Below are 54,477 nucleotides of genomic sequence, written 5' to 3' on the forward strand. Positions count from 1 at the left end.
TACCTCGCCGCCATCGCGGCGACCGATGCGACGCCGCGCACGCTGCCCGCGACCGAGGCCGCAACCGAGACCGCGGCCGCCTGAGGCGCGGCCCGCCGGCCGGGTCAGCCCAGGAGCGCCCGCACCGGCAGGTCCTGCCCCTCGAGGATGACCTGGGCGGCGACGCCCGTGCGCCGGTTGACCACGACGGGGGCCAGCAGGTTGACCCCGATCCCCTCGTCGGTCATCCGCGCGACGACGAACACCTGCGCCTCGGTGGGTTCCGTCAGCGCGAGCGCGTCGACGTGCGCGTCCGAGAGCACCGGCGCGTAGTCCGACACGACCGCCGCGGGGTCGACGAGGTAGAGCCGGGTGTCGGCGTCGCCGACCGCCGTCATCGCGTGGAGACCGCCCGCTGCGTCGATCGTCTCGAGCGAGAAGGCGGTGTGCGGGGCCAGGCCCGGCGGCGGGGCGATGAACGACAGGACGGATGCCGCCGGCGCGGCCGCGTCGCTCACGAGAGGAAGTCCATGAGCGTCGGCTGCATGACCCGCGCGGTCACGGCGAGCGCGGACTGGTACACGAGCTCCTGCGACTTGAGCGCGACGAGCACCTCGACGGTGTCGACGTCTTCGACGGCCGCACGCTGGGCCTCGAGTGACACGGTGGCGTCGGCGGCCGCCTCTTTCGCTCGCATGATCTGATTCTGCCTCGCCCCCACCGTGCCCTGCACCCCCAGCATGCTGTCGAGCCGCTGGTCGATCTCGGTCAGCCGCGAACCGACGTCGACGCCCGCGCGCAGGTCCGACACGATCGCCCCGACGAGGGCGAACACCGAGTCATCGCCCGAGCCGAACACCTCGGCGCCGTTCGCGTCGACACGCACCGCCTCGCCGTCCGAGACGCGTCGCCGCACCTCGCCGCCCGCGACGCCGGCGAACGTGAAGTCCGGCGCGAACGCTCGCCCCTCCGACGTGCCGGCGAACACCGAACGCCCGAGCAGGGTCGTGTTGGCCTGGGCCAGCAGCTCCTCGGCGATGCCCTCGAGCTCGACGGCGATGGCCTCGCGCGAAGCGCTGTCGAGGGCGCCCGAGTTCGCGCCGCGCGTCGTCAGGTCGCGGGCGCGTCCGAGCAGCGCCGTCGACGCCGAGATCGCACTGTCGATCGTCGTGACCCACGCCAGACCGTCGTCGATGTTGCGCGCGTACTGGTCGTTGCGGCGCTGCGCGGCGTGCAGGTCGAGAGCTGCCGCCGCGGCGGCGGGATCGTCCGACGGTGCGAGGAAGGCCCGCTGCGACGTCGCCTGGCTCTGCAGCCGCGACAGGTCGTTCAGGCCGCCCTGGAGGTTGCGCATCGCCATCTGCGCGAGGCTCTGCGAGGTCACTCGGGTGATCATGGCGCTCCCGGGATCAGCGGCCGACGAGGCCGGTGCGGTTGATGAGGACGTCGAGGGCTTCATCGACGGCGGTGAGCACGCGGGCGGCCGCCTGATACGCCGTCTGGTAGGTCAGCAGACTCATCGTCTCCTCGTCGTTGTCGACGCCGGCCACCGACTGCTGCGCGGCGACGGCGGCGACCGCGGTGGTCTCGGCGCGGGCTGCCCGGCCGGCCTCGGCCGCCGTGGCGACCGCCAGCCGCGACACGACGTCGCGCCACACGACATCCGGTCCGTCGGAGCGCTTGCCGATGCCCGACAGCGCGTCGGCGTTGCTGCCGTCGAGGGCGCCGGCGGCCGGCGCCCCGATCGCGAGCTCGTCGCGGCTGGTCGGGATGACGCTGAGCCCGAGGGCTGCGGGAACGCCCGCCGCACGCGCGAAGAAGTCGCCCCCGGCGGCGCCCGCCGCCGTCGCCCCGGCGCGGTGCTGCGCGTTGACGGTGTCGGCGAGCGAGGTGGCGAGCGCGTTGTACGACTCGGCCAGGCCCGCGAGAGGGCCACCGGCGTCGGCCGGCGCCAGCAGCGACAGCGCGCCGGCGAGCTCGCCGCTCGCGACGCCGACGGGCGGGCCGCCCGCGGGCCGCCAAGCGACGGTCACGGCGTCGTCCGTGCCGACGGCGCTCGGACCGGTGACCTCGAGAGTGCGTGCCTGCGAGCCCGAGACGAGCGCGTTGCCGTCCACGCGCAGGGTCATGGTGCCGTCGGTCTCGACCGTGCCGACGGCACCGGCGAGGCGCGAGACGGTCTGCGCAAGCAGGTTCCGGCGGTCGACGAGCTCGTTGACGGGGGTGCCGGATGCCGTGGCCTCGCGGATCGTGCCGTTGAGATCGGCGATCTCGATGGCGGCGGCGTTGATCTGGTCGACGACACGGTCGGCGCTCGCGCGCGTCGACGCCCACTGCTGCGCGACGGCACGGTAGCCGTCGCCGATGCGTGCGGCGATGGTCTCACCCCGCGTCAGCACCGCGGCCGCGGCGGCGGTGGAGTCGGGGGCGTTCGAGAGGTCCTGCCACGCCGTCCACAGCTGCGAGAGCTGGTCGGCGATGCCGTTCTTCGTCGGCTCGGCGAGGGCGGCCTCCGCGGCCGCGGTCGCCGTGGCGCGAGTGGACCAGTAACCGGATGCCGCGAGGGTGTCGCGCACGCGTGCGTCGAGCACGGCGTCGCCGAGGCGGGCGATGCCGTCGACCGACACGCCCTGTCCGACGCTCGCGCGCCCCGGCGTGGCGACGCCGCCGACGGCCGAGGTCTCGAGGCGCTGACGCGTGTAGCCGGGTGTCAGCTGGTTGGCGACGTTCTGTCCCGCCAGGTCCATGCCGCGGCGCGCCGCGGCCAGGGCGCTCGCGGCGGTCCCCACCCCACTGAATGTCGACATGCGGTCCTCTCAGATCTCCCGGTCGACGATGCGGGCGGTGTCCTCGCGCACCCGTCCGCCGCCGGTGGTGTACTCGCCCGTGCTCGCCTCGAGTCCGGCGAGGGTCTCGTCGACCGCCCGGCTCGCGGCGCGCAGATGCGTCTCGTTCGCGTCCTTCAACTGCGACACCTCGGCCATGCGCTCGGTCAGCGCGATGCGGTGCTCGGCGAAGACGTCGCGCCAGGTTCCGGTCGGTGCGGCGTCGAGCAGCTGCGCGAGCGTCGTGGCATCGGGCATGCCCCACTCCCGCGCGACCGCTGCGACTTCCACGTCGCGTCCGAGACCCGACTCGCGCAGCTGTTCGAGCACCCGCTCGATCTCGCGCGACGCGAGGTGGATCCAGCGGGTGTTGCCCGCCTCGAGCAGCAGGCGCTGCTCCTCGAGCTTGAAGATCAGCAGCTCCAAAAGCTCGCGCTCGCGCCACAACTGCATGGACAGCTCGTTTGCTCCCAAGGTGTTCCCCCTCCTCGAGCAGCCCCCATGGACCGCATCGAACGGCTCGCTCATCGACGAACTGTTCCGAAGCGATCTTCCTCGTCTATCGGCAGGAACGACAGTGCGGTTATGCGGGCCCTGAGTTTTGCATGAGATTCCTCTCATTTTGCCTATGATGGCAATCAGCCGGTGTGACGGCTCCTGCGAATTCGGGCCGCAGGGGTGAGCGCACGCCACGAAAGAGGCCTCCCTTGCACATCCTCGGCCACGCGGAACGCAATCAACTCATCGAAGAGAACCTTCCCCTGGTGGGCTATCTGGCGCGCGACCTGCATTCGCGCGCGACGCACGTGCCGCTCGAGGAGCTGGCCTCCGTCGGCGCTCTCGCCCTGGTCACCGCCGCCGACGCCTTCGACCCCGCGCTCGGCGTGCCCTTCGGCGCGTACGCCCGGCGCCGCATCCTCGGCGCGTTCGCCGACGAGATGCGCTCGATGGATTGGGCGTCGCGCGGCATCCGCAAGCGCATCAAGGAGACCACCGCGATCCGCGACACCCTGACGGCGCGACTGGGCCGCAGCGCCACCGCCGACGAGATCGCCGAGACGATGGGCCTGCCCCGCACCGCGGTCGTCGAAGCCCTCGACGACGCGGCGCGCACCGTCACGAGCCTCGACGACGCGTCGGTGCTCGAGATGCCGAGCGCCATGACCCTGCCCGACGAGGCGGCGGTGCTCCGTGAGCGGCGCGACGTCCTCGAGCGCGCGGTCGCGGCCCTCCCGCCGCGCATGCGCGCCATCGTGCAAGCCGTCTACATCGACGAGCGCCCCGTCAAAGAGATCGCCGCCGAGCTCGGCGTCTCGCACTCCGCCGTCTCGCAGCAGCGCGCCGAGGCGATCCGACTGCTGCGCGATGCGCTCGAGCGCTTCGCCGCCGAGGAGGCCTTCGAACCCGTCTCCCGCGTCTCGGTCGAGACCCGCGAGGCGTACTTCACCCGGATCACCGCGATGCTCCCGCGCGGCGGACGAGGCATGACGCCCGCCGCATCCCTCCCGATCTGACGCCCCGAACGGGCCCGGAACGAGCCTCGCGGCCTAACGCGCGACCGCGGCGTGCCGATAGACCCTGCCGACGGCGGGTGCTTCCGCTGCACGACGACGACAGGACGGGCGCATGGCGATCTCGATCGGCGGTCTGGCCTCCGAGCTGGACACCCAGAAGATCATCGACGCCCTCATGAACGTCGAGCGCATCCCGCGCACGCTGCTGAGCGCGAAGTCCGACGACCGCAAGACCGTCATCGCGCAGCTGCAGTCGCTGAACACCTCGTTGCAGGCGTTGGCCACGACCGCGAAGGATGCCGCCGGCCCGACGGCGCTCCTGCAGCGGACGGCGACCAGCTCGGACGAGGCCGTTCGCATCCGTGCGACCGACGGGGCGCCGGTGCTGCAGACCGACGTCGTCGTCGACCGGGTCGCGACCGCCCACAGCATCGTCACGGGCAGCTTCACCACCGCCGCCGCCGGCGATCCGCTCGTGTTCACGGTCGTCCGCCCCGGCGGCGAGCCGGTCGAGGTGCGGCCGGCGTCGGGGAAGGCCGCCGACATCGCGCAGGCGCTGACGGCGGCAGGCGCCGGGGTCACCGCCTCGGCCGTCTCCGCCGGAGTCGACGCCGAGGGCCGGCCGCAGTGGCGGCTGCAGGTCACGGCGACCGAGACCGGCGCCGCGGCGGCGTTCCAGGTCTTCCGCGGCGACGCCGCGGCCGTCGCCGCCGGCACCGCCACGGACGTGGCGACCGAACCCGGCGGGGCGACCGTGACCGCCGGCGCCGACGCGCAGGTGCGCCTGTGGGCCGGCACCGCGGCCGAGCAGACCGTCACCTCGGCGAGCAACACCTTCACGCAGCTGTTCGCCGGCGTCGAGGTCACCGTCTCGCGCGCGACGACCACCCCGGCGACGCTCTCGGTCGCCGCCGACACCACCAAGAGCACCGCCGCCGCGAAGGCCTTCGTCGGGGCGGTCGGCACGCTGCTCGCCGGCATCGCGCGGGGCTCGACCGCGACCGCCGCCAGCGCGCCCGGCGAGCAGACCCGCCTCGGGGTGTTCACCGGCGACAGCACGGTGCGCAGCCTGAGCCAGGCGATGACCGCGGCCGTGCAGCTGCCGATCGACGGCGTCTCGCCCGCGACGGCGGGCATCTCGGTCGATCGGCTCGGCGTCGTCACGCTCGACGAGAAGGCGTTCACGGCCGCCCTCGCAGCAGACCCGGTGGCCGTGCAGGAGATGTTCGCCGGCGTCGCCGAGCGCGTGCAGGATGTCGCCGAGCGCTACTCCGACAAGTACGACGGCCTGCTGACCTCGCGCATCACGGGTCAGGAGAGCGAGGTCCGGATGCTCGGCGAGCAACTCACCCGCTGGGACCTGCGCCTCGAGCAGCGCCGCGCGACGCTCGAGCGCACCTACGCCTCGATGGAGACGATGCTCTCGCGGCTGCAGTCGCAGTCGTCCTACCTCGAGTCGCAACTGTCGGGCCTGTCGGGATCGGGGTCGAGCAAGTGAACGCGGCCCTGCGGGCGCAGCAGCGCTATCGCGAAGAGACGATCCTCTCGGCGAGCCCCGCGCGGCTGGTCACCCTGCTGTTCGACCGGCTCCTGCTCGACGTCGAGCGCGGCGAGGCCGCGCAGCGCGCCGGCGAGTGGCAGCGCGCCAACAGCGAACTGCAGCACGCGCAGCAGATCGTCGCCGAGCTCTCGGGCTCGCTCACCGACGACTGGGCGGGCTCGGCGTCGCTGCGCGCCGTCTACGACTACCTCGCCCGCACCCTCGTCGGAGCCAACATCGGTCGCGACCCCGAACGCACCCGCGAATGCCGCGACCTGATCGCGCCGCTGCGCGAGGCCTGGCACGGCGCCGCCGAGGCGACCGCGGGATGAACGACCGTGGGATGAACGAACGTGGGATGAACGACGGCGAGATCCCCGACGGCGCGATGGACGCTGCCGGGATGGACGCCACGACTCCGGCACCGACGGCGCGGGCACGCGAGCGCGCCTGGCGCGACATGCTCGACCTGTTCGAGTCGGATGCCGCCGACCCGGATGCGGGGTCGGATGCCGCCGGCCCGGGGGCTCTCGCGGAGGCCGGGCCGGTCGAGCCCTGGCTGCCGCCGCGCGATCTCGGGCCGCTGCCGGCATCCCTCGCCGACCGGGCACGCGCCGTGCTGGCGGCGCAGGCCGCGCGCGCCGCCCGCGTGCGCGCCGACCTGACGACCGTCCGGTCGCACCTCGACGCGCTCGCGCGCATCCCCGCCGACGGCGCCGAGACCGCGGTGTACCTCGACCGCAACGGCTGAACGCCCGACGCGCCGCCCGTCTAACGCGCCCGCGGAGACGGCCGATAGGTGATCCTGAGCATGGATCGCTCATCCCCGGCCACGGATCGGCCTCGTCATCAGACGGAAGACGCCTGCGTGCTCGAATCAGTGACCACCACCGCGCTCACGAGCGCCCTCACGGGCCTCTCGCAGCGGCAACGCGCCATCGCCGACAACATCGCCAACGTCAACACCTCGGGCTATCTCGCCCAGGTCGTGAGCTTCGAGGCGGAGCTGGCCCGTTCGGTCGAACGCGGCGACGGCGCCGTGGCGCCCACGGTCCGCGCCTCGACCGAGCCCACGCGGCTGAACGGCAACAACGTCAACCTCGACACCGAGACCCTGGCCAACATCGAGACCGTGCTGCGGTACCAGTTCGCCGCGCAGGCGGTCGGCGGCACGTTCAGCTCGCTGCAGACCGCGATGAGGACCTCATGACCTTCGACGCCATCGGCATCGCCGGATCGGGCCTGACCGCCCACCGCACCTGGCTCGACGCCCTGAGCGACAACATCGCCAACGTCAACACCGCCGTCGCCCCCGGCGACGAGGCCTTCCGGCAGCGCTTCATCGCGGTGCAATCCGCCGGTGACGGCGGCGGCGTGCGCGTCGCGGGCGCGGTCTGGGGCGGCGGCGAGGGACGCCTCGTGCACGAGCCGAACAACCCGCTCGCCGACGCCGACGGCTACGTGCGCTACGCCGACATCGACCTCGGCGAGCAGATGAGTCACCTGATCCTCGCGCAGCGGGGCTACCAGGCCAACGCCGCCGTCGTCGACCGTGCGAAGACGACGTACGAGGCCGCCCTGCAGATCGGACGCCGCTGATGCCCCCGCTGTCGGGAGTCGACGCGCTCGGCGCGATCGGCGCGACCTTCCCCACCGCCGCGCCGCGATCGACCACGGACGGCGACGCCGCCGGCTTCGGCGCGAGCCTGACCGGCGCCGTCGACGAGCTGCGGGCGCTGCAGTCCACCTCGAACGGGCTCGCCGTCTCGGCCGTGACCGGTGACCTCGACGACATCCACGCCGCGATGATCGCGTCGTCGCGCGCCTCGGTCACCCTCGAGCTCGTGGCCGCCGTGCGCAACAAGGGCGTCGACGCCTTCAACGAGATCATGCGGATGCAGGCCTGATGCCCGCGGCCGTCACCTCGCTGTGGAGCCGCCTGCGCGCCACGATCGCCGGGTTCACCGTCGCGCAGCGCACGATCGCGATCATCGGGGTCGCCGTCCTCGCGATGGGCGTCTTCGCGCTCGCAAGCTGGATGTCGCGGCCGACGCTGACCCCGCTGTTCTCGGGGCTGTCGGCATCCGATGCCAGCGCGGTCGTCGAGCAGCTGCGCTCCGCCTCGGTCGAGTACCAGCTCACCGACGGCGGCTCGACCGTGCTCGTTCCCGAAGGCGCCGTGTACGAGCAGCGCCTCGCCGCGGCGGCATCCGGTCTGCCCAGCCCGGAGTCGGCCGGGTACTCGCTGTTCGACACGATGGGCGTCACCAGCTCGGAGTTCCAGCAGTCCGTGACCTACAAGCGCGCCATCGAGGGCGAGCTCGCCCGCACCATCGGCGCGCTCGAGAACATCTCGACCGCGTCGGTGCAGCTCGCCATCCCGGAAGAGAGCGTCTTCGTCTCGCAGCAGGTCGCGCCGACGGCATCCGTGTTCATCGAGACGGCGCCGGGTGCCGACCTCGCGCCTGAGCAGGTCGAGGCGATCGTGCACCTCACCTCGGCGTCGGTCAGCGGCATGAAGCCCGAGAACGTCGCCGTCGTCGACGCGGCCGGGCGCACCCTGTCGGCGATCGGCGGTGCCGGCGCGCGCGGCACCGACCAGCAGGCGGGCGCCTACGAGACCCGCATGACCGCGAGCGTGCAGCAGATGCTCGACACGGTGCTGGGCGCGGGAAACGCCACCGTCTCGGTCGCCGCCGAGATGCAGCAGGCCACGAGCGAGCGCGTCGACGAGACCTACACCCCCGTCGACGGCGCACTGCCGGCCACCGAGGAGACCAGCAGCGAGACCTACACCGGAACGGGCGCTCAGCCGGGCGTGCTCGGCACCGAGCTGCCCGCCGCCGGCACCGGGGGCGCCGGCACCTACGAGTCGACGCAGACCAACCGCTCGAACGTCGTCAACAAGACCGTCGAGAGCGTGTCGACGCCCGCCGGCGCTGTCGCCCGCCAGACGGTCGCCGTCGCGGTGAACGCCGATGGGACGGATGTCGTCGACGTCGACCAGCTCGAGGCGCTCGTGACCTCGGCTGCGGGCATCGACCCCGCGCGGGGCGACCGCGTCACCGTCGAGCTCGTCGCCTTCGACGACCAGGGCGCGGCAGCCGCGCAGGCCGCCCTCGACGCCGCTCGCGAGGCCGAGGAGGCCGAGCGCGCCGCCGAGACCCTGCAGACCTCGATCGTGGCCGCGGCGATCGTCCTCGGACTCGTCGCCGCGACGATCGCCGGCATCGTCGTGGTCCGCCGCCGACGTGCCGCCGCCGACGACGAGCCGATGATGACCCTGACGCCCGTCGACGAACCGATCGACCGTTTCGACGCCCTCACGCGGGGCCTCGCGACCCCGTTGCTCGACGAGGCGCCCACCGTGCCGCTGCCCGCCGTCGAGCTCGACCCCGAACCCGACCCCGAGCCCGTGCAGGTGGCCCTCGACCGCCGCCGCGCCGAGATCGGCGACTTCGCGCGCCGTGATCCCGCGCGCACGGCCGATCTGCTGCGCCGCCTCGTCCGGGACTCGTCCGACGCATGAGCGAGCTGACCGGGACCCAGACGGCGGCCGTCGTCATCATGAACCTCGACCGAGCGCAGGCTGTCGAGGTGCTCAAGCACCTCTCCGACGACGAGGCCGAGGCGATCGCCGCCGAGATCATCCGCCTGCGCGACCTCGACCTCGAGACAACGCGCGACGCGCTGACCGACTTCCAGCGGGTCGTGCGGGGTCACCTGCCGCCCGTGCGCGGCGGTCGTGACCTCGCGACGGGGCTGCTCGAGGCCTCGCTCGGCGCGGAGCGAGCCGCGGGCGTGCTGACGAAGGTCGCCTCGTCGATGACGAGCTCGTCGTTCGAGTTCCTCACGGCCGTCGAGCCCGCGCAGGTCGCCAGCATCCTCGACGGCGAGCTGCCGCAGACCGTGGCCCTCGTCATCGCGCATCTGCCGGTCGACCGCGCGGCCGCCGTCCTCGCCGAGATCGCCGACCCGGCCCGCACCGACGTCGCTCAAGCGATCGCGACGATGGGCACCGCGACGCAGGATGCCGTGGCCGTCGTCGCCACGACGTTGCGGGCTCGTGCCGGCGCCATGACGACGCGCGACGCGCGCGACACGCTCGGCGGCGTGCAGCCGCTCGTCGACATCATCAACCGCTCCGATGCCACCGTCGAGAAGGCGCTGCTGGCGAGCATCGAGGCGCGCGACAGCGCCCTGGCCGAGGACATCCGCTCGCGCATGTTCACGTTCGCCGACATCGTCGTCCTCGACGACCGCGACGCGCAGCGCGTGCTCCGCGGCATCGACGTCCGGGTGCTGGCGCTGGCGTTGAAGGGGTCGTCGGGCCCGGTCGCCGACGTGATCCTGCGCAACATGACCGAGCGCAACCGCGAGGCCCTGCAGGAAGAGGCGCGCCTGCTCGGCACCGTGCGGGTCTCGCAGGTCGAAGAGGCGCGCGCCGCGATCGTCCGCACGATCCGCGAGCTCGAGGCCGCCGGCGACATCCGCGTGCAGCGCGTCGAGGAGGAGTATGTCGTCTGACTCCTTCACGCGGCTCGAGATCCCGCGCCTGTCGGGGCCGCCGCTCGAGCAGGAGCGCGACCGCGCCCGGCAGCGCGGCCACGCGGCCGGCTACGCCGAGGGGATGCGGCTGGCCGCAGCCGAAGCGGCACGCGCGGCCGCGGCGCGCGACGAGCGTGCGCGCGAGGCCGACGACGCCGACCGCGCGCGCGTCGCGACCGCCCTCGCCGCGCTCGAGACAGCCGCACGCGGTCTGACCGAGCGGGCCGATGCGTTGGTCGCGCCCGCCGAAGCGCGGCTGCACGTCCTCGCCGTCGAGCTCGCCGAGGCCGTCGTCGCGACCGAGCTGTCGGATCCCGTGCGCTCGGCTCTCGCCGTCGCGGCACGCGTCGAACGCGCGGCGACCGCCGGCGACGAGCCCGTCGCACGGCTGAGCCCGACCGACGCCGAGACACTCGACCGCCTCGGCGGCGCCCCCGCCGGCATCCGGGTGACGGTCGATCCCGACCTGAGCCCCGGCGACGCCGTCGTCCGCGTGACCGACGGCGCGATCGACCTGCGCATCGACGCGGCGTTCCGACGCGCCCGCGCGGCGCTCGGCGAGGGCCCGCGATGACGGGCTGGTCGGCGGTGCTCGAGGCCGCGCGTCCCGTGCGCGCCGGCACCGTCTCGCGCGTCGTCGGGCTGGGTGTCGATGTCCGCGGGGTCGACGCCGCCGTCGGCGACCTCGTCGCCCTCGGCGACGGTGTTCCGGCCGAGGTCGTCGCCGCCGAGGGCGCCACCCTGCGGTGCATGCCGCTCGGGCTGACCGACGGCCTGCGCGTCGGCGACGCCGTCGCCCCCGCCTCGGGTCGGCTGCGCGTGCCCACCGGCCGCGCGCTGCTCGGGCGCGTCCTCGACGGCCTCGGGCGTCCGATCGACGGCCGGGGACCCGTCCGCGCCGCCGCCGTGCCGCTCGACCACGAACCGCCGTCGGCGATGCACCGCGAGCGCATCACCGAGCCGCTGGTCACCGGCATCCGCGCGATCGACACGCTCACGCCCCTCGGCCGGGGCCAGCGCATGGGCCTGTTCGCCGGATCGGGCGTCGGCAAGTCGTCGCTGCTGTCGATGATCGCCCGCGGCTCGTCCGCCAGCGCGAACGTCATCGCGCTCGTCGGCGAGCGCGGCCGCGAGGTGCGCGAGTTCCTCGAGGACGACCTCGGACCCGAGGGACTCGCGCGTTCGGTGGTCGTCGTCTCGACCTCCGACCAGCCCGCCATGGCACGCTTGCGCGCGGCGTCGACGGCGACCCGCATCGCCGAGGCGTTCCGCGACGACGGCGACGACGTCGTGCTCATGATGGACTCGCTCACCCGCGTCGCGATGGCGCAGCGCGAGATCGGCCTCGCCGCCGGTGAGCCGCCCGCCACCCGCGGCTACCCGCCCTCGACGTTCCCGGTGCTGGCCCGGCTGCTCGAGCGCGCCGGCACCGACCGACGCGGATCGATCACCGGCATCTACACGGTGCTCGTCGAGGGCGACGACCACAACGAGCCGGTCGCCGACACCGTCCGCTCGATCCTCGACGGCCACCTCGTGCTCGATCGCGCCCTCGCCGTGACCGGGCACCACCCGGCCATCGACGTGCTCGGCTCGGTCTCGCGCCTGTCCGGCAAGGTCGCCTCCGCCGAGCAGCGCCGCCTCGCCACCGCCCTGCGGACCGTGCTCGCCGCCCGCGACGAGGCGCGCGACCTCATCGCCATCGGCGCGTACCACCCGGGCGCGAACCGGCGGGTCGACGCCGCCGTGTCGGCCGAGGCGGCCATCGCCGCCTTCCTGCGGCAGGACCTCGACGAGCGCACCCCCGCCGAGGAGTCCTGGCGCCGCCTGCACGACCTCGTCGCCGCGTTCGGAGACATCTCATGAGCCGCCGCTTCCCCCTCGCCGGGCTGCTGCGCATCCGCGGCATCCAGGAACGCGCCGCCGCCGCGCACCTCTCGCGTGCCGCGCTCGAGCAGCAGCGCACGGAGGCGCGCGAGCGTCAGGTGCGCAACGCCCTCACCGCCTCGGCCGATACGCCCGGCGACGTCCGCACCCTCGCCGCCCTCGCGGCCGGACGCGTGGCCGCACGCAGCCAGCTGAGCGACCTCGCGGCGCTGCAACAGACCCAGCGCGCCGACCTCGACGCGGCGCGCGCATGCCACACCGCCGCCCGCCGCGCCGAACACGGCCTCGAGCGGCTCGCCGAACGCCACACCGAGCGCGAGGGCGCCCGCGCCGAGGCCCGCGATCAGGCCGCGCTGGATGAGATCGCCCTGCGCCCCGCCGCACCGCGCCCCCCGGAGGACCGCCCGTGACCGCCGTCCCCCTGCTGACATCGCCCGCCGCGACGCGCCCGCGCGTGCCCGGTTCCCGCGAGCACGCGCCGTCGGCCGGCGAGGGCGGGGCGGCGGCGAGCGCGTTCGCCGTCGCGTTCGCCGCCGCGTCGGGAGTCACCGGAACGCGTGACGGTGCCGGCGCGGAGGACGAGGGCCACGCGGATGGCGCGGGTGCGGGTGGCGCGGCTCCGGCTGGCGCGGGTGCGGCTGGCGCGGGCGGCACCGCGGACCGGATGACGTCGACCGCCGTGGGCTCGAGCGTCGCGGACCGGAGCGCCACCGGTCGGGGCGTGGGAAGCGGGCACGGTGCGGGGGCGGTGACCGTGGTCGAGTCCGCGCTTCGACCCGACACCGCTGCGGCGGGCGTCTTCGAGGCGGCGGCGACGGCGATGGGCCGGACGGGCCTCGCGCATTCCGCGGCTCTGGGCACGAACACGAGCGCGAGCACGAGCACGAGCGCGGCGGCGGGCGCGGATGCGCACGCGGGGACGGCGGCGAACGCGGATGCCGCTCCGGGCGGGGATGCCGTCGCGGTCGACACGTTCGCGCGGGCGGCAGTGACCGAGCCCACGTCGGCAGCGGCGCCAGAGCCGGCGAGCGCTGATGGCACGTCCCCGGCTCGCTCGGGCCTCGCGCCGGGATCCGCAGCGGGAACGCCGAGCCTCGCGGCATCCGCTGCATCCGCTGCGTCCGGCGCGTCCGGCGCGTCCGCTGCGTCCGGTGCGTCCGGATCCACACCAGCGCCCAGCCCCGTACCGGCAACCGGGGCCGCCGCGGCACCCGCTGCAACCGGTGCGTCCGGATCCGCACCAGCACCCAGCCCCGCACCGGCATCCGGCCTCGCACCGGCGGCGTCCGGGCCCGCCGCGGCGCCCGGCTCGGCCCCGGCCCCCGGCAGCCGGATCGCGCTCGCGGGATCGACCCCCGCCGCAGGTCATCCGTCTGTCGAGCCGGACTTCGCCGCCGCGGCGTCCGAGCCCACGTCGGCGACCCCCACCCCCGCGCCGGCCACGACGCCCGCCGTCAGCGCACCACCGACCACGCCTCCGGCCGCACCCCCGGCCACGCCGCACGCCGCCGCGGGAGCGGGCCGCCCGGCCGTCCCCTCAGCGCCGCTGGCGCCGCAGCTGTCCGCACCGATCCTCTCGCTCGCCACCTCCGACGCGGGCCGGCACACGATGGTGCTGCGGGTCTCGCCCGAGAACCTCGGGCCCGTCACGGTCACCGCGCACATCTCGGGCTCATCGATCACGATCGAGCTCGCCTCCGCGACGACCGCAGGCCACGACGCCCTCCGCGCCGTGCTCGGCGACCTGCGACGCGAACTCGCCGTGCTGGCGCCGTTCTCGTCGCTGTCCCTCGCCGCGGGCGACACCGACCCGCGCGGGCAGACGGCCACGCACACGGCCGGCCAGCAGGCGTCCGCGTCGGGCGGTGGCCCCGGCAACCCCGGCGGGTCCGGCAACTCCAACGGCTCGACCCCCGGCGGCATGGCGCAGACCGGCGGCGACCGGTCGCCCGGTCGTCCGCCCCAGCCTGACGGCCCGTCGCCGCGAGACCCCGCCGCGACCGAGCCGTCGCCGCCCGGCGGCATCCCCCTCGTCCCCGTGCCGGTCGGCGCGGGCCGCATCGACCTCTACGCCTGATCCGGAGACCCGCATGACCACGATCCCGCCCGTCGGCGCCGTCAGCACGGCGACCACGCCCATCGCCCCGCCCGCGCCCAAGCAGGCCCTCGACGCCGAGGTGTTCCTGCAGCTGCTCGTCGCGCAGATGAAGAACCAGGACCCGAGCTCGCCGCTCGACACCAACGAGATGATGGCGCAGACGACGCAGCTGGCCATGATGGAGCAGCTCACCGCGCTCACCTCGACCTCGTCCGAGCACTTCGCGCTCACGATGCGCCAGACCGCCACCGCGCTCGTCGGCCAGCAGGCGTCGTACGTCGACGCCGACGGCAAGACGCAGACCGGCCGCGTCACCCAGGTCTCGTTCGAGAAGGGCGTGCCGCTCGTGACCATCGGCGGCACCGCCGTCCCGCTCGACGTCGTCTCGGGCATCTCCGCCGCCGCCTCCTGACCGCTTCCACTCGCTCTCCCACCCTCGACCGAAGGACAGCCCCATGCTCCGTTCGCTCTACGCCGGCATCTCCGGCCTCCGCTCGCACCAGACGATGCTCGATGTCACGGGCAACAACATCGCCAACGTCAACACCGTCGGCTTCAAGGCCGGGTCGGTGCAGTTCCAGGACACCCTGTCGCAGATCGTCCAGAACTCCCGGGCACCGCAGGCCGCCGCCGGCGGCACGAACCCGGCGCAGGTCGGCCTCGGCACGCAGATCGCGGCCGTCCGCACCACGTTCACGCAGGGCTCGCAGCAGGCGACGGGCGTCCCCACCGACCTCATGATCGCGGGCGAGGGCTTCTTCGTCGTCCGCAACGGCCCCGAGACGCTGTACACCCGCAACGGGTCGTTCGGCTTCGACGCGGCGGGCCGCCTGACCACCAAGGACGGCGCCCTCGTGCAGGGCTGGACCGCCGTGGACGGCGTCGTCCCCACCGGCGGCCCCGTCGGCGGGATCGCGCTGCCGGTCGGTGCGACCTCGCCCGGACGCGCGACGGCGAACGCGAACGTCAGCGGCAACCTGCCCTCGGATGCCGCCACCGGCGAGCGGCTCGTGCGCGACGTCACGGTCTACGACGCGCAGGGCGCCGCACGCCAGCTCGCTCTGACCTTCACGCGGACCGCGGCCGGCTGGGACGTCACCGACGGCACCGCGACGACGTCGCTCGCCTTCACCGACGGGCGCCTCACCGGTCCCGCGAACATCGTCGCGGGCGGCGTCGACGTCGACCTGTCGGGCGTCACCGGCTACGCCGACCTGCGCACCGTCAAGCTCGGCGAGCAGGATGGCCGCGCACCCGGCAGCCTCGTCTCGTACACGCTCTCGGCCGACGGCAGCCTCGTCGGAGCCTTCAGCAACGGTGCGACCGCTGTGCTCGCGCAGGTCGCGCTCGCCTCGTTCGAGAACCCGGAGGGGCTCGAGAAGGCCGGCTCGTCGCAGTACCGCGCCGGCGCGAACTCCGGCGCTCCCGCGGTCGGCATCGCCGGCACAGACGAGCGCGGCGGCCTCGTCAGCGGCGCGCTGGAGATGTCGAACGTCGACCTCTCGCAGGAGTTCACCAACCTGATCGTCGCCCAGCGCGGCTTCCAGGCCAATGCCCGCATCATCACCACGAGCGACGAGGTCCTGCAGGAGCTGACGAACCTCAAGCGCTGACCCGCGCCGCGCGCAACTCCTCAGAACCGGTGACGAAACGCCCTGGGGGCCGGGTTTCCGGTCCCCAGGGCCCGGATCTGAGGAGTTGTGCCTGCCGCGAGCCCAAGACCACCGCGGCGGCCGCCACTAACCGACCGTCGCGCCGTGCCGACAGTCCCCACGGAGCCGCCGTATCGACGCCGGCCCGCCACCCGCCGACGAGAAGGGGCGACATGATCGTTCTGACACGACTGAACCGGCACCGGTTCGCCGTGAACCCCGACCTCGTCGAACGGGTGCAAGAGAGCCCCGACACGACGCTCACGCTCGTCGACGGCGCCACCTTCGTCGTGGCCGAGACCATGGAGACCGTCATCGAGAGCATCGTCGAGTTCCGGGCCCGCGTGCTCGCGACCGCGCTCGATCGCTCGTTCCCCGGGAGTGAGAGCTGATGGATCCGTCCCTGCTCATCGGCATCCTGCTCGCCTTCGGCGGGCTGTGGGCCATGATCCAGCTCGAGGGCGCGAGCATCAACGCCCTGCTGCTGCCGGCCCCGATGGTGCTGGTCTTCGGCGCGACGATCGCGATCGGCATCGCCGGTGGGACGCTGCGGGATGCCGCGGCCGCGGTGCGCGCGCTGCCCCGAGCCTTCGTCGGCAAGACGGGCTCGACCGAGGCCCTCATCGACACCGTCGTCGGCTACGCCGAGAAGGCCCGCGCCGAGGGGCTTCTCGCCCTCGAGAGCGCCGTCGCCGACGAGAAGGACCCGCTGCTGCGTCACGCGCTGCAGAGCATCGCCGACGGCACCGACGCCGAAGACCTGCGTGTCGTGCTCGAAGACCGGGTCGCGACCGTGGCGGCCGAGCGCCGCACGGCATCCCGGTTCTACTCCTCCCTCGGCGGCTACGCGCCCACCGTCGGCATCGTCGGAACGGTCGTGTCGCTGACCCACGTGCTGGAGTACCTCGACAAACCCGACCAGCTCGGCCCGCTCATCGCCGCCGCCTTCGTCGCGACGCTCTGGGGCCTGCTGTCGGCGAACTTCATCTGGCTGCCCATCGGCACCCGGCTGCAGCGGCTGGCCGAGATCGAGGTCGATCGGATGACGCTGGTGACCGAGGGGATGCTCGCGGTGCAGGCCGGCAACCCGCCGATGCTCGTCGCCGAACGGCTGCGCGCCCTCGCCCCGGAGAGCAAGCCCGGACGCGGCCGCGCGAAGGCGACGGCGGACGAGACTGCGGACGCGGGCGTATGAGCGCGCCGCGGCGTCGCCGCGTCATGGAGTCGTCGCACGAGGGCCCCGACGAGCGCTGGATGGCGTCGTACCTCGACATGATCACGGTCATGATGTGCATGTTCATCGTGATGTTCGCGATGTCCAACGTCGACCAGGAGAAGTTCGAGCAGCTGCGGGCCTCGCTCGCGACGGGCTTCGGGTCCGAGGTCTCGGAGTCGCGCGACGTCTCGGAGGGCGTGGTCGTGCCGCCGGAGCTCGTCGAGGAAGAGGGCGAGGGCTTCGTCGCGACACCGACCGGCCCCACCCCGGCCGAGCAGGAATACAGCTCGCTCGACACTTTGCGCGCGCAGCTCGAGGGCGCGCTCGACGCCCAGGGCCTGGGTGATGCGGCGACCTTCACGATCGATGACCGCGGCCTGACGATCGGGCTCATCAGCGCCGAGACGTTCTTCGCCACCAACAGCACCGACCTCAGCGATCGGGCCCGCGCGGTGCTCGACGCGACCGGCGCGATCCTCGCCGCCGACGGGCACCGGATCTCGGTCGAGGGTCACGCCGACCACCGCCCCGCCGTCGCGCCCTTCGCCGACAACTGGGAGCTCTCGACCGCACGCGCCAACGGCGTGCTCGGGTACCTCGTCGATGCGCGGGCGGTCGCCCGCGAGCGCATCAGCTCGGTCGGTTACGGTTCGTCGCGACCGCTCGCCGAGGGATCGAGTGCCGAGGCCCTCGCCCAGAACCGTCGCGTCGACATCGTCGTCCTCTCGGATGCCGAGGCCCAGGTGCGCGGCGAGCTCCCGGGCCTCGCCGCCGCCGACACCGCGGGCTGACCCCCTCTCGCCCCGCCCCGCCCCGTCCCTAACGCGGCCGCGGGGCCGGCCGATAGTCCCGGCCGTGCAGACCGTCCGGACCGAATCGCTCGCGCGAACCGAGGATGCCGCCGCGGCAGAGCCGGTGCGCTACGACTTCGGGCGACCCGCGGCGCTGTCCCGCGAGCACACCCGCGCGCTCGCGGGCGCCTTCGACGCGTTCGCGCGCCAGTGGGCGATGCAGCTGGCGGCGAAGGCCCGCGTCCGCGCGCACATCGCGCTCGAACGTGTGACCCTCGAGACGTACGACGAGTACGTCGCGACGCTTCCGACGACGACGACCCTCGTGCTGTGCTCCGACGCCAGCTCGGACGATCGCGCCATCATCGAGTTCCCGCTGCCGTCAGCGCTGTCGTGGATCGTGAAGATGCTCGGCGGCGACGGATCGCTGCGCCCCGAGGCCCGCGCGCTGACGGGGATCGAGCAGGCGCTCGTGCGCTCGCTGATGGACGAGACCCTCGCGCACCTGCGGACCGCGCTCGGCTCGCTGCTGCCCCGTGAGCTGACGGTCGGCGCGGTGCAGTACAACGCCGCGTTCGCGCAGGTCGTCGGCGCGCAGGACCTCGTCGTCGTCGCGCGCTTCTCGCTGCGCCTGGCCGACCGCACCGAGACCGCCACGATCGCGCTGCCGGCCGCGCCGTTCCTCGAGCGTCTGTCGCACTCCGCGTCGACGCCCCGCGCGGCGGCCGACCCGGCGCTGGTGCGGCGCCACGTCGAAGAGACGCCCGTCGAGCTGACGCTGCGCCTCACGCCGCGGGCGATGCTGCCCGGCGACGTCCTCGACCTCGCCGTGGGCGACGTCATCTCGCTCGCGCACGCCGCCGACCGTCCGCTCGACCTCACCGTCGACGACCAGGTGGTCGCCGCCGCCGCCGTGGGCGCGGCCGGCGCGCGACTGGCCTGCGTCGTGACGGCATCCGATCTCTCCCGCTCGTTGTCCGAGGAGTCGCCATGAGCAGCACCACCACCCATGAGGCCGCCGCGGCGGCTGCGTTCGCCGACCGCCTGCCCACGGCGTCGCGCATCACCGCGCGGCCCGCGACCGGCTCGGGCGAGACCGGTGACGCGGTGATCGTCTCGTCGGTCGGCGACACGAGCGCGGCCCTGGCCGTCGTCGTGCTCGATCCCGCGGCGCTCGTCGGCGCCGATGCCGCGCTGCCGCTCGTCGAGCGTCTGCGCGATGCGCTGGATGCCGCGGCGACGGCGTTCGGGCCGAGCGTGCTGGGCGAGCCGTCGATCGGCGACGCGTCGGCGCTGTTCGCCCACCCGGCGGCGCAGGTGTTCGACCTCGTCGACGAGTCCGGCCGCACGATCGGACGCCTCGCCGTGCGGGTGTCGCACCCGGCTGCGGCCTCGCCGCGTCGCCTGCAGCGGATCGCGGGCGTCGAGATGGAGCTCACCGTCGAGGTGGGGCGCACCCGCATGGCGGTGCGCGACGTCCTCGAGCTCGAGCCGGGCCGCATCATCGAGCTCGACCGCTCGGCCGGTGCTCCCGCTGACGTCAAGCTCAACGGACGCCTCATCGCGCACGGTGAGATCGTCGTCGTCGACCAGGACTACGCCGTGCGGATCACCCGCATCATCGAGAACGCGGAGGCCTGAGATCGACGACCTCCTGCTCGCCCTGCGCGTCGTCGTCTCGCTCGGCGCCGTGCTCGCGATCGTGTGGCTGCTGCAGCGCCGCCTCGCTCGCGGCTCGGGCGCCGGCATCGGCGGTCGGACGCGCGGACGCACCCCGGCCCGTCGTCGCACCGACGACGACATCACGGTCGTCGCCAAGCGCGGTATCGGGCCGAAGGCGCAGGTCGCGGTCGTCGAGATCGGCGGCGCGCGCTACGTGCTCGGCATCACCGAGGCCGGCGTCTCGATGCTCGACCGCGTCGACCCTCCGCCCGGAACCGTCCCCGCAGCCGAGCCCGCGGCCCACCCGGCCCCGGTCCTCGTCCCGCGTCAGACGGATGCCGCCGACCCCGCGCCTCTCGCTCCGCCCCTGCCGCTGCGCCGCTCGGTCGCGCGCGCGGAGCGGGCTTCGCGCCCGACGACGATGACCGCCCGCGACGCGGCCCAGGTGCTGCGCCGCGCCCTGGGCGCGTGAGCCCCGGCGGCGTGCTCGAGGCGCTCGCGCTCGTCGCCGCCTCGACGCCCCCGCCGGGCGAGGGCATCTCGGTCGACATCAACGGGATCGACGGCACCCCGTCGTCGTCGGTACTGACGCTCATCGGCATCACGCTGCTGTCAGTGGCGCCGGCGCTGCTGCTGATGATGTCGTCGTTCACGAAGATCTTCGTGGTGCTGGCGATGACCCGCAACGCCCTGTCGCTGCCGACGATCCCGCCCAATCAGGTGCTGGCGGGCCTGTCGCTCTTCCTGACGCTGTTCATCATGTGGCCGGTGCTGACCGAGATCAACACGGTCGCCGTGCAGCCCTACGTCGACGGCTCGGTGACCTTCACCGACGCCGTCGGGGTGGGCTCCGACCCGTTGCGCGCCTGGATGCTCCAGTTCACGCGCGAAGAGGACCTCGCGCTCATGACCCGCTTCGCCGGCGCCGAGAACCCGGACGATCCGGCGAACGTGCCGATGATCACGCTCATCCCGGCGTTCATGATCTCCGAGCTGCGGGCCGCGTTCATCATCGGTTTCGTCATCTTCGTGCCGTTCCTGGTGATCGATCTCGTCGTCGCCGCGGCCCTGATGTCGATGGGCATGATGATGCTGCCGCCGGTGATGATCTCGCTGCCGTTCAAGATCCTGCTGTTCATCCTCGTCGACGGCTGGGGCCTCATCCTCCGCACGCTCATGGAGAGCTACGGAGCGGGCGGATGAACCCCGAAGCGGTCCTCGACATCGGGATGCAGGGCGTCGTGCTCGCCGCGAAGCTCGCCGCGCCGCTGCTGATCACGGCGCTCGTGGTCGGCTTCGCGATCTCGCTGCTGCAGTCGATCACGCAGATCCAGGAGGTCACGCTCTCGTTCGTGCCCAAGGCGATCGCCGTCGCCATCGCGCTGGTGGTGTGCGGGCACTGGATGATCGCGGAATCGATCACCTTCACGCAGACCCTGTTCGACCGCATCCCGCACCTTCTCTCGGGCGGGTGACGTGGAGATCCTCCTCGACTTCGCCTGGATCGAGGCGACCGGTCTCGCCGCCGTCCGCACCACCGCCTTCGTCTTCATCGCCCCGCCGTTCTCGTACGGCGCTTTCCCCGCGCGCATCAAGGCGATGGTCGCCGTCGGGGTCGCCCTCGCGCTGAGTGGAACCGTCGCTCCCGGGTACGAGAGCCTCGGCACCGGGCCCTTCTTCCTCGCGCTCACGCTGCAGGTGCTGACCGGCGCGATCCTCGGGTTCCTCGTGCTCGCGTGCTTCACCGCGGTGCAGTCCGCCGGCGGACTGATCGACGTCTTCGGCGGCTTCCAGCTCGCGCAGGCGTTCGACCCGCAGATGAACGTCAACGGTGCGCAGTTCACGCGGCTGTTCCAGATGATCGCCCTCGTGCTGTTGTTCGCGTCCAACGGGTACCAGCTGATCCTGGCGGGGCTCGCGCGCAGTTTTGCGGCCATCCCCGTCGACGGCGTGCTCGACCTCGCGCGTCCGGCCGAGCTGATGATCGGCACGGCGTCGCAGCTGCTCGTGGCGGCGGTGCAGATCGCGGGCCCGCTGCTGCTCGTGCTGTTCCTCGCCGACATCGCCCTCGGACTCGTCAGCCGTGTCGCGCCCGCGCTCAACGCCTTCGCGCTCGGCTTCCCGCTGAAGATCATCCTCACGTTCCTGCTCGCCGGCACGGTCATCCTCGCCCTGCCCGGCGTCGTCGGCGCCCTCACCGACGACGCCGTCGGGCTCCTGATCGGGGGCGCACGATGAGCGACGACACCGGTGAACGGACCGAGAAGGCCTCCCGGCGCAAGCTGCGCGAGGCCCGCCGCAAGGGCCAGATCACCCGCAGCCAGGACCTGTCGGCGTGGCTCGCGATCGGCACGGTCGCAGCGCTCCTGCCGATGATGATCGGGGCGGGCGCCGATGCGGGTCGCGCGCAGTTCGTCGAGGTCGCCGCCATCATCCGCAACCCCGACCCCGCCCACGCCGTCGCCGCGCTCGGCTCGGGGCTGGCCGGCATCCCGGCGATGCTCGGCGTCGCGCTGGCTGCCGTTGCGGTGGTCGCGCTCGTCGGGTCGGTCGCCCAGGGCGGCATCCACCTGCGCGGCGTGCCGGCGCGGTACGAGCAGTTCAACGTCGTGGCCGGCATCAAGCGCCTCTTCGGGATGCAGGCGCTGTGGGAGGGCGCGAAGGCGCTGATGAAGACAGCGGCGATCGGACTCGCCCTGTGGTTCGTCGTCGCGGGCCTCATGCCGGTGCTGATGATGAGCGGAGCGCATCCCATCTCGCGGCTGCTCGAAATCGCGTCGACCGTCGTGACCTCGCTGCTCATCACCGCCGTCGCGGTCGGCATCGTGCTCGCCGCCATCGACGTCCTGGTCGTCATGCGCCGCAACCGCAAGCACACGCGCATGACGAAGAAGGAAGCGCGCGACGAGCACAAGAGCACCGAGGGCGACCCGCACGTCCGGGGCCAGCGCCGTGCCCGCCAGATGGCGATCAGCCGCAACCGGATGATCGCCGCCGTCGGCGACGCCGATGTCGTGCTCGTGAACCCCACCCACGTCGCCGTAGCCCTGCGCTACGAGCCCGGCAGGTCCGCGCCGCGCGTGGTCGCGAAGGGCCAGGGCATCATCGCCGAGCGCATCCGCGACCGCGCACACGAGGCGGGGGTGCCGCTCGTGCGCGACATCCCGCTTGCCCGTGCCCTTCATGCCGCGTGCGAGCTCGGACAGCCGATCCCGAGCGAGCTCTACACCGCCGTCGCCCGCGTGCTCGTCTTCGTCGACGGGCTCAAGCGCCGCGGCGTGGCCCGCGGCGTCCACACCGTTCCCCCGAGGAAGGACCCCCGATGAACATCCTCAAGAGGTCGCTCGTACCCGTCGGGGTCGTCGGCATCATCATGCTGCTCGTCGTCCCCGTGCCACCGCCGGTTCTCGACGTGCTCATCATCGCCAACATCCTGTTCGCGCTGCTGATCCTGCTCACGTCGATGTTCGTGAAGAAGCCGCTCGACTTCGCGGTCTTCCCGTCGCTGCTGCTCGTGGCGACGCTGTTCCGGCTCGGCCTGAACGTCGCCTCGACCAAGCTCGTGCTCGGCGAAGCGCACGCCGGTCAGGTCATCGACGCGTTCGCCGCGATCGCCGTCGGCGGCTCGCTCGTGATCGGCATCGTCGTCTTCCTGATCCTCATCGTCATCCAGTTCGTCGTGGTCACCAAGGGCGCCGAGCGCGTCGCCGAGGTGGGCGCCCGCTTCACGCTCGACGCGATGCCGGGCAAGCAGATGGCGATCGACGCCGACCTCAACGCCGGACTCATCACGGATGCCGAGGCGCGCAGCCGGCGCGCCGAGATCGCCGCGGAGGCCGACTTCTACGGCGCGATGGACGGCGCGTCGAAGTTTGTCAAGGGCGACGCGATCGCGGGCCTCGTCATCATCATCATCAACCTCGTCGGCGGGGTCGCGATCGGCATGATGTCGCACGGCATGGAGATCGGCGAGGCGCTGAACACGTATGCGCTGCTGACGATCGGCGACGGCCTGACCACGCAGATCCCGGCCCTGCTCATGGCCGTCGCGACGGGCATGATCGTCACCCGCTCGGGCGCGGAATCCGACATGGGGACGGCGGCGGCGACGCAGCTGACGCAGTCGCGCAACGCGCTGTCGATCGCCGGGGGCGCCGCGATCGTCATGTCGTTCATCCCCGGCATGCCCATGCTGCCGTTCCTCGTGATCGGGGCGACGCTGCTGCTCATCGCCCAGCGGGTCGGCTCGCGCACACCGGCGGCGTCGGCCGAGGACGCCCCGGTGCCCGACGCCCGCGCCGCCGACTCGCCGGAGGAGCTCGCCGAGCGCATGCGCGTGCACGCGCTCGAGATCCTGCTGGCCCCCGACGTCGTCGACCTCGTCACGGGCGGTCCCGACGACCTGCTCGGGCGGGTCCGCTCGCTGCGCCGCAAGACCGCCGCGGAGCTCGGACTCGTCGTGCCTCCCGTGCGCACGCGCGACAGCATCGAGCTGCCGCCTGCCACCTACGTCATCCGGGTCGCCGGCATCGAGGCGGGACGGGGGGTGGCGCCGCGCGGGTCGATGCTGGCCCTCGGTGCGGGCCTCGACGCCCTGCCCGGCGCATCGTCGCCCGACCCGGTGTTCGGGATCGACGGCAAGTGGGTGCCGCTCGAGATGCGCCACAGCGCCGAGCTGGCGGGAGCGACCGTCGTCGACCGCGCGAGCGTGATCATCACGCACCTCTCCAGCGTGATCCAGACGCACGCCGCGCGCCTGCTCAGCCGCGAGGACGTGCGGCAGCTCACCGAGGCGCTGCGCCAGGTCAGCCCCGCCGCCGTCGAGGAGCTCACCCCGGCGCTGCTCTCGCTCGCCGAGGTGCAGCGCGTACTGCAGGGGCTGCTCGCCGAGCGCATCCCGATCAACGACCTGGCCCGCATCTACGAGGCGCTCGCACTGCGGGCGAAGACCTCGACCGACCCCGAGGTCCTCGTCGAGGCCGCCCGCGCCGCCCTCGGACCGGCCGTCGCGACGCGGTTCGCGGAACAGGGCCGGCTGCGCATCGTCATGATCGATCCGCTGCTCGAGCAGGCGATGCTCGAGGCCATGCGCCCGAGCGAGGAGGGGATGCACATCGCCCTCGACCCGCGGCGGCTCGAGGCGGTCATCTCGTCGACGAAGGCGGCGCTGACAGCGGCCGGCGCCGGAGCCGAGCCGGTGCTCGTGTGTGCGCCGTCGCTGCGGCCGGCGGTGCGGCGGCTCATCTCGTCGCAGACCGACGGGGTGCCCGTGCTGTCGTACACCGAAGCGACGGCCGGCGGGCTCGCGATCGACACCGTCGGCGTCATCCGCGACACCGTCGACGACTTGCCCGTCATCAGTCCCGCATGACCGGGCGACGCGACGGCGCCCGCTTCGCGTGGAACGACGACGCGCGGGCGCGCGGAAAGTAGGGTGATCGAGTGCTGGTGTTGACGAGACGTGTCGGTGAGCGGGTGCTCATCGGCGACGACATCGAGGTGACGGTCCTCGAGGTCAAGGGCGACAGCGTGCGGCTGGGCATCCAGGCGCCGCGCGAGACGCGGATCCAGCGCGCCGAGATCGTCGCCGCCGTCGAGAGCGAGAACGTCTCCGCCGCGCAGGCGCCGGCCGACGAGGGCCAGGCGCTCCTCAACGCACTTGTCCGCCGCCAGGGCACAGCCCCGACGGCGGACGAAGAGTGAGCGGCGGCCGTAGCGGCCGCTGAGCGGGCGGCGCGGCGTCAGCCGGCGAGCGCTCCCGACATCTCGTCGATGTTCTGCTGCATCCACGCGACGTAGTCGACGTCATCGGGCATCAGCTCGGAGAACTCGAGCACCGGGATGCCGAGTTCGTCGGCCAGCCGGGTCATCTCGGTCGTCTCGGCGCCGCCGGTCTGGGCGTTGACGATGACGAGCCGCACGTCGCCCGACCGCAGCGTCTGCTGCGCCTCGAGCAGCGTCGCGGGCGGAACGTCCTGCCCCTCTTCGACCGCCTCGCTGAAGGCGGCGGGGGTCGCGTCCTCGAGTCCGGCCGCAGCGGCGAGGTACACCGGCACCGGCTCGGTCACGAAGATCTTCTGGCCGGCGTGCTCGGCCGAGATCGCCTCGAGCGAGGTCTCCAGGCCCTCGATGCGCTCGATGAGCGCGGCGGCGTTGGTCTCGAACGTCTCCGCTCGCTCGGCGTCGAGCTCGCCCAGCTCGTGCGCGATGTCTTCCACCAGGTGCGCGATGGTGTGCGGGTCGTACCAGACGTGCTCGTTGAAGCCCTCGATGTGGTCGTGGCCCGCGTGGTCGTGCCCGTCCTCCTCGGCGTGCTCGTCGGCGTGCTCCTCGCCCGCGTGGGTGGCGTCGGCTGCGGCGGGAGTCTCGTCGGCGTGCTCCTCGCCCGCGTGGTCGTCGTGACCGTGGCCGTCGGCGCCGGGATAGTCGTGCGCGTACTCGACGGCGGTCAGCACCGGAGCCTTCGTGCCGCTCGCATCGATGAGACCCTCGATGAACGCGTCGTACCCGCCGCCGTTCTCGATGATGAGGTCTGCCTCCGACACCGTCAGCTGGTCGCGCGCCGACGCCTCGTACGAGTGCGGGTCCTGCGCGAGCGACGTGATGATCGCGGTCACCTCGACGGCGTCGCCGCCGACCTCGGCCGCGAGCGACCCGTACACGTTGGTCGACGCCACGATGCTGAGCGTGTCGCCGCCCTCGCTCGAGCCGCTCGCACCCGGTGCGGCCGTTCCGGCGCAGCCGGCGAGGGTGAGGGATGCCGCGGCAACGAGCGCGGCGGCAGGAAGAAGACGACGGGTCATGCCGACGATCATACGTTAGTGATAATCGTTCTCTCAACATGGCGGAGGCACGAAGGGACGCGCCCGAGAGTTTCGGTGGGCCGAACGATTCGCACGCCCGAAATGCTGGCAATCGCGGCTTTCGGCGGTCGTCGGCTGCCGGCGACTGGCAAGCTCGATGAGGCGCATCCCGCGGTCAGACCGCCGGCCGATCGCCGATCATCTCGATCTCATCGCCCCGAGGAGGACCCATGTCGCCGTGGGCGCTGTTCATCCTCGCCGTCGGCGTCTCGGCCGACGCGTTCGCGGTGGCGCTGGGCAAGGGCGTGCAGCTTCGCACGCACATCGTGCGGGGCGCGCTGCTCATCGCGGGAGCGTTCGGGCTGGCGCAGGCGGTGATGCCGCTCATCGGCTGGCTGCTGGGCAGCACCTTCGCCGACGCGATCGCCCCGTTCGACCACTGGATCGCCTTCGCCCTGCTCGCTGCGATCGGCGTGAAGATGCTGTGGGAGGCCTTCCGGCCCGACGATGACGCCGAGGGCGCGGCATCCGGTATCTCGGCGCGCGAGATCGTGCTGCTCGCCCTCGCGACGAGCATCGACGCCTTGGCGGTGGGCGTCTCGTTCGCGTTCCTCATGGTGCCGGTGTGGGTCGCCGTCGTCTCGATCGGCGTCGTCACCTTCGCCCTGTCGTTCGTCGCGGTGCTCATCGGTCACCGCGTGGGCACCCGCTGGCGCAAGCCGGCCGAGATCATCGGCGGCGTCGTGCTCATCGGCATCGGCACGCAGATCCTCATCGAGCACCTGCTCGCCGGCTAGTCCCGGCGTCGGCGCGTCAGCCCGCGAGCTTCGCCTTCACATACGCCACGACGGCGTTCGCGTGACCGTGGCCGAGGCCGTGCTCGGTCTTGAGCGCGTCGACGACCTGCATGTGCGACCGGCCCTCGGCGAGCTGGTCCGCCGCGATGTCGAGCCAGTGCTGGATCGGCAGGCCGTATGTCTTCTCGATGCTCGGGAAGTACGACGCCGGCCCCTTCGGCTTGTTCGCGGGGTCGATCTCGGGAGCCGGGACGCGAGGCGCAGTCATGCGCCCGAGGCTACCCCCCCGCACGCCTCGCATGCGTCGGCCGGCGTCACTCGAGCAGCAGCGCGGGCTCCTCGAGCACGGATGCCACGTCGGCGAGGAACCGGCTCATGCCGTCGCCGTCGACGACGCGGTGGTCGAACGACCCCGACACGGTCGTGACGTAGCGCGGGCGCACCTCGCCGTCGACGACCCACGGCTTCTGCCGGATCGTGCCCATCGCGACGATGCCCGACTCGCCCGGGTTGATGATTGGGGTGCCGGCATCCATCCCGAACACGCCGATGTTGGTGATCGTGATCGTGCCGCCCTGCTGGTCGGCGGGCGAGGTCTTGCCCTCGCGAGCGGTGAGCGTCAGCTTCTCGAGCGCGCGGGCGAGGCCGCGCATGTTGAGGTCCTGCGCGTCCTTGATATTCGGCACGAGCAGGCCGCGCGGGGTCGCGGCGGCGATCCCGAGGTTGACGTAGTGACGCACGCGGATCTCGGCGCCAGCCTCGGTCTCGACCCAGGCGGCGTTCACCATCGGGGTGCGGCGGACGGCCCAGACCACCGCGCGGGCGACGATCAGCAGCGGCGAGACCTTGATGTCGGCGAAGTCGGGCGACGCCTTCATCCGCTTGACGAGCTCCATCGTGCGCGTCGCGTCGACGTCGGTCCACACCGACACGTGCGGCGCCGTGTGGGCCGAGTCGACCATGTGCTTGGCGGTGACCTTGCGCACGCCCTTGACGGGGATCGTCTCTTCGCGGTCGTCGGCGGGCTCGCCCGTGACGACGGCCGGCGGCACGGGGATGCGCTGCTCGCGCACCTCGGGACGCTCCGGGGTCTGCAGGTTGCGGAACACGGATGCCTGTGACGCGTGGTTCACGACATCCTCACGCGTCACCTCACCGGCCGAGCCCGTCGGCGTGACCGAGGCCAGGTCGACCCCCAGGTCGCGCGCGAGCTTGCGGATGGGGGGCTTGGCCACGACGCCGACGGCCGCACGCGCGGGCGCCTCGGCGGGCTTGCGCCGGCGCGACTGCACCTGGCCCGCCCCGCCGTAGCCGACGAGCACGGACCCGCTCTCCTCCGGCGCGGCCGGAGCGGCGGCAGCCGGAGCAGCGGGGGCAGCAGGAGCCGCGGCGGGCGCAGCGGCGGGCGCGGCGGCGGGAGCGGCGGCGGGAGCGGCGGGGGCCCCGGCGGCGATCGTGATGATCGCGGCGCCGACCTCGACCGTCGTGCCCTCGTCGACGAGCAGCTCGCCGACCGTGCCCGAGAAGGGCGAGGGAAGCTCGACGAGCGACTTCGCCGTCTCGATCTCGACGAGGACGTCGTTGACCGCGACCTCGTCGCCGGCCGCGACGCGCCACTGCACGATCTCGGCCTCGGTGAGGCCTTCGCCGACGTCCGGCAGGTGGAAGGTCTGGGTGCTCATGAGGGGATCCTCTCGCAGGCGCGTCGGATGGTCAGTAGGCGAGGGCGCGATCGACGGCCTCGAGGATGCGGTCGGCGTCGGGCAGGTACGAGCCCTCGAGCTTCGCGGCGGGGAACGGTACGTCGAAGCCCGACACCCGCAGGACGGGGGCTTCGAGCGAGAAGAAGGCCTGCTCGGTCACGGTCGCGGCGATCTCGGAGCCGAGCGACGTGAAGCCGGGCGCCTCCTGGCCGTAGACCATGCGGCCGGTGCGCCGCACCGACTCGACGATCGGACCGTAGTCCACAGGCGAGAGCGAGCGCAGGTCGACGACCTCGCACGAGATGCCCTCGCTCTCGGCGAGCGCAGCGGCCTGCAGCAGCACGGTGACCATGGCGCCGTGGCCGACGAGCGTGACGTCGGTGCCGCGGCGCACGACGCGCGACGCGTGCAGCGGCAGCGCCCGGGCGGCCAGGTCGACCTCGCCCTTCGGCCAGTACCGCGACTTGGGCTCGAGGAAGATCACCGGGTCGGGCGAAGCGATGGCGTCCTGGATCATCCAGTACGCGTCGTTCGGCGTGGACGGCGAGACGACCCGCAGGCCCGGCGTGTGGGTGAAGTACGCCTCGGGGCTCTCCTGGTGGTGCTCGACGGCGCCGATGTGGCCGCCGTAGGGGATGCGGATGACGACGGGGAACGACATCCGTCCGTCGTGCCGGTTGGTCAGCTTCGCCAGCTGCGTGGTGATCTGGTCGAAGGCGGGGAAGACGAAGCCGTCGAACTGGATCTCGCACACGGGGCGGAAGCCCGCCATCGCGAGGCCGATCGCGGTGCCGACGATGCCCGACTCGGCCAGCGGTGTGTCGAGCACGCGGCGGTCGCCGAATTCGGCCTGCAGCCCCTCGGTGACGCGGAACACGCCGCCCAGGCGGCCGATGTCCTCACCCATGAGCAGGACGTGGTCGTCGTCCTGCATCGCGCGGCGCATGCCCGCGTTGAGCGCCTTGCTGAACGGCAGCGTCTCGACGCTCATGCGCGTCCTCCCTCGAAGGATGCCTCGTAGTCGGCGAGCCACTGCCGCTGCTGATCGACGAGCGGATGCTGCTCGTTGTAGACATGCGCGAACATGCTGTCGGGCTCGGGTGCGACGAGCGCGTTGGTGCGGACGCGGACGTCGTCGGCGTACGCCGCGGCAGCGGCATCCACGTCGTCGAAGAAGGATGCCGCCGCGCCGCGACCCTCGAGGTAGCCGCGCATCCGCGCGATCGGGTCGCGCTGCGCCCAGAAGGCCTCTTCGTCGCTCGTGCGGTACTTCGTGGGGTCGTCGCTCGTCGTGTGCGCGCCCATGCGGTAGGTCAGCGCCTCGATCGCGCGAGGGCCCTCACCCGAGCGCGCCTCGTCGAGCGCGAGCTTGGTGACGGCGTAGCTGGCGAGCACGTCGTTGCCGTCGACGCGGACTGACGGCATGCCGTAGCCGGCGCCGCGGCGCACGAGCGGCACCTTGGACTGCGTCGAGACGGGCACCGAGATCGCCCAGTGGTTGTTCTGCAGGAAGAACACCTGGGGGGTGTTGTAGCTCGTGGCGAAGACCATCGCCTCGTGCACGTCGCCCTGGCTCGAGGCGCCGTCGCCGTAGTAGACGATGACCGCGGCGTCGCGCTCGGGGTCGCCCGAGCCGGTGCGCCCGTCGAAGACCATGCCCATGCCGTACCCCGTGGCGTGCAGCGTCTGCGAGCCCAGGACGAGCGTGTAGATGTGGGTGTTGCCGTTCTTCGGGTCGGTCGGGTCCCACCCGCCGTGGGTGAGCCCGCGCATGAGCCGGATGATGTCGATCGGATCGACACCGCGGATCGTGCACACGACGTGCTCGCGGTACGACGGGAAGAGGTGGTCCTGCGGGCGCGCCGCGCGCGCCGAGCCGACCTGCGCCGCCTCCTGGCCGAAGGACGGCGGCCACAGCGCGAGCTGGCCCTGACGCTGCAGGTTGGTGGCCTGACGGTCGAACGCCCGCACCGTGACCATGTCGCGGTAAAACGTCTCGAGCTCGGAGTCGGGCAGCGCCTCGATGAGGGGCAGGTAGCGTTCGGCCTCCGGCGACGGGTCGAGTGTGCCGTCGGCCGCGAGGACGCGGACGAGAGCGGGATCGTGTTCTGCTTCGTCGGTCACCCTCCCACGCTAACGCGCCCGGTATGACCGGTTCTGCATGAGGTCGACAACGGATGCCGCGATCCGCGGTGCACCCGTCACAAGTCGCGCCCCGGCGCGGCGTCCGTCGACACCACGCTCGGCCTCCGTCCGCGCCCGTTTCAGGCCCGCTTCAGGCCCGCTTCAGCATCGACCGGCCACACTGGGTTCGATGCGAGTACTGGTGGTCGACGACGAGGTGCGCCTCGCGGATGGCGTTCGCCGCGGGCTCGAAGCCGAGGGCTTCGCCGTCGACGTCGCGCACACCGGTGTCGACGGGCTGTGGCGCGCCCGCGAGACGCGGTACGACGCGATCGTGCTCGACCTCATGATGCCGGGCATGAGCGGCTGGAAGGTCTGCGAGGCGCTGCGCGCGGAGGAGAACTGGACCCCCGTCCTCATGCTGACCGCGAAGGACGGCGAATGGGATCAGGTCGAGGCGCTCGAATCCGGCGCCGACGACTACGTCACCAAACCCTTCTCGTACCCCGTGCTCGTCGCAAGGCTGCGGGCCCTCATCCGCCGCGGCGGAGTGGCGCGTCCCGTGGTCCTCGAGGCGGGCGACCTGCGCCTCGACCCCGGGTCGCGTCGCGTCTGGCGCGGTGAGGCCGAGGTCGAGTTGACCTCCCGCGAGTTCGCGGTGCTGCAGCACCTCATCCGGCACCGCGGTCAGGTCGTCTCCAAGCGTGACCTCATCGCCGGCGTGTGGGACGACGACTTCGACGGCGACCCGAACATCGTCGAGGTGTACGTCGGCCACCTGCGCCGCAAGGTCGACCGCCCCTTCGGGCGCGAGGCCATCGAGACGGTCCGCGGCGCGGGCTACCGTCTGGCGGCGGACGGTGGCTGATCGGATGCGGCGGGGGCGCGACATCCGGTCGTGGTCGCTCCGCACGCGCATCACGGTCGTCGCCACGGCCGCCGTCGCGGTCGTGATGATCTTGGGCTCGCTCGCCTTCCACGCCGTGCTGGCCGGGAGCATCCGCGTCGCGACCGAGCGCACTGCCGAGGCTCGCGCCGAGCAGATCGCGGCCCGCGTCGAGGCGGAGGGTCCGCGTGTGCTCGAGGACCTCGACGACGAGCTGGTCGAGTTGCGAGCCGGAACCACCGTCACCGCCGCGTCGCCCGAGACCGAGGGCGCGCCGCTGCCGGCCGGGGACTCGGGAGACACCGCCCGGAACGACGACGAGCCGGTGCTGATCGTGCGCGAGGAGCTCGACGACGGGCGCGAGCTCGTGCTGGCCGTGCCCCTCGAGGACGACACCGAGACACTCGGCACCGTCGCCCTCCTGCTCGCGGTGTCGACCGGCGCCGTCGTGCTGCTGGTCGCCGCGGTGACCTGGTGGGTCGTGGGAGGGGCGTTGCGGCCCGTCGCGCGGATCCGGGCCGACGTCGACGACATCACGGGCGACCGCCTCGACCGCCGCATCGCCGAGCCACCGACCCACGACGAGATCGCCGCGCTCGCGATCACCATGAACCGGATGCTGGACCGCCTCGATGCGGCGGCGACGGCGCAGCGGCGTTTCGTCTCGGACGCCTCGCACGAGCTGCGTTCCCCCCTCGCGACGATCCGCCAGCACGGCGAGCTGGCGCGCGCGCACCCCGACGCGACGTCGCTCGACGACCTCGCCGAGGTCGTCGTCGCGGAGGGTGTGCGGATGCAGGAGCTCGTCGACGCGCTGCTGCTGCTGGCCCGCCTCGACGAGCGCGCTCCGCAGCGACGCACGAGCGTCGACCTGGACGACCTCGCCCTGGCCGAGGTGTCACGCCTGCGTGCCGGGGGTTCGGGAGAGTCCGAGCCGCTCACGGTCGACGGGTCCGGCATCACCGCTGCGCGCGTCACCGGCGACGCGGCGATGCTGGCCCGGCTCGTGCGCAACCTCGCCGACAACGCCGCACGCCACGCCCGCTCGCGAGTCCGCATCAGCACCGCGGTGAGCAGCGATGGCCCGTGGGGCGTCCTGCATGTCGACGACGACGGGTCGGGGGTGCCGGTCGGCGAGCGCGACCGCGTCTTCGAGCGGTTCGTGCGGCTCGACGAGGCGCGCACACGGGATGCCGGCGGCAGCGGCCTCGGCCTGGCCATCGTGCGAGGCATCGTCGGGGCCGGAGGCGGGTCGGTCGCGGTGTCGGACTCGCCGCTCGGCGGCGCGCGTTTCACCGTCACCCTCCCTGCCGGCGAGGAAGCCTCGGGGCTCGCCGCGCCGCGAACCTGAAGACGGCTTCAGGACGCTTCAGGCGTGCTTCAGCGGCTCGTCGAGAGCATCGAGTCATGAACGACAACGACACCACCGCCTCGACTCCCCCGTCCTCCCCCGAGGGCGCGACCTCCGGCGCGCCGGAGACCGTGCCGACCGCCTCCTCGCCGGCGCCGACGACGACGCCCGACGCCACGCCGACGACCGGCCCGAAGCCGCGTCGCCGCGGACGTACCGCGCTCGTCGCCGGCGCTGCCGTCGTCGCCGCCGCGCTCCTGGCCGGAGGCGGAGTCGCGGTCGGCGCGGCGATCGCCGACGATGACGACGACGACGATCGTGCGACGAGCGTCGTCTCGACCGAGGGCGACCGCGGCGCGGCATCCGTCGGCGCACTCCCCGAGGATCTGGGGGCAGCGTCGGCCGACGACCTCGTGCGGATCGTGGACGCCGCGCTCGCTGCCGCACCCGGTGAGGTCGTCGCGATCGACGCCGAGCGCGACGGCACCTGGGACGTCACGGTGATCGGTGCCGACCGCGGCGAGGCCGAGGTGACGGTGACGGCGGACGGCGCGGCGACGGTGCGCTCGACCGAGGCGGCCGACACCGCGGCGACAGGCACCGACGCGGCCGGCCCTCAGAACGTGCTGGACGCGGCGACGCTGCGCATGCTGGCGGAGGCGGCACTGGCGCAGGCAGACGGACGTATCGTCTCGATCGACGCCGACGATGACGCCCGCTCGCCCTTCGAGGTATCGATCGCGACCGCCGACCGCGGCGTGATCGAGGTCACCCTCGACACCGACGGCACCGTGCTCGCGACCGAGACGGACGACTGACCCGCGACCGGACCGTCAGCGCTCCGGTGCACCCCGAGTGGCGTCGCGGAACACGTCCGCGGCGCCACGGAGGTAGGAAGCGATCGCCGCTCGCTCGGCAGCGGGGAACGATGCTTCGAGCTCGTCCAGACGCTGCCGCAGCGGGATGAGGTGCGTGCGGACCTCATCCCTCGCGGCACCCGTGGGAACCAGGACGTAGCGCCGGCGGTCCCGCTCGTCCCGGTGGCGTTCGAGGTGGCCCGAGTCGACGAGGCGCTGCACCACCTCGGTCGCCGAAGAGGCTGAGATGCCCAGGCGCGCGCCGAGCTCGGTGGGGCCGATCTTCCCCTGCGCGTACGAGATGTGCTCGAGCGCGCTCGCGTCGGTGGCGTTGAGCCCCATGGCCCGCGCGATCGCGATCGTCGCCCCGTGCATGGCGTCCTGCAGGCCGCGGACGGCATCGCCGAGCGCCCCATCGGAACGGTCGGGCTCGGGCATGGCTCCATCGTACGGCGAAAACTAATACGGCTGCCGTAGCATCTTCGGCATGACCGACCCCGCCGCCCCCGACACCGCCGCCCCCGACACCGCCGCAACCACACCCGGCGAGACCACGCCCGCCGAGACTGGCACGGTGACGCGCGACACCCGCCGCCGCCGCTCGCGCACGGTGCGCTCGATCCGCATCGCGGGCATCAGCCTGCTGGGACTCATCGCCGCCGCCGTCATCGCGTTCCTCGTGTGGACGAACATCACTTTCGCCGCGACCGAAGCCGGACGCGCCGCAGCGCACGCCGACGACCGCATCGCGATCCGCGTGGACGGCGACCTCGTCGTCATGGAGCCCACCGGCGCCCCCGACCCCGCCCTCCAGGACCAGGGCCTCGTGTTCCTCGCCGGTGCGAAGGTCGACCCCGAGGCCTACGTGCCGACGTTCCGCGCAGCGGTCGCCGAGGGGCTCACCGTCGTCATCGTCCGCCCCATCCTCAACATGGCGATTCTCGAGTGGCGCGACTTCTCGACCTTCACGGCGGCCGCGCCCGACGTGACGACCTGGGCGGTCGGCGGGCACAGTCAGGGCGGCGTCCGCGCCTGCACCTACGCCGAACGGGATGACGTCACCGGCCTCGTGCTGCTCGGGTCCTACTGCTCGCTGGGCGACCTCAGCGACCGCGACGACCTCTCGGCGATCTCGGTCACCGGCTCGCGCGACGGCCTCCTCAAGCGCGACGCAGCCGACGCCTCGCGCGAGCTGATGCCGGCGCAGACCGCGTACGTCGAGCTCGAAGGCGTCAACCACGCGCAGTTCGGCGACTACGGCCCGCAGCCGGGCGATAGAGACGCCGACGTCTCGGACGCCGACGCGCGCGCGAAGGTCTCCGCCGCGATCCTCGACTTCTTCACCCGCGCATGAGGGGGTCGGCGACGGCCACCGGCACGGGCGTGCGGGCGCGGGCGCACCGCCTGTGGCACCGTCTGCCCACGGGCCCGACTCGGATGCTGCGCGGGTTCTCGTGGGCCTCGCTCGTGGCGAACATCCTGATCATCGGGACCGGCGGCGCCGTCCGGCTCACGGGGTCGGGCCTGGGGTGTCCGACCTGGCCGCTGTGCACCCCCGAGTCGCTGGTCAGTACGCCCGAGATGGGTATCCACGGCGTCATCGAGTTCGCCAACCGCACGCTGACGGGCGTGCTCGGCATCATCGCGGTCGCCGTGGTGCTCGCCGTCATCCGCTGGCGACGCGACCGGCCCGATCTGTTCGACCTCGGCGTCGTGGTCGCCGGCGGCATCCTGCTGCAGGCGCTCATCGGCGGGATCACGGTGCTCACAGGTTTGAACCCGTTCGTCGTCGGCGTCCATCACGTGATCTCGACGCTGCTGGTCTGCGTGTGCACGGTGTTCCTCTTCCGGCTGGGCCCGAGCGGCGGCGCGTCGCCGCCGGGCGGCCGAGCCTCGCGGCTGCTGCGCCCCCTCGCGGTCGCCATCGCCGCGCTCGCAGGCATCACGACCGTGCTCGGCGTCCTGACGACGGGCGCGGGCCCGCACTCGGGCGACGCGGCCGCGGGCCGCAGCGGGTTCGACGCGACGGTGCTGCAGCACCTGCATGCCACCCCGAGCTACCTGCTGCTCGGCCTGACCGTTCTCCTCGTGGCGGTGACCGTGATGCTGCGGCATCCGGCTCGGCGTGCGGCCGTCACCCTGTTGTCGATCGAGGCCGGCCAGATCGCCGTCGGACTGTTCCAGGCGCGCAACGGCCTGCCGCCGCTGGCCGTCGGGGTGCATATGGTGCTCGCGGCGGTGCTCGCCGCGAGCGTCACGTGGATGCTGTGCACGGTGTGGGTCGCGCGGCCGGCACGGGTCGGCGCCGGCCGCTGATCGGGCCGCCGGACACGGAACCGCCCGGAGGAGCACTCGTTCCCCCGGGCGGTTCGGCCATCACGACACGGCCATCACGACGCGGGCGTCACTCGGCGAGGAACGCCAGGATGTCCTGTCCGAGCTCGCGCTGGTAGTCACCGTAGATACCGTGCGGAGCGCCCGCGTAGACCTTGAGCGTGCCCTTGCTGACGAGCTCGATGCTCTTCTCAGCTGCAGCGGCGATCGGGACGATCTGGTCGTCGTCGCCGTGCGCGATGAGGATCGGCACGTCGAGGGCGCGCAGGTCCTCGGTGAAGTCGGTCTCGGAGAACGCCGCGATGCAGTCGTAGGCGCCCTTGAGCCCCACGAGCATGCCCTGGCGCCAGAAGTCGTACTTCGCTCCCTGCGACACCTGCGCGCCGGGACGGTTCGCGCCGAAGAACGTCTCGGTGAGGTCGAGGTAGAACTGCGATCGGTCGGCCAGCACGCCCGCGCGGATGCCGTCGAACACCTCGATCGGCGTCCCCTCGGGGTTCGACGCCGACTGAACCATCACGGGGGGCACCGCGCCGGCCGTGATCACCTTGCGCACCCGGCCGTTGCCGTGCTGGGCCGCGAAGCGCACGACCTCGCCGCCGCCGGTGGAGTGGCCGATGAGCGAGAGGTCGTCGAGCTCGAGGGCGTCGACGAGCGCGGCGAGGTCGGCGGCGTACGTGTCCATGTCGTTGCCGTTCCACGGCTGCGACGACCGGCCGTGGCCGCGGCGGTCGTGGGCGATCGCGCGGTAGCCGTTGTCGGCCAGGAGCTTCAGCTCGACCTGCCACGCGTCCGAGCTCAGCGGCCAGCCGTGGCTGAGGATGACGGGGCGTCCCTCGCCGAGGTCGGTGTAGTAGATCTGGGTGCCATCGGCGGTGGTGATGTAGGGCATGCGACGTCCTTCTGTGTCGGGGGGGCGCCGGTTCCGGCGTACCTCCGACGCTAGAGAGAAGGTCCGGCCCCCTGAGAGGCCCGCGTTGTACCACCCAGCGCGAGCGATGCCGCGAGACGGCCGAACACCGTTTCGGTGACACTGCCCGGCGCCCCCGAGAGCACGGTGAGCTGGTAGCCGGGCAGGCTGCGGACGCCGAAGTTCTGCCCCTCGACCTCGAGGACGCCGATGCCCTCGACCGCGATGTGGAAGCGGGCGTCCTCGCGTTCCGAGACGTCGTGGCGCGCCCACATCCGCGCGAAGTCGGGGTCGAGTGACAGCTGCGCGACCAGCTGCGCCAGGCGGGGCGACGCGGAGTGGGCGTCGCGGCGCAAGGTGGCGACCGCCGCCCGCGCCATCTCCTCCCACTCGACGATCGCCGTCTTGTTCTCGTCCGAGAACAGGCTCGCGATCTGGTTGTTGCCCGCGGCCAGGCCGCCACCGCCGAACACCGTGGCCAGCGGGTTGGCCGCGACGATGTCGCGGTGGGCGTCCGACATGTACGCGGGCGTGTGCGTCCACTGCGCGAGCACGCGCGCGATCTGCTCCCCCGCCGCACCCGGAGCGATGGGCGGGGCCGACGGCATGCCGCTCGCGAGGCGATGCATGTACGCCCGGGCTTCGGCGTCGAGCCCGAAGACGCGGCCGATGGCGCCGAGCACCTGATCGGAGGGGCGGGCGCCGCGGCCCTGCTCCAGTCGCAGGTAGTACTCGGCGCTGATGCCGGCGAGCGCGGCGACCTCGTCGCGACGCAGTCCCGGAACACGGCGGCCGGGCAATCGCTCGAGCCCGACATCCTCGGGCTGGATGATGTTCCGCCGCGCCCGCAGGTACCCGCCCAGAAGCGCCAGGTGCGGGGGCACCGCCGCCGATAGTGGAGTGGTCACTCCAGAAAGCTACCGCTTCGACGGCGGAGGTGGAACCGCTCTCAGGCGGCGGCGTCGAGGCTGCGGGCGACCATCGTCGCAGCGTGTCCGGTGACGGCTCGGATCTCGGCCTCATCCCGCCCGATGCGCGAGAACTGGATGACCGCCTGCGACACCGCCACCAGGTGCGCCGCGGACGACACCACCTCCGGATGCCGCGCCTGAAGGCCGCTGGCCCGGGCGAGGCCATCGGCGACCGCGCGGTCCATGTGCGACACCGTCTCGTTGCTGATCTGCGCCACCTCGGCCGATGAGCCGAGCTCGGACATCGTGTTGATCATCAGGCAGCCGCGCCGATCGGGGTGACTGTCGCAGTCCGCGACGATGGCGTCGAGGAACCCGGTCGCCGTGGCGCGGACATCCCCGGTCCGCCCGTCGACCGCTGAGCGGACCAGCTCGAGGCGCCGGGCGCAATAGCGGCGGAAGGCCGCGAGGAAGAGCTCCCACTTGCTGCCCCACGCCTGGTACAGGCTGCCGTTGGCGACGCCCGTCGCCGTGGACAGCTCGCTCACCGACGCCGCTCGGTAGCCGCGCACCCAGAACAACTCGATCGCGGCGTCCAGGGCGGCGTCCTCGTCGAAGGCACGGGCTCGGGGCACATGCTCACGCTAGCGGGGCTGCGCCGTCGCGGGCGCCAGGACGAGGCGCGGAGCCCGGCCCCCGCCGGGCGCTCGTGCCCCCGGAGGCTCGCACGTTCGACAGCGCGCGCAGCACGTACGGGAACGTCCGCAGCACGGGTGTCTACGCCGCTCGCACGCATTCCGCCGCCGGCGACGGTGCGCCGGGGCGCGCCGCGGGGAGCATGGATCGACGGAGGGACGGAGGAGCGCGTGCGACCGATGAGCAAGGCCTGGACCCGAAGGCTCGACCTCGCGCTGTCCCGGCTCGCCGAGGCCGAGAGCGACACGGGATCGCCCTCGACGGCCACAACCAGCACCGCGGGCTCGTTCTGGCTGCTTCCCTCGCTCCTCATCGCCGTCGTGATCGTCGTAGGCCTGATCGCCCGCCAGCGCGAGCGCGTGCGTCGCGGCATGCGGCCTGTGACGCGCCTCTTCGGCGCGTTGCACCGAGCCGGTGAGTGAGTGTACAGTCACTCCCGTGTCCCCCCGCAGCTCGATCCTCTCCACCGCCGACATCCGCCGCCCGATCGTCGCGAAGGCGGCGCTGCGCGAGTTCGCCCGCGGCGGCTATCACGGCGCGACGGTCGCCGACGTCGCCCGCGAGGCGAAGATCTCGCCCGCGTACGTCTTCAAGCTGTTCCCCCGGAAGGAGAGCGTCTTCGTCGCGGCCCTCGAGGAGTGCTTCGTCCAGATCCTGCAGGCCCTGTCCGATGGCGCGGATGCGGCCGAATCACCGGCGCCGGATGCCGTGCTCGACGCGATGGGCGCCGCCTACGCCGGCCTCATCAGCGACCGGGCCCTGCTGATGCTGCAGGTCCACGCGCAGTCGGCCGCCGACATCCCCGAGATCGGCGAGGCGCTGCGGTCCGGTCTCGCGCGCGTCACGGAGTTCGCCAAGGAGCGCTCGGGCGCGCCCGACGACGACGTGCAGCGGTTCATCGCGTACGGCCAGCTGTGCCACCTGCTGGTGACGGCGCGCGTCGAAGAGGCCCCGGCCAGCTGGGCCCGGATCCTGTCGCACGGCATCCGCCACCCCGAGTGAGCTTCGCGTCGGCACCGCCGACGCATGCCCGAACGAGTGAGTGAGTGCTCACTCCTAACCGAAGGAGAATCATGACCACCATCGACCGGCCGCCCGTCTCACACGGCGCAGCACCGCGCAGCACCCGGCGCTGGCTCGCGCTCAGCGTGCTCGCTCTCGCGCAGTTCCTCGTCGTGCTCGACGCGTCGATCGTCAACATCGCTCTGCCGGTCCTCGGCCGGCAGCTCGGCATGGACACCGCCGCCCTGGCGTGGGTCGTCACCGCGTACGTCCTCGCCTTCGGCGGACTTCTGCTGCTCGGCGGTCGCCTCGCCGACCGGTACGGCCACCGCCGAATCTTCCTGATCGGCTCCGCCGGGTTCGTCGCCACCTCGGCGCTCGCGGGACTGTCGGTCACGAGTGAGATGCTGCTCGCCGCCCGCGCACTGCAGGGCGCCTCGGCCGCACTGCTCGCTCCCGCCGCCCTCGCCCTCCTCACTCACCTCTTCCCCGAGAGCCGCGACCGGACTCGGGCGCTCGGCGTCTGGGGCGGTGTCGCCGGCATCGGCTCGGCGGCGGGGGTGCTGCTCGGCGGCATCCTGACGGCGGCCCTCGGATGGCAATCGGTGTTCTTCGTCAACGTCCCGATCGGCGTCATCGTCCTCGTCGCCATCCCGCTCCTCATCACCCGGGATGCCGCCGGGGCGCACGGCAAGCTCGACGTTCCGGGCGCCGCAACCATCACCGGCGCCCTGGTGGCGGCCGTCGGCGCGCTCAGCGCGATCGAACAGGTCGGGCTGGTGCATCCGCTGACGCTCGGACTCGCGGCGGTCGCGGTCGTCCTCGGCACGGCGTTCGTGATGATCGAACGGCGCACCGCCCAGCCGCTCGTGCCGCTGGGGGTCTTCCGCAACCGCAACCTGACCGTCGGCAACATCGTCATGCTGCTGGGCGGCGCCGCCATGGTCGCGCTCTTCTTCGCGCTGTCGGTCTACATGCAGTCCGTGCTCGGCTACGACGCGCTCACGACCGGCCTCACGCAACTGCCGCTCGCCGGTGCTCTCGTGATCGTCGCGGGACTCGTCCCCGCCGCCATCGCCCGTCTCGGCGCCCGCTCGACCCTCATCGGCTCGCTCGTCGTCCTGGCCGGCGGCCTGCTATGGCTGTCGCTCGCGCCCGCGGATGCCGCCTTCGTCGCCGACATCCTCGGTCCGAGCATCGTCATCGGCGTCGGAATGGGCGGAGCATTCGTCACCGCCACCCAGTTGTCGGTCGATGGGGTCGACGGCGGCGAGTCGGGCCTGGCCGGCGGCCTCGTGAACACGAGTCAGCAGATCGGCGGCGCGCTCGGCCTGGCCGTGCTGGGCACGGTGGCGGCACTGCGTACCGACGAGCTGCTCGCCGCGGGTGTTCCCGTTCCCGAGGCGATGACGGGTGGCTTCGCCTGGCTCTTCGCCGGCAGCGCCGCCGTCGCGATCGTCGCCGCGATCGTCACCGGGTTCGCTCGCAAGAGCTGAACCGCATCCCGACCCCCACGAAACGCCACACCACGACGCGACGCCGAACAACGCGAAAGAGGAACCGCCATGTCCGAGACCATCCGCCCCACCGCCCGCGGTGCCGCTGCACCGCGCCGCGCCCCGATGTCCGCCTTCATCTCCGCCTGGGCGGTGCCGATCCTCGTCCTCGGCGAGTTCGCGCTGCTGGCCGCGGTGCCCGTCGTCGTCCTGATCGTCGCGACGCTGCGCGACCCGCGGATGCGCTCCATGCGCTGGTGGATCGCCGCGCTCGCGATCGCATACGCGACGCCGCTCGCCGTCTGGCTGCTGCGCCCCGGCGGCGCCGAGAGCCTGTCGAAGGACATGTCGCCGCTCGCGATCGGCGTCGTCGTGGCCGTGTCGATCGCCGTCATCGCCAAGCTGCACACCCGGCGGCCCCGATGAACCGTCAGCGCAGCGCGGATGCCGCCGCGGCGACGATCCGCTCGACCGACTCCTCTTCGCCGATCGAGATGCGGACGCCGTCGCCGGCGAAGGCGCGGACGATCAGCCCCGCCGCGTCGAAGGCCTCGGCGATCTCGAGCGCCCGCTCGCCCGCGGGCAGCCAGACGAAGTTGCCCTGCGCGACGGGGACGTCCCAGCCCGCCTCGCGCAGCCGGTCGGCGAGCGCATCGCGACGCGCGGCGATGTGGCGGACGCGGTCGAGAAGCTCGTCCTCGGCGTCGAGGCTCGCGAGCGCCGCCTCTTCGGCCTGGGCAGTGACCGACAGCGGGATGCCGGTGCTGCGGGCCGCGTCGAGGATGCGGTGGTCTCCGATCGCGTATCCGACGCGCAGTCCAGCCAGACCGTACGCCTTCGAGAACGTGCGCAGGATGACGACGTTGGCGTGGCCCGCGGCGAGCACGGCGGCGCCGGTGACGGCATCCGGATCGGTCACGAACTCGGCGTACGCCTCGTCGAGCACGATCAGCACGTCGCGCGGCACCCGGGCGACGAACGCGTCGAACGCGGCCTGCGACACCACCGGCCCCGTCGGGTTGTTCGGGCTGCAGACGATGATCATGCGCGTGCGGTCGGTGACGGCATCCGCCATCGCGTCGAGGTCGTGACCGGACTCGGCGGTCAGCGGCACCATCACGGCGGTCGCCCCCGCCACGGCGGCGAGGCCCGGGTAGGCCTCGAACGAGCGCCAGGCAAACATGATCTCGTCGCCGGGTCCGCTCGTCGCCGACGCGAGCTGGTAGAGGATCGACACCGAGCCGGCTGCGACGTGCACACCGTCGGGGGCGACCGCGTACCGGTCGGCGAGGCGGGCACGCAGCCGCGCTGCCGAGGCGTCGGGGTAGCGGTTGAAGGTCGTCGCCGCGCGCACGGCCTCGACCACGCCGGGCAGCGGATCGAACGGGTTCTCATTGCTCGACAGCTTGAAGGCGTCGGCAGCGGCCTGGCGGCCCTGGCGGTAGGCGGGCAGCGCCGCGATCTCGGGTCGGATGCGCACGGGCAGGTCGGTCACCCTGCGAGTCTACGGAGGACGTCGTTTCGGACGCATGACGTACGCGGCCTCGCGTGGGAGACTGACGGCATCATGAGCCTGTTCATCCGCCTGATCGTCAACGCGTTCGCGATCTGGATCGTGACGCTCATCCCGGCCCTGCAGGTCGAGGTGGTCCCCTTCGCCCCCGGCGACGACCTGCAGCTGGTGCTCACGCTGCTGCTCATCGCGTTGATCTTCGGACTCGTGAACGCCCTCGTCGGCACCGTGCTGAAGCTGCTGGCTTTTCCGCTCTACATCCTGACCCTCGGCCTCATCTCGTTCATCATCAACGGCTTCCTGCTGTGGCTCACCGGCTGGGTGACCTCGGGCTGGGACTGGGGTCTGCGCATCGGCGGCTTCTGGCTCGCCGTTCTCGCCGCGATCGTCATCGCCCTCATCAACTGGGTCGCCGGCATCCTGTTCCGCCCGCGCCGCGATCGCGAGCGCGACCGCCGCTGACCCGCCCGCGCTCATTCCGGCCGTCGCACCTCATACGTGGTGACGACGGCGGGAGCGTCGCCCGCGAACTCGGACAGCAGCTCGTGCAATGCGCTCACCCGCGGGTCGTCGGACCCGTCGACGAGCGCGGCGGTCTCGCCGTAGGCATCCATCGCGTGCGCGCCGAGCGCGAGGTCGCCGATGCCCGCGCCGGGGTCGGCGACCCGCTCGGCGACGAAGCTCGCCGGACCGCCCACCGCGACCGGATGGCCCCCGGCCTGCAGAGCGGGGATCGGATCGTCGGTGTGGCGTACGGTGACCTCGGTCGTATGTGCCGGGGCCGCGACCTGCACCGGTGAGCCGAAGGTGACGTTGCCCACCACGGTGAAGGGGCTGTCGGTCGCCAACCGCGAGGTGATCGCGCCTCCCTGCGAGTGGCCGATGGCCAGCACCTCGTCGCCGGGGCGAGCGCCGGCGTCGCGGAGCGCGGCGATCACGGCGTCGTAGGACGCCGAGCGTGCGCCGCTGTAGAGCTGCACGTTCGAGGTCATGTCGAGCGGTTCCGAGCCGCCGAAGCCGAGGGGCGAACGCGTGCCCGCGACGAATACGGCGAAGTGGTTGCCTCCGCCTGGTTGCGGGTACCGCTCGACCCGCAGCTGATCGTCGCCGCGCGGCATCCGCTCGGCCAGAGTCGCTAGGGTCCGCGGCCCGGATGCCGCCGCGGCGGCGTGGGGCGCGATGCTGACGGGCACCGGTGCGCCCGACAGGCGATCGGAGCGCGGCACGCTCCCCCGGCCCAGGGCGGCGATCACCGTCAGCGCGAGACCGCTCGCCGCCACCACGACGCCGCCCCCCGCGCCGAGCGGCGTCGCGGCCAGGCCGATCTGACTGTGCAGCGGACCGTGACGGGTGAGCGGCCAGGCCGCCAGCAGCAGGTCGGCCTCGGCAGCGGCATCCGGCATCCGCGAGCGCGCTTCGGCGAGCCGTCGCGTCATCAGCGGCAGCGATCGCTGGTCATCGGCGAGCGTCGCCGCACGCGCCGCGGCCTCGAGCTCGACGATCTCGTAGACGTCGGCCGCTCCGTCGAGGGCTCGCGCCAGCTCCTCCGCCTCGGCTCGCGTCTCGTCGAGGACGCCATCCACCGCACGCGCCAGCCCGACTGCGAGGTCAACGGCGCTCCAGGCGCTCGCGGCGTGGGCGGTGAGCCCGACGACAACCCGGTCGACCTCGCCGCGGACGACCTCGCACGCGGCCGCGAGCCCGCCGAGATCGGATGCCGCTGCCCGCAGCTCGGCGGTGTCGACCGCCACCACGCCGCCGTCACGGATGTCCACCGCACCGCCGTCGCTCACGGGGTGCCCCGCACCGCGGCCTCACGCGCCTGGACGTATCGCAGCTCGTCATCGACCGCGTCGATGCGCCGAGCGGCGTCGTCGAGTCGCTCGAGCCAGCGCCGCAGCCGCTCCCGGTAGTCGTCGGCGGCGCGGGCCGACCACGCGGTGCGCTGCTGGAGGGAGCCGCCGCGTCGGCGCACGGTGACGAGGTCGTCCCGCGCACGCCCCAATCGCTCGCGCGCGACGGCGAGGGCCTGCATCACCGCCACGTCGGCCGCGGGATGCGCGGAGCCACCCGGGACGCCGGTGTGGACGGCATCCGGGGAATCGTGTCGATGGGAGCGTTCGAGGGAGGAATGCGGCCGCATGACCCCAGGCTGGCGCCCGCGCGGTCCGGTTGGAGTGGCCCGGCGCCCGGTCGGGGACAACCGGCGCGCAAGCTGCGCCTGTGCAGGACGGGCTCCATCCTCCAGAATGGGACGGTGACCCGACGCGACGACCCCTTCCGCGTCATGTTCGTCTGCACCGGCAACATCTGCCGCTCACCCATGGCTGATGTCGTCTTCCGCTGGTTCGTCGACCAGGCGGGCCTGTCGGACCGCATCGTCTCGGCGAGCGCGGGAACCGGCGACTGGCACGTCGGCGAGCCCGCCGACACGCGCACCCTGGCCGCGCTCGAACGTCGCGGCTACGACGGCGGGCGGCACCGCGCGCGACGGTTCACGTTGGCCGACTTCGACCGCTCCGACCTGGTCGTCGCGCTCGACCGGTCGCACGAGCGGGTGCTGTCGAACTGGGCCCGCACGACCGCCGACACCGACAAGCTGGGTCTGCTGATGACGTACGACCCGCACGCGGGCGGCGACCTCGACGTGCCCGACCCGTACTACGGCGACGCCGGGATGTTCGACGAGGTGCTCGCTATGATCGAGGACGCGAGCCGGGCGCTCTTCCGGCAGCTCGAACCCGCCATCCGCACCACGTCCTGAGCGCCCGTTTTCACCGATCGGAGCCTCGTGACCTCTCTGCCCCCGCAGCCCCTCAGCCCCCTCGACGGACGCTACGCCGCCACGGTCGGCTCGCTCGCCGACTACCTGTCCGAGGCCGGCCTCAACCGCGCCCGCGTCGAGGTGGAGGTCGAGTGGATCATCGCGCTGACCGACCGCTCGCTCTTCGGCAGCGCCCCGCTGTCGGACGAGCAGAAGACGCAGCTGCGCGGCCTGTACCGCGAATTCGGGCAGGCGGAGATCGACTGGCTCGGGGCGAAGGAAGCCGTCACGCGTCACGACGTGAAGGCCGTCGAGTACCTCGTGCGCGACCGACTGTCGGCCCTCGGCCTCGACGCGATCGCCGAGCTGACCCACTTCGCCTGCACGAGCGAGGACATCAACTCGGCTTCGTACGCCCTAACGGTCAAGCGTGCCGTCGAGAACGTCTGGCTGCCCAAGCTGCACGCCGTGACCGCTGCCCTCGGCGAGCTCGCGCGCCAGCACCGCGACGCCCCGATGCTCTCGCGCACGCACGGCCAGCCCGCGACCCCGTCGACCATGGGCAAAGAGATCGCCGTGTTCGCCTGGCGCCTCGCGCGCGTGACGAAGCAGATCGAGGGCGGCGAGTACCTCGCGAAGTTCTCCGGCGCGACCGGCACCTGGTCGGCCCACCTGGCCGCGGAACCGGATGTCGACTGGCCCGAGCTCTCGCGCACCTTCATCGAGGGGCTGGGGATCGACTTCAACGTGCTGACGACGCAGATCGAGTCGCACGACTGGCAGGTCGAGCTCTACGACCGGGTGCGTCACGCCGGCGGCATCCTGCACAACCTCGCGACCGACGTCTGGACCTACATCTCGCTCGGGTTCTTCGCCCAGATCCCCGTCGCCGGCGCGACCGGGTCGTCGACGATGCCGCACAAGATCAACCCGATCCGCTTCGAGAACGCCGAGGCCAACCTCGAGATCTCGGGCGGACTGTTCGCGACCCTCGCCTCGACGCTCGTCACGAGCCGGATGCAGCGCGACCTGACCGACTCGACGACGCAGCGCAACATCGGCGTCGCGTTCGGTCACTCACTGCTGGCCCTCGACAACCTGCAGCGCGGCCTGACGGAGATCTCGCTCTCGCGCGACGTGCTGCTGGCCGACCTCGACGCCAACTGGGAGGTGCTCGCCGAGGCGATCCAGACGGTCGTGCGCGCCGAGATCGCCGCGGGTCGCTCGCGCATCACCGACCCCTACGCGCTGCTGAAGGATCTCACGCGCGGTCGCCGCGTCGGCGCTCCCGAGCTCGCCGAGTTCGTGCGCGGCCTCGACATCGGCGACGCCGCGAAGGAGCGCCTGCTCGCCCTGACCCCCGCGACCTACGCCGGGCTGGCCGACGACCTGGTGTCCCGCCTGGGCTGACGCCGCCTGAGGCTGCCTGACAGCGAGAACGCCGCCGCGCGGACGGGCTCAGTGCTGCGGGCGCGAGGGGCCGGTCGCCGGGTCGTCGGGCGTCTCGGACTCCTCGGGGTACAGCACGGGGCGGTCGACGCTCTTGTTCACCTGAGCGGGATCGACCGCGAGCATCAGCAGCGCGATGATCAGCAGCGTCGCGATGAAGGCGACGCCGGCGACGATGAGGGCCACGACGACGGCGCGGGCGGCATCCTCTTGCGGGATCGACTGGAACGCCCCCATCGACACGAGCGTGATGACGCCCGAGAAGACGGCGGCCGCGAAGGCGAGCCCGACGAGCTGGACGGGGCGCATGAGTTCGCGGCGGGTGGGGTGTTCGCCGCTCACGATGCGACCTCCGGGTTCGACGGGGTGGACGGTGCGGATGCCGCCGGCGACGCGGCGACGGTCGAGGCGTGCTCATCGCGACGCGGCGAGAACCCGGCGATGCCGAGGAACACGGCGACGATCGCGGCGTAACCGCCGAAGAGGCCGACGCCGATCGTGATGCCGGTCAGGGTGAACGCGCCCCCCGCCTCGGCGATGAAGTACTCGAGGCTGTACGCCGGGTTGACCAGCAGCAGTCCCGCGACGAGCGCGAGGGTGACCGCACCGATGAGGATCTCGTCGCGAGCGGCGGGCTGGGTGCGGCGACCGCGGATGCCCGACACAAGCTCGACGGCGCCGCTCACCGCGGCCCAGCCGATCACCACCGCGAAGAAGCCGACGGGCGTGCGGAGCACCGGGATGCCGCCGAGGATCGCGGCCACCAGCGTGATCGCCCCGAGGGCGATCGGCACCGCGCGGCGGCCCGCGGGGTGCACGAGCCAGGCGCTGACCAGGAAGATGACCGCGGTTGCGGTCGCGTATCCGCTGAAGACCGACATCCCGACGGCGGCCGAGTGATCGGGCGAGAACGTGATCATCACCGCGGCGACGGCGGCGAACAGGGCGCGCGCGAGCTGGACATGCCGCACTTCGAAGGTGCGGACGGCGGATGCTGCGGACACGGCGGAACTCTCGCTGATCAGAACGGGATCACCCGATTCTACGCGTCCGGCTCGGCGTGCCGGCCGTTCGGGTCGCCCCGGGGAATCCTCCGGGGCGGGACGACGTTGCCGACCGGTATGAAGGCACTGACGTATTCCGAGTTCGGCGGCAACGACCGCTTCGAGATCACCGAACGAGACATGCCCCACATCGGACCCGACACGCTCGTGGTGCGAGTGGTCGCAGCCGGGCTGAACCCGGTCGACTACAAGGTCCGCGAGGGCTACCTGCAGGGACTGATCGACACGCACCTGCCCGCCGTCCCCGGCTGGGATGTCGCGGGTGTCGTCGAGAAGACCGGACTCGACACCCCGGAGTTCCAGGTCGGCGACGAGATCCTCGCCTACGCACGGGCCGACCTCGTCAGCGGGGGCTCGGTCGCCGAGTACATGGCGGTTCCGGTGCGCACCGCCACCCGCAAGCCCGAGAACCTCGGCTTCACCGAAGCGGCGGCGATCCCGCTGACCGGCCTCACCGCACTTCAGTCGATCGAACGGTCGGGGGTCGGCGAGGGCGCCACGGTCCTCATCCACGGCGCGGCCGGCGGTGTGGGCTCGTTCGGCATCCAGCTCGCTCGCCTGCGCGGCGCGCGCGTCATCGGAACCGCCTCGGAGCGCAACCACGACTACCTCCGCGAGCTCGGCGCCGAGCCCGTGACCTACGGCGACGGCCTCGCGGAGCGGGTCCGCGCGCTCGCGCCCGAAGGCGTCGACGTCGTGCTCGACTTCGCCGGCGGCGGTTCCCTCGACTCGACCGCCGAGGTCCTGCGCGAGGGCGGGGTCGTGACGTCGATCGCCGACCCGCGGGCGGCATCCGAGTTCGGCGGCAACTACATCTGGGTGCGCCCGAACGTCGCTCAGCTCGCGGAGCTCGCGCAGCTCGCCGCCGACGGCTCGTTGCGGGTCGAGGTCGCCGAGACCTTCCCGCTCGACGACGCCGCCGCCGCATACGCGCGTCTCGAAGAGGGCCACACGCGCGGCAAGATCGTCGTCACGGTCTGATGCCTCTTCTCCGCGGGCGACGTCGGCCGACGGGCTGGCGTCACCCGCGGGCGCGGCGCCGCGGTCGGACCCTGGCGCTGCCGGCGGGCGGCTGGTATCCAGGATCCATGGCCCCCACCCCAGCGCCGCCTCAGCCGCGGGAGGTGAGCTCACCGCAGCAGCGCCGCCGGCGCAAGGACGTCACCCTGACCGTCGTGACCATCGCGGTCGTGGTGGTGATCTGCGCCGCGGCCGGCTTCGCGGCCTGGGCCATGGCGAACTCCTGGTGGACCGAGACCGATCCGGCACCGTCGGCCGATCAGCAGCTCGACGACGGACAGTCGCGGTTCGACCGGGCCGGCGTCGATTTCTTCACGCGGCAGGGCGTCGCGACCGTCCATCTCGACGGTGACACCGCCGCGACCGACCTCGGGCTCGACCCGGACGGCGAGCACCCGATCGAGCCGCTCGTGCCGATCGAGCTGAACGTCGCCGGGTCGACCGGCACGTTCTCGTTCGGCGGGGTGGACGATTTCGCGCTCGCCACCGCGGCCGGCCGCGTGACCCGTGTCGACGTGGAGCCCGCCGCGAGCGGTTCCTGGCGGACGATCACAGCAGAGCTGCGGAATCGCGGCGCCGCGTGGGGATGGTCCGAGGACGAGATCGCGGCGCTCGAGTCCGAGCTGGGCGACGCCAGCCGGTCGGCTCCCGGTGAGGCTCACACCGCGGCGCTTCCGACCGTCACGGTCGACGGGATCGATGTCGAGGCGATCGTGACGATGGATGCCGACGGCGGAGCGGTGACCCTCCGCTACATGCTGTCTCGCTGAGCCGGCCCGCGGGGAGGCCATCCGTCGCGGGCGGACATGGTGATGACGGATGTCGCAGGCAGCGGTCATGCTGGCGGGGTGCCCACCCTCGTCGGAGCGATGCCGTTCCCGTGCCGCGTCTGCGGCGCGCGCGAGGGCGAGCGCTCGGCGGCATCCGCGTCGTGGTGCTGCGTCCGGTGCGGGTGGCGGCTCGGCGACGCCCCCGATGCCGACCTGCCGCGGCCGGTCGTCGCGGTGGTCTACTACCTGCGGTACGACGCCCGCGTGAAGATCGGCACCAGCACGCGGCCGAAGCAACGGCTCGCTGCCATCCGTCACGACGAGCTGCTGGCGTTCGAGCGGGGAGGCCGAGCGGTCGAACAGGCTCGGCATCGCGAGTTCGGCGCCCTTCGCGAGGGCGGCGAGTGGTTCACTCTCACCGGCGAGCTCGAGACGCACATCGATGGCCTGCGCGCAGCGGCATCCGATCCGTGGGCCGCCTACGACCGATGGATGGGCGACGCGCTGCGCGCGGCATCCTCGTGAGGCGGGCTGGTGGGACGGGGCTCGCTGAGACGGGGCTCGGTGGGACGGGGCTCGCTGGGACGGGGCTCGCTGAGCTCAGGCCTCGGTGAGGAACTCGATCGCCGTCTGCCGGAACACCCGCGAGCCGGGAGCGTTGAAGTGGTGGCGATCCGGGATCTCGACGAAGCGGCCCTGCGGTGTCGCCGCAGCGAGTGCCTTCGAGCCTTCGATGATCCCGTCGAGCGAGCCCGTCGCGAAGAGCACCGGCTGGCCCGGTGCGTGCTCGGGGTCGGGGTCAACGGTGCCCGACGCGCGCATCCCGCCGGCGATCGCAAGCAGGGCGCGCAGGTCGTTGCCGGGGACCCGTTCGGTGAGGCGCACGTAGTTCTGCGTCACCGGGTCGGTGACCGGCGTGCCGTCCTCGACGAGGGCGCGCACCTGGTCGATGTCGAGCCGAGCGAGCGGGATGCCGTCGGGCACGCCGCCGAGCACACCGCGGGTGATGCGCGACGAGAAGTCCTGCAGCACCTCCCAGCCGACGCGGGCGCCGAGCGAATAGCCGACGTAGGCGGCGGTGTCGACGAGGTAGGTGTCGAGCACCGCTTCGACGTCCGAGGCGAGCTGGTGCAGGTCGTAGTCCTGGGGGCGATGCGGCTTGTCGCTCGCGCCGTGCCCGCGCTGATCCAGTCCGAGCACACGGAACCCCTCGCGCTGCAGATCTCGGACCCACCCCGTCGAGACCCAGTTGTCCTTCGTGTTCGAGGCGAAGCCGTGCACCAGTACGACCGTCGGACGATCGTCCTCACCCCATGAATAGGTTGCGATGCGGTGTCCGTCTTCGCCCACCAGGACGTAGCGGGGGTCGGGCAGCTCGGTCAGGCCGGAGGCGGCGGGAATGCTCACCCCACCATTCTCCCGCCGGTCCGGCGCACCGACGGTCATCCCTTCGCGGGGTCGTGGCCCCAGTTCATCAGCGAGTAGCGCCACGGCGTCTCGGTGATGTCACCCGACGGGCGCTGCGCGAGGTGCCGGCGCACGTATCCGACGACCTTGCGCATGTGCTGCACATCGGACTCCGTCAGGTCGTCCTTCTTCGTGCGCAGCAGGTCGACGATGCGTCGGCCCGACTGGTGACCCGTCGATTCGCCGCCCCCGTCCTTCTGCCCCACGCTGTGGGATTCGTCGCTGTCGAGCCACTTCTCCAGCTCGGCGGGCGCCATGTTCACGACATCGCGGAACTCGTGGCGGGTCTGGTCGTCGTCTTCCTCGCTCATGCTGAGATCGTGCCGCGGTGATGGTTCGCGCGCACCCGCTTGACAGGCAACGGTGGAGAAGAATTCGCGAGCCGGTTCTGGGGAGGAGCACTCCCCTGCGTCCGCCGTGTTTCCTGCACATCGGCGGCGGGCGACGAGTTCTCCACGAAGACCCCCGGCGACGGTCCGGATGTCGGTGGTCCGCGCCATCATGGACATATGGCAACGACGAGCGGTGGCGACGGGGTGGGGTTGAGTCCTCATGCCGGTGCGCTCGGTGCGTTCGCCGAGGCATTGGATGCTGCGCACGCGGGGGATGTCGCGCTCGTTCGGGCATTGGCTGAGGTCGGGCGGTCGGCGTTGCGCGTCGCACACGTCGGTGGGGTGCGGGGCATGGCGTCCGACATGGAGTTGCGGTCCGTCGCTGCAGGGCCGCGGGACTCGCGGGCCGGTCGGATCGGCGGTTGCAGCACGACATGGACCACGCGATGACGATCGTCGACGACTACCCGGCGGTGTTCGCGGCCTGGGCGACCCGGCGGATCACCCGGGATCACGTAGAGGTGATCGTGAAGGCCGGGACGGTGGTGCCGGCGGAGGTTCGACCCGCGTTCGAGGAAGCGGCGATCGACATCTGCCAGCGGGACATTGCGGTGCGCGTACGCGAGCCGCTGAGAGCGTTGGCGGAGCGGATGCACCCGCGCGAGTTCACCCAGCGGCACCGGGACGCCGCCGCCAGCCGGTGTGTGCGGATGCTCCCCGGGGCGGACGGGATGTCGGACCTGATCGCGACCCTGCCCACCGTGATCGCCGCAGGGATGCTCGACCGGCTCACGCAGATGGGCCAGTCCGTGAAGGACGCCCAAGCAGCGGGAACGGATGCCGCGGGGGCGGGAGCGACCGCGCGGGCGGATGCTGCGACGGGTGCGGGTGCGGGTGCAGCGGGGGTGGCGTTCGGCGACGCAGCCGCAACCGGGGCCGCTACCGAGGGGCCCGACACCCGCACGATGGATCAGCTCCGCGCCGACGCGCTTGCTGACCTCGTCCTGTCCGGCGCTCCGGCGGTGGATCCGACGTACGGCACCGACGCGCCAGGCCCCCTGGGAGCGATCCGCGCGCGGGTGCAGGTCGTCGTCACCGCGAACACCCTCACCGGAACCGACCATGGGCCCGCCGAAGCCGTCGGCACCGGACTCATCGACGCCGACACCGCCCGCGAACTCGCCGGGCAGACCTCATCGTGGGACCGGCTGTTCATCGACCCGATCACCCGCACCCCGGTCGAAACCGACACCTACCGGCCCACGGCATCCATGCGACGGCTGCTCCAAGCTCGCGACCAGCACTGCCGGTTCCCGGGATGCCGTCGCGCTGCGATCCGCTGCGAACTCGATCACACGATCGACCACGCGTTGGGTGGGCACACCCACATCTACAACCTCGCCCACCTCTGCCAACGACACCACTCGATGAAGCAATTCACCAACTGGAACGTCACACAACTCGGAGGCGGGGTCCTCGAATGGACCTCACCGAGCGGCCGGACCTACCGCGAAGACGTACCCATCCCCGCCGTCTGCTTCACACCCGAACCCGACCCACCGCCGGGCGCGGGAATGGGCGACCCGTTCGACGAACCGCCACCCTTCTGACTCCTCGTCTTCGATCTCCGTCTCCGTCTCGGTCTGGATTTCGGGCTCGGTCTCGGTTTCGGTCTCGGGCAGAGTGAGGTGCGCGTGTTCGCACGTCGGCGCAGACAGCTTCTCCGGGGCCGCTTCGACCTGTCGCGAGCGCCGCAAGCGCCGCGAGCGCCGCGAGCGCCCCCGCGCTATCGCCGCTGGGTACCGCGAACCACACGCGGCACGACGGCGACGAGCAGCGGCATGGCGATCAGCTCCACCAGGGTCTGCGTCACCACGATCAGGGGAACGAGCCCGAACCGTTCCGGCAGCGCGAGCGCGAGCGGCAGCACGACGAGCGAGTTCCGGGTCACCCCGCTGAACACGATCGTCCGCCGGGACGGGACATCCAGCCTCGCGAAGCGGGCGGCCACCGCTCCCACGACCGCCGCGATCGGGACGAACGCGACGAACACCGGCACCACGGCCACGAGCTCGCGCGCCGCCGACCCCACCGCCGCGATCTGCGAAGCCACGACCAGCCCGAGCGTGAGCATCATGACGGGCACCATCGCCACGGGCGCCCCGGCCGCGAACCGTTCCGCGGCGCGCATGCGGCGGGCGAGCGCCTGCACGACGACCGCGAGCCCGAGCGGCAGCACGATGAGGAACACGAACGCCTCCGCGAACGGAACCGGGTCGACCGCCGCGATGCCAGCGCCTCCGACCATCAGCCCGAGGTACACCGGTAGCAATGCCAGCTGAAGCACCATCAGCACCGGCGTCACAGCGAGCAGCCGCTCACGCGCTCCCCCGGCCAGTCCCGCGAAGACGATCACGTAATCCACGCAGGGGGTGAGCAGCACGAGCAGCACCCCGACCACGAGCACGTCGTCGTGCGCGACCCAGCGCGACAGCCCGAAGACGACGACGGGAACC

66 protein-coding genes (2 of these 66 cut by a window edge) are annotated in these 54,477 nt (G+C 72.6%); 45 read left to right on the top strand and 21 right to left on the bottom strand.

Annotated elements, in window-relative coordinates; all coding sequences use genetic code 11:
• Positions 1–84, top strand: the 3' end of a protein-coding gene (locus PUW82_RS01445; protein WP_274220563.1) for a sugar-transfer associated ATP-grasp domain-containing protein. The gene continues 996 nt to the left of window position 1, outside the view; the window shows 84 of its 1,080 coding nt (coding positions 997–1,080); its start codon lies off the left edge, out of view; it ends in the stop codon at positions 82–84.
• A 20-nt stretch (positions 85–104) separates the two neighbouring features.
• Here PUW82_RS01445 and fliW read toward each other — a convergent pair whose 3' ends face one another.
• The 4 genes from fliW to flgN are packed head-to-tail and all read right to left on the bottom strand — an operon-like array spanning position 105 to position 3,257.
• Entirely contained in the window at positions 105–497 is a 393-nt protein-coding gene (gene fliW / locus PUW82_RS01450) for a flagellar assembly protein FliW (protein ID WP_274220564.1), read from the bottom strand.
• Entirely contained in the window at positions 494–1,363 is an 870-nt protein-coding gene (locus PUW82_RS01455) for a flagellin N-terminal helical domain-containing protein (protein ID WP_337994534.1), read from the bottom strand. The genes fliW and PUW82_RS01455 overlap by 4 nt, the downstream gene beginning before the upstream one ends.
• A gap of 25 nt (positions 1,364–1,388) precedes the next feature.
• Complete coding sequence (gene flgK, locus PUW82_RS01460) at positions 1,389–2,786, bottom strand: flagellar hook-associated protein FlgK (RefSeq protein ID WP_274220566.1); 1,398 nt, start codon at positions 2,784–2,786, stop codon at positions 1,389–1,391.
• A gap of 9 nt (positions 2,787–2,795) precedes the next feature.
• Positions 2,796–3,257, bottom strand: coding sequence for a flagellar export chaperone FlgN (gene flgN, locus PUW82_RS01465; RefSeq protein ID WP_274220567.1), 462 nt, complete (start codon positions 3,255–3,257; stop codon positions 2,796–2,798).
• A 254-nt stretch (positions 3,258–3,511) separates the two neighbouring features.
• On the opposite strand from flgN, the gene PUW82_RS01470 reads away from it, so the two are divergent.
• The 27 genes from PUW82_RS01470 to csrA all read left to right on the top strand — a co-directional run bounded on the left by PUW82_RS01470 (position 3,512) and on the right by csrA (position 25,415).
• Positions 3,512–4,318, top strand: a complete 807-nt coding sequence (locus tag PUW82_RS01470; RefSeq protein WP_274220568.1) for a sigma-70 family RNA polymerase sigma factor — start codon at positions 3,512–3,514, stop codon at positions 4,316–4,318.
• A 112-nt stretch (positions 4,319–4,430) separates the two neighbouring features.
• Positions 4,431–5,816 carry a flagellar filament capping protein FliD gene (gene fliD / locus PUW82_RS01475; protein WP_274220569.1) on the top strand — a complete coding sequence of 462 codons (1,386 nt, stop codon included), beginning with the start codon at positions 4,431–4,433 and terminating at the stop codon, positions 5,814–5,816.
• Positions 5,813–6,190 carry a flagellar export chaperone FliS gene (fliS, locus tag PUW82_RS01480; protein WP_274220570.1) on the top strand — a complete coding sequence of 126 codons (378 nt, stop codon included), beginning with the start codon at positions 5,813–5,815 and terminating at the stop codon, positions 6,188–6,190. Before fliD ends, fliS begins: the two co-directional genes overlap by 4 nt.
• A gap of 11 nt (positions 6,191–6,201) precedes the next feature.
• Positions 6,202–6,609, top strand: a complete 408-nt coding sequence (locus PUW82_RS01485) for a hypothetical protein (RefSeq protein ID WP_274220571.1) — start codon at positions 6,202–6,204, stop codon at positions 6,607–6,609.
• Positions 6,610–6,726: 117 nt separating this feature from the next.
• Positions 6,727–7,068 (top strand): flagellar basal body rod protein FlgB, encoded by a 342-nt coding sequence (locus PUW82_RS01490; protein ID WP_274220572.1) that lies wholly within the window; start codon positions 6,727–6,729, stop codon positions 7,066–7,068.
• Positions 7,065–7,457 carry a flagellar basal body rod protein FlgC gene (locus PUW82_RS01495; protein ID WP_274220573.1) on the top strand — a complete coding sequence of 131 codons (393 nt, stop codon included), beginning with the start codon at positions 7,065–7,067 and terminating at the stop codon, positions 7,455–7,457. The genes PUW82_RS01490 and PUW82_RS01495 overlap by 4 nt, the downstream gene beginning before the upstream one ends.
• On the top strand, positions 7,457–7,765 hold the full coding sequence (gene fliE, locus PUW82_RS01500) for a flagellar hook-basal body complex protein FliE (RefSeq protein ID WP_274220574.1): 309 nt from the start codon (positions 7,457–7,459) through the stop codon (positions 7,763–7,765). The genes PUW82_RS01495 and fliE overlap by 1 nt, the downstream gene beginning before the upstream one ends.
• On the top strand, positions 7,765–9,387 hold the full coding sequence (gene fliF, locus PUW82_RS01505; RefSeq protein WP_274220575.1) for a flagellar basal-body MS-ring/collar protein FliF: 1,623 nt from the start codon (positions 7,765–7,767) through the stop codon (positions 9,385–9,387). The genes fliE and fliF overlap by 1 nt, the downstream gene beginning before the upstream one ends.
• Positions 9,384–10,385 (top strand): flagellar motor switch protein FliG, encoded by a 1,002-nt coding sequence (fliG, locus tag PUW82_RS01510; protein ID WP_274220576.1) that lies wholly within the window; start codon positions 9,384–9,386, stop codon positions 10,383–10,385. The genes fliF and fliG overlap by 4 nt, the downstream gene beginning before the upstream one ends.
• Complete coding sequence (locus PUW82_RS01515) at positions 10,375–10,980, top strand: FliH/SctL family protein (protein ID WP_274220577.1); 606 nt, start codon at positions 10,375–10,377, stop codon at positions 10,978–10,980. Before fliG ends, PUW82_RS01515 begins: the two co-directional genes overlap by 11 nt.
• Entirely contained in the window at positions 10,977–12,272 is a 1,296-nt protein-coding gene (locus tag PUW82_RS01520) for a FliI/YscN family ATPase (RefSeq protein WP_274220578.1), read from the top strand. The genes PUW82_RS01515 and PUW82_RS01520 overlap by 4 nt, the downstream gene beginning before the upstream one ends.
• Positions 12,269–12,703: a hypothetical protein gene (locus tag PUW82_RS01525; RefSeq protein ID WP_274220579.1), complete on the top strand. Its 435-nt coding sequence runs from the start codon at positions 12,269–12,271 to the stop codon at positions 12,701–12,703. The genes PUW82_RS01520 and PUW82_RS01525 overlap by 4 nt, the downstream gene beginning before the upstream one ends.
• Entirely contained in the window at positions 12,700–14,370 is a 1,671-nt protein-coding gene (locus PUW82_RS01530; protein ID WP_274220580.1) for a flagellar hook-length control protein FliK, read from the top strand. The genes PUW82_RS01525 and PUW82_RS01530 overlap by 4 nt, the downstream gene beginning before the upstream one ends.
• 13 nt (positions 14,371–14,383) lie before the next feature.
• Positions 14,384–14,803, top strand: a complete 420-nt coding sequence (locus PUW82_RS01535) for a flagellar hook assembly protein FlgD (RefSeq protein ID WP_274220582.1) — start codon at positions 14,384–14,386, stop codon at positions 14,801–14,803.
• A 43-nt stretch (positions 14,804–14,846) separates the two neighbouring features.
• Positions 14,847–16,004, top strand: a complete 1,158-nt coding sequence (locus PUW82_RS01540; RefSeq protein ID WP_274220583.1) for a flagellar hook protein FlgE — start codon at positions 14,847–14,849, stop codon at positions 16,002–16,004.
• A gap of 212 nt (positions 16,005–16,216) precedes the next feature.
• On the top strand, positions 16,217–16,435 hold the full coding sequence (locus PUW82_RS01545) for a flagellar FlbD family protein (RefSeq protein WP_274220584.1): 219 nt from the start codon (positions 16,217–16,219) through the stop codon (positions 16,433–16,435).
• Positions 16,435–17,238: a motility protein A gene (locus tag PUW82_RS01550; RefSeq protein ID WP_274220585.1), complete on the top strand. Its 804-nt coding sequence runs from the start codon at positions 16,435–16,437 to the stop codon at positions 17,236–17,238. The genes PUW82_RS01545 and PUW82_RS01550 overlap by 1 nt, the downstream gene beginning before the upstream one ends.
• Complete coding sequence (locus PUW82_RS01555; protein WP_274220586.1) at positions 17,235–18,050, top strand: OmpA/MotB family protein; 816 nt, start codon at positions 17,235–17,237, stop codon at positions 18,048–18,050. The genes PUW82_RS01550 and PUW82_RS01555 overlap by 4 nt, the downstream gene beginning before the upstream one ends.
• Before the next feature lie 64 nt (positions 18,051–18,114).
• A complete protein-coding gene (locus PUW82_RS01560) occupies positions 18,115–19,044 on the top strand; it encodes a flagellar motor switch protein FliM (protein ID WP_274220587.1) in 930 nt (309 codons plus the stop codon).
• Positions 19,041–19,691, top strand: a complete 651-nt coding sequence (gene fliN / locus PUW82_RS01565; RefSeq protein ID WP_274220588.1) for a flagellar motor switch protein FliN — start codon at positions 19,041–19,043, stop codon at positions 19,689–19,691. Before PUW82_RS01560 ends, fliN begins: the two co-directional genes overlap by 4 nt.
• 49 nt (positions 19,692–19,740) lie before the next feature.
• Complete coding sequence (locus PUW82_RS01570) at positions 19,741–20,184, top strand: flagellar biosynthetic protein FliO (protein ID WP_274220589.1); 444 nt, start codon at positions 19,741–19,743, stop codon at positions 20,182–20,184.
• Complete coding sequence (gene fliP, locus PUW82_RS01575; RefSeq protein WP_420792704.1) at positions 20,181–20,915, top strand: flagellar type III secretion system pore protein FliP; 735 nt, start codon at positions 20,181–20,183, stop codon at positions 20,913–20,915. Before PUW82_RS01570 ends, fliP begins: the two co-directional genes overlap by 4 nt.
• A complete protein-coding gene (gene fliQ / locus PUW82_RS01580) occupies positions 20,912–21,187 on the top strand; it encodes a flagellar biosynthesis protein FliQ (RefSeq protein WP_274220590.1) in 276 nt (91 codons plus the stop codon). Before fliP ends, fliQ begins: the two co-directional genes overlap by 4 nt.
• A 1-nt stretch (position 21,188) precedes the next feature.
• Positions 21,189–21,950 (top strand): flagellar biosynthetic protein FliR, encoded by a 762-nt coding sequence (locus tag PUW82_RS01585; protein ID WP_274220591.1) that lies wholly within the window; start codon positions 21,189–21,191, stop codon positions 21,948–21,950.
• Positions 21,947–23,038 carry an EscU/YscU/HrcU family type III secretion system export apparatus switch protein gene (locus PUW82_RS01590; RefSeq protein WP_274220592.1) on the top strand — a complete coding sequence of 364 codons (1,092 nt, stop codon included), beginning with the start codon at positions 21,947–21,949 and terminating at the stop codon, positions 23,036–23,038. The genes PUW82_RS01585 and PUW82_RS01590 overlap by 4 nt, the downstream gene beginning before the upstream one ends.
• The gene (locus tag PUW82_RS01595) at positions 23,035–25,083 is read left to right on the top strand and encodes a flagellar biosynthesis protein FlhA (RefSeq protein ID WP_274220593.1); all 2,049 of its coding nucleotides are present in this window, start codon (positions 23,035–23,037) and stop codon (positions 25,081–25,083) included. Before PUW82_RS01590 ends, PUW82_RS01595 begins: the two co-directional genes overlap by 4 nt.
• A 77-nt stretch (positions 25,084–25,160) precedes the next feature.
• Complete coding sequence (gene csrA / locus PUW82_RS01600; RefSeq protein ID WP_420792705.1) at positions 25,161–25,415, top strand: carbon storage regulator CsrA; 255 nt, start codon at positions 25,161–25,163, stop codon at positions 25,413–25,415.
• Between the two features lie 38 nt (positions 25,416–25,453).
• On the opposite strand, the gene PUW82_RS01605 is transcribed toward csrA, so the two are convergent.
• Positions 25,454–26,515, bottom strand: a complete 1,062-nt coding sequence (locus tag PUW82_RS01605; protein WP_274220595.1) for a metal ABC transporter solute-binding protein, Zn/Mn family — start codon at positions 26,513–26,515, stop codon at positions 25,454–25,456.
• A gap of 230 nt (positions 26,516–26,745) precedes the next feature.
• Between PUW82_RS01605 and PUW82_RS01610 the strand changes: the two genes are divergently transcribed.
• Positions 26,746–27,312 (top strand): manganese efflux pump MntP, encoded by a 567-nt coding sequence (locus tag PUW82_RS01610; RefSeq protein ID WP_274220596.1) that lies wholly within the window; start codon positions 26,746–26,748, stop codon positions 27,310–27,312.
• Between the two features lie 16 nt (positions 27,313–27,328).
• Here the strand turns inward: PUW82_RS01610 and PUW82_RS01615 are convergent, their stop codons facing one another.
• From PUW82_RS01615 to PUW82_RS01630, 4 genes are read right to left on the bottom strand one after another with little or no spacing between them, the layout of a single operon-like run.
• Positions 27,329–27,580, bottom strand: coding sequence for a DUF4287 domain-containing protein (locus tag PUW82_RS01615; RefSeq protein WP_274220597.1), 252 nt, complete (start codon positions 27,578–27,580; stop codon positions 27,329–27,331).
• Positions 27,581–27,626: 46 nt separating this feature from the next.
• Positions 27,627–28,994, bottom strand: a complete 1,368-nt coding sequence (locus tag PUW82_RS01620; RefSeq protein ID WP_274220598.1) for a dihydrolipoamide acetyltransferase family protein — start codon at positions 28,992–28,994, stop codon at positions 27,627–27,629.
• 31 nt (positions 28,995–29,025) lie between these two features.
• Positions 29,026–30,006 carry an alpha-ketoacid dehydrogenase subunit beta gene (locus tag PUW82_RS01625; protein WP_210006507.1) on the bottom strand — a complete coding sequence of 327 codons (981 nt, stop codon included), beginning with the start codon at positions 30,004–30,006 and terminating at the stop codon, positions 29,026–29,028.
• Complete coding sequence (locus PUW82_RS01630; protein WP_274220599.1) at positions 30,003–31,139, bottom strand: thiamine pyrophosphate-dependent dehydrogenase E1 component subunit alpha; 1,137 nt, start codon at positions 31,137–31,139, stop codon at positions 30,003–30,005. The genes PUW82_RS01625 and PUW82_RS01630 overlap by 4 nt, the downstream gene beginning before the upstream one ends.
• Before the next feature lie 190 nt (positions 31,140–31,329).
• On the opposite strand from PUW82_RS01630, the gene PUW82_RS01635 reads away from it, so the two are divergent.
• From PUW82_RS01635 to PUW82_RS01645, 3 genes are read left to right on the top strand one after another with little or no spacing between them, the layout of a single operon-like run.
• A complete protein-coding gene (locus tag PUW82_RS01635; protein WP_274220600.1) occupies positions 31,330–32,007 on the top strand; it encodes a response regulator transcription factor in 678 nt (225 codons plus the stop codon).
• The gene (locus PUW82_RS01640; RefSeq protein WP_274220601.1) at positions 32,000–33,376 is read left to right on the top strand and encodes a sensor histidine kinase; all 1,377 of its coding nucleotides are present in this window, start codon (positions 32,000–32,002) and stop codon (positions 33,374–33,376) included. The genes PUW82_RS01635 and PUW82_RS01640 overlap by 8 nt, the downstream gene beginning before the upstream one ends.
• 56 nt (positions 33,377–33,432) lie before the next feature.
• A complete protein-coding gene (locus PUW82_RS01645) occupies positions 33,433–34,194 on the top strand; it encodes a hypothetical protein (protein WP_274220602.1) in 762 nt (253 codons plus the stop codon).
• A 15-nt stretch (positions 34,195–34,209) separates the two neighbouring features.
• Here PUW82_RS01645 and PUW82_RS01650 read toward each other — a convergent pair whose 3' ends face one another.
• Positions 34,210–34,671, bottom strand: coding sequence for a MarR family winged helix-turn-helix transcriptional regulator (locus tag PUW82_RS01650; RefSeq protein ID WP_274220603.1), 462 nt, complete (start codon positions 34,669–34,671; stop codon positions 34,210–34,212).
• Between the two features lie 49 nt (positions 34,672–34,720).
• Here PUW82_RS01650 and PUW82_RS01655 point away from each other — a divergent pair, with 49 nt between their 5' ends.
• Both PUW82_RS01655 and PUW82_RS01660 read left to right on the top strand, forming a co-directional pair.
• Positions 34,721–35,587 (top strand): alpha/beta hydrolase, encoded by an 867-nt coding sequence (locus PUW82_RS01655; protein WP_274220604.1) that lies wholly within the window; start codon positions 34,721–34,723, stop codon positions 35,585–35,587.
• On the top strand, positions 35,584–36,549 hold the full coding sequence (locus PUW82_RS01660) for a COX15/CtaA family protein (RefSeq protein ID WP_274220605.1): 966 nt from the start codon (positions 35,584–35,586) through the stop codon (positions 36,547–36,549). Before PUW82_RS01655 ends, PUW82_RS01660 begins: the two co-directional genes overlap by 4 nt.
• Before the next feature lie 88 nt (positions 36,550–36,637).
• Here PUW82_RS01660 and PUW82_RS01665 read toward each other — a convergent pair whose 3' ends face one another.
• From PUW82_RS01665 to PUW82_RS01675, 3 genes are read right to left on the bottom strand one after another with little or no spacing between them, the layout of a single operon-like run.
• On the bottom strand, positions 36,638–37,459 hold the full coding sequence (locus PUW82_RS01665) for an alpha/beta fold hydrolase (RefSeq protein ID WP_274220606.1): 822 nt from the start codon (positions 37,457–37,459) through the stop codon (positions 36,638–36,640).
• Between the two features lie 50 nt (positions 37,460–37,509).
• Positions 37,510–38,385, bottom strand: a complete 876-nt coding sequence (locus PUW82_RS01670) for a helix-turn-helix domain-containing protein (protein ID WP_274220607.1) — start codon at positions 38,383–38,385, stop codon at positions 37,510–37,512.
• A gap of 41 nt (positions 38,386–38,426) precedes the next feature.
• Positions 38,427–39,023 (bottom strand): TetR/AcrR family transcriptional regulator, encoded by a 597-nt coding sequence (locus PUW82_RS01675; RefSeq protein ID WP_274220608.1) that lies wholly within the window; start codon positions 39,021–39,023, stop codon positions 38,427–38,429.
• A 240-nt stretch (positions 39,024–39,263) separates the two neighbouring features.
• Between PUW82_RS01675 and PUW82_RS01680 the strand changes: the two genes are divergently transcribed.
• The 4 genes from PUW82_RS01680 (at position 39,264) to PUW82_RS01695 (ending at position 42,008) form a co-directional block, all read left to right on the top strand.
• Positions 39,264–39,506 carry a hypothetical protein gene (locus tag PUW82_RS01680; protein WP_274220609.1) on the top strand — a complete coding sequence of 81 codons (243 nt, stop codon included), beginning with the start codon at positions 39,264–39,266 and terminating at the stop codon, positions 39,504–39,506.
• Between the two features lie 16 nt (positions 39,507–39,522).
• Complete coding sequence (locus PUW82_RS01685) at positions 39,523–40,086, top strand: TetR/AcrR family transcriptional regulator (RefSeq protein WP_274220610.1); 564 nt, start codon at positions 39,523–39,525, stop codon at positions 40,084–40,086.
• Positions 40,087–40,157: 71 nt separating this feature from the next.
• Positions 40,158–41,582 carry an MFS transporter gene (locus PUW82_RS01690; RefSeq protein WP_274220611.1) on the top strand — a complete coding sequence of 475 codons (1,425 nt, stop codon included), beginning with the start codon at positions 40,158–40,160 and terminating at the stop codon, positions 41,580–41,582.
• A 69-nt stretch (positions 41,583–41,651) separates the two neighbouring features.
• Complete coding sequence (locus tag PUW82_RS01695) at positions 41,652–42,008, top strand: hypothetical protein (protein WP_274220612.1); 357 nt, start codon at positions 41,652–41,654, stop codon at positions 42,006–42,008.
• Between the two features lie 4 nt (positions 42,009–42,012).
• Here the strand turns inward: PUW82_RS01695 and PUW82_RS01700 are convergent, their stop codons facing one another.
• Entirely contained in the window at positions 42,013–43,077 is a 1,065-nt protein-coding gene (locus PUW82_RS01700) for a histidinol-phosphate transaminase (RefSeq protein WP_274220613.1), read from the bottom strand.
• 72 nt (positions 43,078–43,149) lie between these two features.
• Between PUW82_RS01700 and PUW82_RS01705 the strand changes: the two genes are divergently transcribed.
• Positions 43,150–43,557 (top strand): phage holin family protein, encoded by a 408-nt coding sequence (locus tag PUW82_RS01705; RefSeq protein ID WP_274220614.1) that lies wholly within the window; start codon positions 43,150–43,152, stop codon positions 43,555–43,557.
• An 11-nt stretch (positions 43,558–43,568) separates the two neighbouring features.
• On the opposite strand, the gene PUW82_RS01710 is transcribed toward PUW82_RS01705, so the two are convergent.
• Entirely contained in the window at positions 43,569–44,888 is a 1,320-nt protein-coding gene (locus PUW82_RS01710) for an alpha/beta hydrolase family protein (protein WP_274220615.1), read from the bottom strand.
• Positions 44,885–45,238, bottom strand: coding sequence for a hypothetical protein (locus PUW82_RS01715; protein ID WP_274220616.1), 354 nt, complete (start codon positions 45,236–45,238; stop codon positions 44,885–44,887). The genes PUW82_RS01710 and PUW82_RS01715 overlap by 4 nt, the downstream gene beginning before the upstream one ends.
• A 144-nt stretch (positions 45,239–45,382) precedes the next feature.
• On the opposite strand from PUW82_RS01715, the gene PUW82_RS01720 reads away from it, so the two are divergent.
• Together PUW82_RS01720 and purB are read left to right on the top strand one after the other, a co-directional pair.
• Positions 45,383–45,859, top strand: coding sequence for a low molecular weight protein-tyrosine-phosphatase (locus tag PUW82_RS01720; protein ID WP_274221726.1), 477 nt, complete (start codon positions 45,383–45,385; stop codon positions 45,857–45,859).
• A gap of 27 nt (positions 45,860–45,886) precedes the next feature.
• A complete protein-coding gene (purB, locus tag PUW82_RS01725) occupies positions 45,887–47,269 on the top strand; it encodes an adenylosuccinate lyase (RefSeq protein ID WP_274220617.1) in 1,383 nt (460 codons plus the stop codon).
• Between the two features lie 48 nt (positions 47,270–47,317).
• Here the strand turns inward: purB and PUW82_RS01730 are convergent, their stop codons facing one another.
• Positions 47,318–47,650: an amino acid transporter gene (locus PUW82_RS01730; RefSeq protein WP_274220618.1), complete on the bottom strand. Its 333-nt coding sequence runs from the start codon at positions 47,648–47,650 to the stop codon at positions 47,318–47,320.
• Positions 47,647–48,312, bottom strand: a complete 666-nt coding sequence (locus PUW82_RS01735; protein ID WP_274220619.1) for an acyl-CoA synthetase — start codon at positions 48,310–48,312, stop codon at positions 47,647–47,649. Before PUW82_RS01735 ends, PUW82_RS01730 begins: the two co-directional genes overlap by 4 nt.
• 117 nt (positions 48,313–48,429) lie before the next feature.
• On the opposite strand from PUW82_RS01735, the gene PUW82_RS01740 reads away from it, so the two are divergent.
• The 3 genes from PUW82_RS01740 (at position 48,430) to PUW82_RS01750 (ending at position 50,687) form a co-directional block, all read left to right on the top strand.
• Complete coding sequence (locus PUW82_RS01740; protein WP_274220620.1) at positions 48,430–49,353, top strand: NADP-dependent oxidoreductase; 924 nt, start codon at positions 48,430–48,432, stop codon at positions 49,351–49,353.
• 107 nt (positions 49,354–49,460) lie between these two features.
• The gene (locus PUW82_RS01745) at positions 49,461–50,162 is read left to right on the top strand and encodes a hypothetical protein (RefSeq protein WP_274220621.1); all 702 of its coding nucleotides are present in this window, start codon (positions 49,461–49,463) and stop codon (positions 50,160–50,162) included.
• Positions 50,163–50,240: 78 nt separating this feature from the next.
• Entirely contained in the window at positions 50,241–50,687 is a 447-nt protein-coding gene (locus PUW82_RS01750) for a GIY-YIG nuclease family protein (protein ID WP_274220622.1), read from the top strand.
• Positions 50,688–50,762: 75 nt separating this feature from the next.
• Here the strand turns inward: PUW82_RS01750 and PUW82_RS01755 are convergent, their stop codons facing one another.
• Together PUW82_RS01755 and PUW82_RS01760 are read right to left on the bottom strand one after the other, a co-directional pair.
• A complete protein-coding gene (locus PUW82_RS01755; protein WP_274220623.1) occupies positions 50,763–51,569 on the bottom strand; it encodes an alpha/beta fold hydrolase in 807 nt (268 codons plus the stop codon).
• A gap of 35 nt (positions 51,570–51,604) precedes the next feature.
• Complete coding sequence (locus tag PUW82_RS01760; protein WP_274220624.1) at positions 51,605–51,940, bottom strand: DUF3140 domain-containing protein; 336 nt, start codon at positions 51,938–51,940, stop codon at positions 51,605–51,607.
• A 443-nt stretch (positions 51,941–52,383) separates the two neighbouring features.
• On the opposite strand from PUW82_RS01760, the gene PUW82_RS01765 reads away from it, so the two are divergent.
• Positions 52,384–53,571, top strand: coding sequence for an HNH endonuclease (locus tag PUW82_RS01765; protein WP_274220625.1), 1,188 nt, complete (start codon positions 52,384–52,386; stop codon positions 53,569–53,571).
• Between the two features lie 176 nt (positions 53,572–53,747).
• On the opposite strand, the gene PUW82_RS01770 is transcribed toward PUW82_RS01765, so the two are convergent.
• Positions 53,748–54,477 carry the 3' portion of a bile acid:sodium symporter gene (locus PUW82_RS01770; RefSeq protein WP_274220626.1) on the bottom strand. The gene runs 242 nt beyond the window's last position, so the window shows 730 of its 972 coding nt (coding positions 243–972); the start codon falls outside the window, past its right edge — the gene reads right to left on this strand; it ends in the stop codon at positions 53,748–53,750.

It is taken from the genome of Microbacterium thalli (assembly GCF_028737325.1).
Taxonomy (GTDB): domain Bacteria; phylum Actinomycetota; class Actinomycetes; order Actinomycetales; family Microbacteriaceae; genus Microbacterium; species Microbacterium thalli.

Coding starts and splice junctions, on each gene's coding strand:
- PUW82_RS01550 (WP_274220585.1), top strand. CDS start 16,435: ATGGATCCGTCCCTGCTCATCGGCATCCTGCTCGCCTTCGGCGGGCTG.
- PUW82_RS01635 (WP_274220600.1), top strand. CDS start 31,330: ATGCGAGTACTGGTGGTCGACGACGAGGTGCGCCTCGCGGATGGCGTT.
- PUW82_RS01690 (WP_274220611.1), top strand. CDS start 40,158: ATGACCACCATCGACCGGCCGCCCGTCTCACACGGCGCAGCACCGCGC.
- PUW82_RS01610 (WP_274220596.1), top strand. CDS start 26,746: ATGTCGCCGTGGGCGCTGTTCATCCTCGCCGTCGGCGTCTCGGCCGAC.
- PUW82_RS01650 (WP_274220603.1), bottom strand. CDS start 34,671: ATGCCCGAGCCCGACCGTTCCGATGGGGCGCTCGGCGATGCCGTCCGC.
- PUW82_RS01595 (WP_274220593.1), top strand. CDS start 23,035: ATGAACATCCTCAAGAGGTCGCTCGTACCCGTCGGGGTCGTCGGCATC.
- PUW82_RS01745 (WP_274220621.1), top strand. CDS start 49,461: ATGGCCCCCACCCCAGCGCCGCCTCAGCCGCGGGAGGTGAGCTCACCG.
- PUW82_RS01645 (WP_274220602.1), top strand. CDS start 33,433: ATGAACGACAACGACACCACCGCCTCGACTCCCCCGTCCTCCCCCGAG.
- PUW82_RS01625 (WP_210006507.1), bottom strand. CDS start 30,006: ATGAGCGTCGAGACGCTGCCGTTCAGCAAGGCGCTCAACGCGGGCATG.
- PUW82_RS01525 (WP_274220579.1), top strand. CDS start 12,269: ATGAGCCGCCGCTTCCCCCTCGCCGGGCTGCTGCGCATCCGCGGCATC.
- PUW82_RS01695 (WP_274220612.1), top strand. CDS start 41,652: ATGTCCGAGACCATCCGCCCCACCGCCCGCGGTGCCGCTGCACCGCGC.
- fliE (WP_274220574.1), top strand. CDS start 7,457: ATGCCCCCGCTGTCGGGAGTCGACGCGCTCGGCGCGATCGGCGCGACC.
- fliG (WP_274220576.1), top strand. CDS start 9,384: ATGAGCGAGCTGACCGGGACCCAGACGGCGGCCGTCGTCATCATGAAC.
- PUW82_RS01605 (WP_274220595.1), bottom strand. CDS start 26,515: ATGACCCGTCGTCTTCTTCCTGCCGCCGCGCTCGTTGCCGCGGCATCC.
- fliQ (WP_274220590.1), top strand. CDS start 20,912: ATGAACCCCGAAGCGGTCCTCGACATCGGGATGCAGGGCGTCGTGCTC.
- PUW82_RS01660 (WP_274220605.1), top strand. CDS start 35,584: ATGAGGGGGTCGGCGACGGCCACCGGCACGGGCGTGCGGGCGCGGGCG.
- PUW82_RS01555 (WP_274220586.1), top strand. CDS start 17,235: ATGAGCGCGCCGCGGCGTCGCCGCGTCATGGAGTCGTCGCACGAGGGC.
- PUW82_RS01740 (WP_274220620.1), top strand. CDS start 48,430: ATGAAGGCACTGACGTATTCCGAGTTCGGCGGCAACGACCGCTTCGAG.
- PUW82_RS01590 (WP_274220592.1), top strand. CDS start 21,947: ATGAGCGACGACACCGGTGAACGGACCGAGAAGGCCTCCCGGCGCAAG.
- PUW82_RS01495 (WP_274220573.1), top strand. CDS start 7,065: ATGACCTTCGACGCCATCGGCATCGCCGGATCGGGCCTGACCGCCCAC.
- PUW82_RS01680 (WP_274220609.1), top strand. CDS start 39,264: ATGAGCAAGGCCTGGACCCGAAGGCTCGACCTCGCGCTGTCCCGGCTC.
- PUW82_RS01540 (WP_274220583.1), top strand. CDS start 14,847: ATGCTCCGTTCGCTCTACGCCGGCATCTCCGGCCTCCGCTCGCACCAG.
- PUW82_RS01520 (WP_274220578.1), top strand. CDS start 10,977: ATGACGGGCTGGTCGGCGGTGCTCGAGGCCGCGCGTCCCGTGCGCGCC.
- flgK (WP_274220566.1), bottom strand. CDS start 2,786: ATGTCGACATTCAGTGGGGTGGGGACCGCCGCGAGCGCCCTGGCCGCG.
- PUW82_RS01705 (WP_274220614.1), top strand. CDS start 43,150: ATGAGCCTGTTCATCCGCCTGATCGTCAACGCGTTCGCGATCTGGATC.
- PUW82_RS01715 (WP_274220616.1), bottom strand. CDS start 45,238: ATGCGGCCGCATTCCTCCCTCGAACGCTCCCATCGACACGATTCCCCG.
- fliF (WP_274220575.1), top strand. CDS start 7,765: ATGCCCGCGGCCGTCACCTCGCTGTGGAGCCGCCTGCGCGCCACGATC.
- PUW82_RS01620 (WP_274220598.1), bottom strand. CDS start 28,994: ATGAGCACCCAGACCTTCCACCTGCCGGACGTCGGCGAAGGCCTCACC.
- PUW82_RS01720 (WP_274221726.1), top strand. CDS start 45,383: ATGTTCGTCTGCACCGGCAACATCTGCCGCTCACCCATGGCTGATGTC.
- PUW82_RS01515 (WP_274220577.1), top strand. CDS start 10,375: ATGTCGTCTGACTCCTTCACGCGGCTCGAGATCCCGCGCCTGTCGGGG.
- PUW82_RS01535 (WP_274220582.1), top strand. CDS start 14,384: ATGACCACGATCCCGCCCGTCGGCGCCGTCAGCACGGCGACCACGCCC.
- flgN (WP_274220567.1), bottom strand. CDS start 3,257: ATGCAGTTGTGGCGCGAGCGCGAGCTTTTGGAGCTGCTGATCTTCAAG.
- PUW82_RS01655 (WP_274220604.1), top strand. CDS start 34,721: ATGACCGACCCCGCCGCCCCCGACACCGCCGCCCCCGACACCGCCGCA.
- PUW82_RS01760 (WP_274220624.1), bottom strand. CDS start 51,940: ATGAGCGAGGAAGACGACGACCAGACCCGCCACGAGTTCCGCGATGTC.
- fliN (WP_274220588.1), top strand. CDS start 19,041: ATGAGCAGCACCACCACCCATGAGGCCGCCGCGGCGGCTGCGTTCGCC.
- PUW82_RS01545 (WP_274220584.1), top strand. CDS start 16,217: ATGATCGTTCTGACACGACTGAACCGGCACCGGTTCGCCGTGAACCCC.
- PUW82_RS01485 (WP_274220571.1), top strand. CDS start 6,202: ATGAACGAACGTGGGATGAACGACGGCGAGATCCCCGACGGCGCGATG.
- PUW82_RS01665 (WP_274220606.1), bottom strand. CDS start 37,459: ATGCCCTACATCACCACCGCCGATGGCACCCAGATCTACTACACCGAC.
- fliD (WP_274220569.1), top strand. CDS start 4,431: ATGGCGATCTCGATCGGCGGTCTGGCCTCCGAGCTGGACACCCAGAAG.
- PUW82_RS01615 (WP_274220597.1), bottom strand. CDS start 27,580: ATGACTGCGCCTCGCGTCCCGGCTCCCGAGATCGACCCCGCGAACAAG.